The sequence below is a fragment of the Hylemonella sp. GW821-FHT12C09 genome, assembly GCF_058807395.1.
On record NZ_JBXAQQ010000015.1, the window covers coordinates 1 to 53,949 of the forward strand.

Annotated in this window: 55 protein-coding genes (1 of these 55 only partly in view); 29 read left to right on the forward strand and 26 right to left on the reverse strand. The window is 65.8% G+C overall.

Going from position 1 to position 53,949, the window contains the following annotated elements:
- Window positions 1-2,300: LysM peptidoglycan-binding domain-containing protein (locus tag AC1RRP_RS18905; protein ID WP_493038919.1), on the reverse strand; the 2,300-nt coding region annotated here is incomplete at its 3' end.
- Window positions 2,301-2,390: 90 nt separating this feature from the next.
- On the opposite strand from AC1RRP_RS18905, the gene AC1RRP_RS18910 reads away from it, so the two are divergent.
- The 6 genes from AC1RRP_RS18910 to waaF all read left to right on the forward strand — a co-directional run bounded on the left by AC1RRP_RS18910 (window position 2,391) and on the right by waaF (window position 6,691).
- The gene (locus AC1RRP_RS18910) at window positions 2,391-2,798 is read left to right on the forward strand and encodes a GlcG/HbpS family heme-binding protein (RefSeq protein ID WP_493038920.1); all 408 of its coding nucleotides are present in this window, start codon (window positions 2,391-2,393) and stop codon (window positions 2,796-2,798) included.
- On the forward strand, window positions 2,795-3,628 hold the full coding sequence (locus AC1RRP_RS18915; protein ID WP_493038921.1) for an aldo/keto reductase: 834 nt from the start codon (window positions 2,795-2,797) through the stop codon (window positions 3,626-3,628). Before AC1RRP_RS18910 ends, AC1RRP_RS18915 begins: the two co-directional genes overlap by 4 nt.
- A gap of 175 nt (window positions 3,629-3,803) precedes the next feature.
- The gene (locus AC1RRP_RS18920; protein ID WP_493038922.1) at window positions 3,804-4,241 is read left to right on the forward strand and encodes a glycerate kinase; all 438 of its coding nucleotides are present in this window, start codon (window positions 3,804-3,806) and stop codon (window positions 4,239-4,241) included.
- A gap of 52 nt (window positions 4,242-4,293) precedes the next feature.
- The gene (locus tag AC1RRP_RS18925; protein WP_493038923.1) at window positions 4,294-5,232 is read left to right on the forward strand and encodes a branched-chain amino acid transaminase; all 939 of its coding nucleotides are present in this window, start codon (window positions 4,294-4,296) and stop codon (window positions 5,230-5,232) included.
- Window positions 5,233-5,371: 139 nt separating this feature from the next.
- Window positions 5,372-5,578 carry a zinc-finger domain-containing protein gene (locus tag AC1RRP_RS18930; protein WP_493038924.1) on the forward strand — a complete coding sequence of 69 codons (207 nt, stop codon included), beginning with the start codon at window positions 5,372-5,374 and terminating at the stop codon, window positions 5,576-5,578.
- Window positions 5,579-5,683: 105 nt separating this feature from the next.
- Complete coding sequence (waaF, locus tag AC1RRP_RS18935) at window positions 5,684-6,691, forward strand: lipopolysaccharide heptosyltransferase II (RefSeq protein WP_493038925.1); 1,008 nt, start codon at window positions 5,684-5,686, stop codon at window positions 6,689-6,691.
- Here the strand turns inward: waaF and AC1RRP_RS18940 are convergent.
- From AC1RRP_RS18940 to AC1RRP_RS18960, 5 genes are all read right to left on the reverse strand, one after another.
- Window positions 6,688-8,946, reverse strand: coding sequence for a putative bifunctional diguanylate cyclase/phosphodiesterase (locus AC1RRP_RS18940; protein ID WP_493038926.1), 2,259 nt, complete (start codon window positions 8,944-8,946; stop codon window positions 6,688-6,690). The two genes, waaF and AC1RRP_RS18940, sit on opposite strands and share 4 nt — an antisense overlap.
- Before the next feature lie 376 nt (window positions 8,947-9,322).
- The gene (locus AC1RRP_RS18945) at window positions 9,323-9,550 is read right to left on the reverse strand and encodes a hypothetical protein (RefSeq protein WP_493038927.1); all 228 of its coding nucleotides are present in this window, start codon (window positions 9,548-9,550) and stop codon (window positions 9,323-9,325) included.
- Between the two features lie 84 nt (window positions 9,551-9,634).
- Window positions 9,635-10,843 carry a sensor histidine kinase gene (locus AC1RRP_RS18950; RefSeq protein WP_493038928.1) on the reverse strand — a complete coding sequence of 403 codons (1,209 nt, stop codon included), beginning with the start codon at window positions 10,841-10,843 and terminating at the stop codon, window positions 9,635-9,637.
- Between the two features lies 1 nt (window position 10,844).
- Entirely contained in the window at window positions 10,845-11,555 is a 711-nt protein-coding gene (locus tag AC1RRP_RS18955; RefSeq protein WP_493038978.1) for a response regulator, read from the reverse strand.
- Window positions 11,556-11,639: 84 nt separating this feature from the next.
- Window positions 11,640-12,971, reverse strand: a complete 1,332-nt coding sequence (locus tag AC1RRP_RS18960; protein ID WP_493038929.1) for an AmpG family muropeptide MFS transporter — start codon at window positions 12,969-12,971, stop codon at window positions 11,640-11,642.
- A 40-nt stretch (window positions 12,972-13,011) separates the two neighbouring features.
- Between AC1RRP_RS18960 and AC1RRP_RS18965 the strand changes: the two genes are divergently transcribed.
- The gene (locus AC1RRP_RS18965; protein ID WP_493038930.1) at window positions 13,012-13,890 is read left to right on the forward strand and encodes a M48 family metallopeptidase; all 879 of its coding nucleotides are present in this window, start codon (window positions 13,012-13,014) and stop codon (window positions 13,888-13,890) included.
- Between the two features lie 48 nt (window positions 13,891-13,938).
- Here the strand turns inward: AC1RRP_RS18965 and AC1RRP_RS18970 are convergent, their stop codons facing one another.
- The 3 genes from AC1RRP_RS18970 to AC1RRP_RS18980 form a co-directional block, all read right to left on the reverse strand.
- On the reverse strand, window positions 13,939-14,580 hold the full coding sequence (locus tag AC1RRP_RS18970; protein WP_493038931.1) for a hypothetical protein: 642 nt from the start codon (window positions 14,578-14,580) through the stop codon (window positions 13,939-13,941).
- 43 nt (window positions 14,581-14,623) lie between these two features.
- Complete coding sequence (locus AC1RRP_RS18975) at window positions 14,624-15,226, reverse strand: hypothetical protein (RefSeq protein ID WP_493038932.1); 603 nt, start codon at window positions 15,224-15,226, stop codon at window positions 14,624-14,626.
- 131 nt (window positions 15,227-15,357) lie between these two features.
- Window positions 15,358-15,996 carry an MBL fold metallo-hydrolase gene (locus AC1RRP_RS18980; RefSeq protein WP_493038979.1) on the reverse strand — a complete coding sequence of 213 codons (639 nt, stop codon included), beginning with the start codon at window positions 15,994-15,996 and terminating at the stop codon, window positions 15,358-15,360.
- Window positions 15,997-16,128: 132 nt separating this feature from the next.
- On the opposite strand from AC1RRP_RS18980, the gene AC1RRP_RS18985 reads away from it, so the two are divergent.
- Both AC1RRP_RS18985 and AC1RRP_RS18990 read left to right on the forward strand, forming a co-directional pair.
- Window positions 16,129-18,714 carry a bifunctional diguanylate cyclase/phosphodiesterase gene (locus tag AC1RRP_RS18985; RefSeq protein ID WP_493038933.1) on the forward strand — a complete coding sequence of 862 codons (2,586 nt, stop codon included), beginning with the start codon at window positions 16,129-16,131 and terminating at the stop codon, window positions 18,712-18,714.
- A gap of 41 nt (window positions 18,715-18,755) precedes the next feature.
- Complete coding sequence (locus tag AC1RRP_RS18990) at window positions 18,756-20,090, forward strand: DUF3422 family protein (RefSeq protein ID WP_493038934.1); 1,335 nt, start codon at window positions 18,756-18,758, stop codon at window positions 20,088-20,090.
- Window positions 20,091-20,097: 7 nt separating this feature from the next.
- Here the strand turns inward: AC1RRP_RS18990 and AC1RRP_RS18995 are convergent, their stop codons facing one another.
- Window positions 20,098-20,889 (reverse strand): exodeoxyribonuclease III, encoded by a 792-nt coding sequence (locus tag AC1RRP_RS18995; RefSeq protein WP_493038935.1) that lies wholly within the window; start codon window positions 20,887-20,889, stop codon window positions 20,098-20,100.
- A gap of 10 nt (window positions 20,890-20,899) precedes the next feature.
- Between AC1RRP_RS18995 and pyrE the strand changes: the two genes are divergently transcribed.
- Entirely contained in the window at window positions 20,900-21,592 is a 693-nt protein-coding gene (pyrE, locus tag AC1RRP_RS19000; protein WP_493038980.1) for an orotate phosphoribosyltransferase, read from the forward strand.
- Window positions 21,593-21,594: 2 nt separating this feature from the next.
- Window positions 21,595-22,245, forward strand: coding sequence for a DUF4124 domain-containing protein (locus tag AC1RRP_RS19005; RefSeq protein ID WP_493038936.1), 651 nt, complete (start codon window positions 21,595-21,597; stop codon window positions 22,243-22,245).
- A 45-nt stretch (window positions 22,246-22,290) separates the two neighbouring features.
- Here the strand turns inward: AC1RRP_RS19005 and gatB are convergent, their stop codons facing one another.
- Genes gatB through gatC form a run of 3 tightly spaced genes read right to left on the reverse strand, consistent with a single transcriptional unit; the run spans window position 22,291 to window position 25,533 of the window.
- The gene (gene gatB / locus AC1RRP_RS19010; protein WP_493038937.1) at window positions 22,291-23,739 is read right to left on the reverse strand and encodes an Asp-tRNA(Asn)/Glu-tRNA(Gln) amidotransferase subunit GatB; all 1,449 of its coding nucleotides are present in this window, start codon (window positions 23,737-23,739) and stop codon (window positions 22,291-22,293) included.
- 1 nt (window position 23,740) lies between these two features.
- Window positions 23,741-25,228 (reverse strand): Asp-tRNA(Asn)/Glu-tRNA(Gln) amidotransferase subunit GatA, encoded by a 1,488-nt coding sequence (gene gatA / locus AC1RRP_RS19015; RefSeq protein WP_493038938.1) that lies wholly within the window; start codon window positions 25,226-25,228, stop codon window positions 23,741-23,743.
- On the reverse strand, window positions 25,228-25,533 hold the full coding sequence (gatC, locus tag AC1RRP_RS19020) for an Asp-tRNA(Asn)/Glu-tRNA(Gln) amidotransferase subunit GatC (protein ID WP_493038939.1): 306 nt from the start codon (window positions 25,531-25,533) through the stop codon (window positions 25,228-25,230). The genes gatA and gatC overlap by 1 nt, the downstream gene beginning before the upstream one ends.
- A 212-nt stretch (window positions 25,534-25,745) precedes the next feature.
- Here gatC and AC1RRP_RS19025 point away from each other — a divergent pair, with 212 nt between their 5' ends.
- From AC1RRP_RS19025 to mrdA, 4 genes are all read left to right on the forward strand, one after another.
- Window positions 25,746-26,789 carry a rod shape-determining protein gene (locus tag AC1RRP_RS19025; protein ID WP_057674180.1) on the forward strand — a complete coding sequence of 348 codons (1,044 nt, stop codon included), beginning with the start codon at window positions 25,746-25,748 and terminating at the stop codon, window positions 26,787-26,789.
- A 15-nt stretch (window positions 26,790-26,804) separates the two neighbouring features.
- Window positions 26,805-27,743: a rod shape-determining protein MreC gene (gene mreC / locus AC1RRP_RS19030; protein ID WP_493038940.1), complete on the forward strand. Its 939-nt coding sequence runs from the start codon at window positions 26,805-26,807 to the stop codon at window positions 27,741-27,743.
- Window positions 27,740-28,270, forward strand: a complete 531-nt coding sequence (mreD, locus tag AC1RRP_RS19035; RefSeq protein WP_493038941.1) for a rod shape-determining protein MreD — start codon at window positions 27,740-27,742, stop codon at window positions 28,268-28,270. Before mreC ends, mreD begins: the two co-directional genes overlap by 4 nt.
- 110 nt (window positions 28,271-28,380) lie before the next feature.
- Window positions 28,381-30,363 carry a penicillin-binding protein 2 gene (gene mrdA, locus AC1RRP_RS19040; protein ID WP_493038942.1) on the forward strand — a complete coding sequence of 661 codons (1,983 nt, stop codon included), beginning with the start codon at window positions 28,381-28,383 and terminating at the stop codon, window positions 30,361-30,363.
- Between the two features lie 6 nt (window positions 30,364-30,369).
- On the opposite strand, the gene AC1RRP_RS19045 is transcribed toward mrdA, so the two are convergent.
- Entirely contained in the window at window positions 30,370-31,134 is a 765-nt protein-coding gene (locus AC1RRP_RS19045; protein WP_493038943.1) for a sulfite exporter TauE/SafE family protein, read from the reverse strand.
- Between the two features lie 322 nt (window positions 31,135-31,456).
- Between AC1RRP_RS19045 and AC1RRP_RS19050 the strand changes: the two genes are divergently transcribed.
- A complete protein-coding gene (locus AC1RRP_RS19050) occupies window positions 31,457-31,771 on the forward strand; it encodes a hypothetical protein (protein ID WP_493038944.1) in 315 nt (104 codons plus the stop codon).
- A gap of 9 nt (window positions 31,772-31,780) precedes the next feature.
- Here the strand turns inward: AC1RRP_RS19050 and AC1RRP_RS19055 are convergent, their stop codons facing one another.
- A complete protein-coding gene (locus AC1RRP_RS19055) occupies window positions 31,781-33,487 on the reverse strand; it encodes a GMC family oxidoreductase (protein ID WP_493038945.1) in 1,707 nt (568 codons plus the stop codon).
- A gap of 262 nt (window positions 33,488-33,749) precedes the next feature.
- Window positions 33,750-35,261: a CoA-acylating methylmalonate-semialdehyde dehydrogenase gene (locus tag AC1RRP_RS19060; RefSeq protein ID WP_493038946.1), complete on the reverse strand. Its 1,512-nt coding sequence runs from the start codon at window positions 35,259-35,261 to the stop codon at window positions 33,750-33,752.
- A 91-nt stretch (window positions 35,262-35,352) separates the two neighbouring features.
- Here AC1RRP_RS19060 and AC1RRP_RS19065 point away from each other — a divergent pair, with 91 nt between their 5' ends.
- Window positions 35,353-36,252 carry a LysR family transcriptional regulator gene (locus tag AC1RRP_RS19065; protein ID WP_493038947.1) on the forward strand — a complete coding sequence of 300 codons (900 nt, stop codon included), beginning with the start codon at window positions 35,353-35,355 and terminating at the stop codon, window positions 36,250-36,252.
- A gap of 84 nt (window positions 36,253-36,336) precedes the next feature.
- Window positions 36,337-37,521 (forward strand): trypsin-like peptidase domain-containing protein, encoded by a 1,185-nt coding sequence (locus AC1RRP_RS19070; protein ID WP_493038948.1) that lies wholly within the window; start codon window positions 36,337-36,339, stop codon window positions 37,519-37,521.
- A 32-nt stretch (window positions 37,522-37,553) separates the two neighbouring features.
- Here AC1RRP_RS19070 and AC1RRP_RS19075 read toward each other — a convergent pair whose 3' ends face one another.
- The 7 genes from AC1RRP_RS19075 to AC1RRP_RS19105 form a co-directional block, all read right to left on the reverse strand.
- Entirely contained in the window at window positions 37,554-37,820 is a 267-nt protein-coding gene (locus tag AC1RRP_RS19075) for a hypothetical protein (RefSeq protein ID WP_493038949.1), read from the reverse strand.
- A 94-nt stretch (window positions 37,821-37,914) separates the two neighbouring features.
- A complete protein-coding gene (locus AC1RRP_RS19080; protein ID WP_493038950.1) occupies window positions 37,915-38,487 on the reverse strand; it encodes a hypothetical protein in 573 nt (190 codons plus the stop codon).
- A gap of 26 nt (window positions 38,488-38,513) precedes the next feature.
- The gene (locus tag AC1RRP_RS19085) at window positions 38,514-38,819 is read right to left on the reverse strand and encodes an addiction module antidote protein (protein ID WP_493038951.1); all 306 of its coding nucleotides are present in this window, start codon (window positions 38,817-38,819) and stop codon (window positions 38,514-38,516) included.
- A gap of 83 nt (window positions 38,820-38,902) precedes the next feature.
- Window positions 38,903-39,181 (reverse strand): BrnA antitoxin family protein, encoded by a 279-nt coding sequence (locus AC1RRP_RS19090; protein ID WP_493038952.1) that lies wholly within the window; start codon window positions 39,179-39,181, stop codon window positions 38,903-38,905.
- A complete protein-coding gene (locus AC1RRP_RS19095) occupies window positions 39,165-39,467 on the reverse strand; it encodes a BrnT family toxin (protein ID WP_493038953.1) in 303 nt (100 codons plus the stop codon). The genes AC1RRP_RS19090 and AC1RRP_RS19095 overlap by 17 nt, the downstream gene beginning before the upstream one ends.
- 50 nt (window positions 39,468-39,517) lie before the next feature.
- Complete coding sequence (locus AC1RRP_RS19100) at window positions 39,518-41,035, reverse strand: DASS family sodium-coupled anion symporter (RefSeq protein WP_493038954.1); 1,518 nt, start codon at window positions 41,033-41,035, stop codon at window positions 39,518-39,520.
- A 102-nt stretch (window positions 41,036-41,137) separates the two neighbouring features.
- Complete coding sequence (locus AC1RRP_RS19105; RefSeq protein ID WP_493038955.1) at window positions 41,138-41,920, reverse strand: enoyl-CoA hydratase/isomerase family protein; 783 nt, start codon at window positions 41,918-41,920, stop codon at window positions 41,138-41,140.
- Between the two features lie 92 nt (window positions 41,921-42,012).
- Between AC1RRP_RS19105 and AC1RRP_RS19110 the strand changes: the two genes are divergently transcribed.
- From AC1RRP_RS19110 to AC1RRP_RS19145, 8 genes are all read left to right on the forward strand, one after another.
- Window positions 42,013-43,134: an MlaE family ABC transporter permease gene (locus AC1RRP_RS19110; protein ID WP_493038956.1), complete on the forward strand. Its 1,122-nt coding sequence runs from the start codon at window positions 42,013-42,015 to the stop codon at window positions 43,132-43,134.
- 2 nt (window positions 43,135-43,136) lie between these two features.
- Window positions 43,137-43,925: an ABC transporter ATP-binding protein gene (locus AC1RRP_RS19115; RefSeq protein WP_493038981.1), complete on the forward strand. Its 789-nt coding sequence runs from the start codon at window positions 43,137-43,139 to the stop codon at window positions 43,923-43,925.
- 10 nt (window positions 43,926-43,935) lie between these two features.
- Window positions 43,936-44,868: an MlaD family protein gene (locus tag AC1RRP_RS19120; RefSeq protein ID WP_493038957.1), complete on the forward strand. Its 933-nt coding sequence runs from the start codon at window positions 43,936-43,938 to the stop codon at window positions 44,866-44,868.
- An 11-nt stretch (window positions 44,869-44,879) separates the two neighbouring features.
- Window positions 44,880-45,503 (forward strand): ABC-type transport auxiliary lipoprotein family protein, encoded by a 624-nt coding sequence (locus AC1RRP_RS19125; RefSeq protein WP_493038958.1) that lies wholly within the window; start codon window positions 44,880-44,882, stop codon window positions 45,501-45,503.
- A gap of 120 nt (window positions 45,504-45,623) precedes the next feature.
- On the forward strand, window positions 45,624-46,718 hold the full coding sequence (locus AC1RRP_RS19130; RefSeq protein WP_493038959.1) for a TRAP transporter substrate-binding protein: 1,095 nt from the start codon (window positions 45,624-45,626) through the stop codon (window positions 46,716-46,718).
- 125 nt (window positions 46,719-46,843) lie between these two features.
- A complete protein-coding gene (locus AC1RRP_RS19135; protein ID WP_493038960.1) occupies window positions 46,844-47,371 on the forward strand; it encodes a TRAP transporter small permease subunit in 528 nt (175 codons plus the stop codon).
- Window positions 47,364-48,689: a TRAP transporter large permease gene (locus AC1RRP_RS19140; protein ID WP_493038961.1), complete on the forward strand. Its 1,326-nt coding sequence runs from the start codon at window positions 47,364-47,366 to the stop codon at window positions 48,687-48,689. Before AC1RRP_RS19135 ends, AC1RRP_RS19140 begins: the two co-directional genes overlap by 8 nt.
- Window positions 48,690-48,716: 27 nt before the next feature.
- Window positions 48,717-50,321, forward strand: a complete 1,605-nt coding sequence (locus AC1RRP_RS19145; RefSeq protein WP_493038962.1) for a gamma-glutamyltransferase family protein — start codon at window positions 48,717-48,719, stop codon at window positions 50,319-50,321.
- A gap of 7 nt (window positions 50,322-50,328) precedes the next feature.
- On the opposite strand, the gene AC1RRP_RS19150 is transcribed toward AC1RRP_RS19145, so the two are convergent.
- The 3 genes from AC1RRP_RS19150 to AC1RRP_RS19160 are packed head-to-tail and all read right to left on the reverse strand — an operon-like array spanning window position 50,329 to window position 52,194.
- Entirely contained in the window at window positions 50,329-50,961 is a 633-nt protein-coding gene (locus tag AC1RRP_RS19150) for a MarC family protein (RefSeq protein ID WP_493038963.1), read from the reverse strand.
- Window position 50,962: 1 nt separating this feature from the next.
- Window positions 50,963-51,448, reverse strand: a complete 486-nt coding sequence (locus AC1RRP_RS19155) for a MaoC family dehydratase (protein ID WP_493038964.1) — start codon at window positions 51,446-51,448, stop codon at window positions 50,963-50,965.
- A complete protein-coding gene (locus AC1RRP_RS19160) occupies window positions 51,448-52,194 on the reverse strand; it encodes an SDR family oxidoreductase (protein WP_493038965.1) in 747 nt (248 codons plus the stop codon). Before AC1RRP_RS19160 ends, AC1RRP_RS19155 begins: the two co-directional genes overlap by 1 nt.
- Window positions 52,195-52,276: 82 nt before the next feature.
- Here AC1RRP_RS19160 and AC1RRP_RS19165 point away from each other — a divergent pair, with 82 nt between their 5' ends.
- The 3 genes in view from AC1RRP_RS19165 to AC1RRP_RS19175 are tightly spaced (at most 23 nt apart) and all read left to right on the forward strand, a layout consistent with a single transcriptional unit that may run on beyond the window.
- On the forward strand, window positions 52,277-52,885 hold the full coding sequence (locus tag AC1RRP_RS19165) for a 2-hydroxychromene-2-carboxylate isomerase (protein ID WP_493038966.1): 609 nt from the start codon (window positions 52,277-52,279) through the stop codon (window positions 52,883-52,885).
- A gap of 23 nt (window positions 52,886-52,908) precedes the next feature.
- Window positions 52,909-53,592 (forward strand): dienelactone hydrolase family protein, encoded by a 684-nt coding sequence (locus AC1RRP_RS19170; RefSeq protein WP_493038967.1) that lies wholly within the window; start codon window positions 52,909-52,911, stop codon window positions 53,590-53,592.
- Between the two features lie 4 nt (window positions 53,593-53,596).
- Window positions 53,597-53,949 carry the 5' end (the start) of an amidohydrolase gene (locus tag AC1RRP_RS19175; protein WP_493038968.1) on the forward strand. Its footprint extends 511 nt past the window's final position, so the window shows 353 of its 864 coding nt (coding positions 1-353); the start codon lies at window positions 53,597-53,599; the stop codon falls past the right edge of the window.

The following is a 53,949-nucleotide window of genomic DNA, read 5'->3' on the forward strand; positions in this document are numbered from 1 at the left end:
TCCTTCTCGTTTCCATACACCACCTCCGGTTTCATCGACCACCTTAACAAAGTGTCTTTGAAACCGGCAGCAGCCCAGGTGCCTGCAGCCTGCCCGGAATTAGGAATACTGGATTCACTCGAATATGCAGCCCAAGCTGGAACGGTAGGACCGGCCTCCTTGATCGGTTCTATACCCGATTTCACCTTAAAACCGAGCCCTAAACCGAGCGCGCCTTCGACCTCCCTAATGCGTGTCTCACTTATGCGACTGAGATTGATGTTCGCAGTTACCTCAAAGTTACCACCCACAACTGCATAGAGCGCACCGCCAAGTTTCAGCTCAAACGCCAAGTCCTTACCAGGCGAACCGACCTCCGCCGCTGGCAGTTGGAACCTGGGAGCAGCAGCATCAAGATTGCTTGCCGCCATCTTGGCATCACCAGATGCCTTGTAGTACCCAGAGGCATAGTTCAAATATTTGTCACCTTGAGCGCGGTCGCCAACAGCATATGCCTGTGCAGCTTTTTTCGCAAACTCTTCACCTGCGCTCTTCAATGCGATACTAGATTTTTCCAGATCCTCCGCTTGAGATGCGAACCCGAGTCGCATATCACGCGCATCGCGCCCATCGCTGAAGCCACCACTGCTAGGTCTTCCCACTTTTGAATCACGCAAAGAGGGCTGCTCGGGAGCCGGGTCCGGGCCGGTAATGGCATCCGGCCCAAACTGCGCCCGCATGTCGTCCAGATCGAAAGTCCCTGGCCCTGAACCGACATCACCCACTGAATTCGCATTCAGCTTCAGCACGCCACTGCCAGGCTTCAACTTGAAGCCCGTCCCCGCAACCAGCTCTTCTTGCTCATTACCACCCCCTCCCGCATCACTCACCACCCCATCCGTAAGATTGTCTCCGGCGCTGGCCAACAACACCCCAGGCCCATAGCCCTCCATCGACCGGGTATCGCTAAAGGCCTTCGTCAGTGCATCAAACGCCGCAGCCTGCGTTTGCGCACGCTGTGCATTCTCTTTGGCAATAGCCGCCAGCTTCTGCTCCTGGGCACTTTGGCTCTTCAGACTTTCACCCCAGGACTCGCCCAGTGCGTTGCCAAAGGCATCGGTCGCGATCTGCGTCACCTCCACCCTGCCGCCGCGCGCTAGTGTCGCGGCCACGCCCGAAGCAAAGCTGCTGAATGCCGCCCGGCTTATCTTGTCCATGCCGTTGTAGGTGGTGGTGGCCTTGCCGGCGGCATCCGTCAGGCCCAGCGCCTGGTTCATACCCTGCCCCACGCCCGCGCCCACCGCGGACGCCGCCACGCTGGTCCAGTTGAATTCCTTCTGCATACCGGTCACCACGGCAATGCCCTGGGTCATGGCGTTGCTTAGGGCCGCACGGGCTATGGTGTTGCCCAAACTGTTGGCTGCGCCTCCCGTCATATTGACTCCGCCCACCCCCGCCGTGACACCGCCGCCAATGGCGGCCATGGCTACACCATTCCAGTCGAAGCCTTTCTGTATACCCAGCACATTGCCGACTGCTTGGCTTGCAATGGAGCCGAGGGCCGCCGCAGTTGCAGCTGTGGCTACCGTGGCAGCGGTACCTGTCAGACCGGCCCCTGCCCAGAAGTTGGCGATTGCACCACCGGCGCCGCCGGTGTAAACGGTTACCACCACCGCCACCACCACCATGATGATGGTGCCCAGACCACCACAGCCACCCCCACCTCCTCCGCCCGAGGGCGGGCTGGGCAGGTTGGGCGTGGTGTTGCCCACCACGTCACCAGGGCTGTAGGGCTTGAAGCTGTTGCTGCTGTTCTTGGCACCCGTCACGCGGCTGGGCACGGTGAGCGTCTGGCCCACACGCAGGTCGCGGTCACCGGCCAGGCCGTTGGCGTCAGCGATCAGGTACCACAGGCTGGAGTCGCCGTAGACCGACTTGGCGATGGACTTCAGCGTTTCCCCGGCGGTCACGGTGCGCGTGCCGGGGTTGGCAGCCGGGTAGCTGCCGCTGATCTTGGTGTAGCCGAAGTTGAAATTGGCCGTGGTCAGGAAGTTCGGGTTGCCGCTGCTGTCGGCCGGCTTGTCCGGGTTGAGCATGGTGCCGTAGCGGCCCAGCACCTCGCCGTTGACGACCAGCTGGCGCTGCACATTGCCGTTCTGCGTACCCTGCAGGATGCGGCCCGCCACATCGGTGATGAAGTCGCGGTTGTTGGCGGCCTTGGTGGCGTCGCGCACGCCGATCAGGTTGTTGTTGACGTCGTAGGTATTGGTGGTGCTGCCGCACTGCAGCACGGTGCTGGTGCCGCTGACCACACTTTCCATATAGGCGTTGCGCCGGATATGGCAGTGCAATCGGGGTGTGCAAGTGCAGCTGTTTCTACAATCCAGGCGCTACATACAAAGGAGTCATCCATGTCCGATCTCACTCTCACCCTCGCCCGTGACCTGATAGCCCAGGCCATGGCTCACGCCACCGAACATTTCAAGAAACCGGTCTGCGTCTCGGTCTGCGACGCCACGGGTCTGCTGCTGGCCTTTGTGCGTATGGACGGCGCACCGGTGCGCAGCGTGGCCATTTCGCAAGGCAAGGGCTACAGCGCGGCGCGTTTGGGCGTGACGACGCAGGCCGTGCTGGAGCGTCTGCACCGCGAGAACATAGCGATTGGCTATTTCTGTGACCCGCTGCTCACGGCCCTGCCCGGTGGTTCGCCGCTCAAGGACAAGGAGGGCGTGCTGCGCGGCGCCATCGGTGTGAGCGGCCTGACTTCCGCAGAAGACCAGCAGGTCACCGACTACATCGCCACCAAGTACGCCGCATGAAGCAGGTCCGCCTGCCTTCGGGCGAGCACGTGTCGGCCTTGGGCCAGGGCAGCTGGTACATGGGCGAGGACCGCAGCGCGCGCAAGGTGGAAGTCGCCGCCTTGCAGCTGGGCCTGGACCTGGGCCTGACGCTGATCGACACGGCCGAGATGTATGCCGAGGGTGGCGCCGAAGAGGTGGTGGGCGAGGCCCTGGTGGGGCGGCGCGAAAACGCTTTTCTCGTCAGCAAGGTCTATCCGCACAACGCGTCGCGGCTGGGCGTGGCGGCGGCCTGTGAGCGCAGCCTCAAGCGTCTCAAAACGGATCGCATCGACCTCTATCTGCTGCACTGGCGCGGTCAGCACCCGCTGGCCGAAACGGTGGCCGGTTTCGAGACCCTGCAGCGCGCCGGCAAGATCCGCCATTGGGGTGTGAGCAACCTGGACCGGGCCGACATGCAGGAACTCTGGGGTGTGCCGGGCGGCAGCGCCTGCGCTGCCAACCAGCTGCTCTACAACCTGGGGCGCCGGGGCATCGAATGGGACCTGCTGCCCTGGCTGCGCGAGCAGGGTGTGGCCACCATGGCCTACTCGCCGATCGAGCAGGGGCACCTGCTGCGCCACCAGGGGCTGCAGGACTTCGCGCGCCGGCACGGCATGACCACGGCCCAGGCGGCGCTGGCCTGGCTGCTGGCGCAGCCGGGCGTGATCGCCCTTCCCAAATCGGCCAGCCTGGCGCGGGTTCGCGAGAACGCGGCGGCGGGCGCACTGGCGCTGGAACCGGCCCAGCTGGCCGAACTCGACCGCCTGTTCCCTCCGCCCGGCGGGCCTGTCCCGCTGGACATGCTCTGAGAGGGTGAGAGCCTTTCGTTCATGCCCGCTCACCACGCCCAAACGCGCCCGCTCGTCGTTGCAAATGCGCGCCATAGCCCGAGCTATGGCTGTGCTTTGCGTCTAGATCGGACGCGCTTGGGCGCGTTGCTCGGACACGCTCGAAAAACTCTCACCCTCTGAGACAATCGGGGCCATGTCTTTTCAGAAAATCCTTCTTCCCATCGGCGCCGTGGCGCTGGTCGTGGCTGGCTACCGTTTCGGGGGCTGGGCCGGGGTGGCGTTTGCCGTCGGCGCCCTCATGCTGTGGCTGCTGCTGCATTTCACCCGCCTCATGCACATCCTCAAACGGGCAGCCGACAGCCCCCTGGGTTATGTGGGCAGCGCCGTGATGCTGCAGGCCAAGCTCAAGCCCGGCATGACGCTGATGCATGTGGTGGCCATGACCCGTTCGCTGGGCGAAGCCCAGAGCCCGCCCGACAGCCAGCCCGAGCGGTTCCGCTGGACCGACGCGTCCGAGGCCTCGGTGACCTGCGAATTCCTTGCCGGCAAACTGGTGCGCTGGGACTTCAGTCGCCCGGCCGTGGCCGACGCCGGGGTGACCACCCTGCCGGGCCTGCCGCCGGCCCCGTAAAATCAGGGTTTTGGCCCGTACGCACGGGCGACCCTTACCTAGGAAAGAACCGATGAGCCCCCTACCGACCTCGATGTCCGACCGCGACGGAAAAATCTGGATGGACGGCCAGCTGGTGGAATGGCGCGACGCCAAGATCCACGTGCTGACCCATACCCTGCACTACGGCTGCGGCGCCTTCGAGGGGGTACGGGCCTACAACACGGTCAACGGCACGGCCATCTTCCGCCTGCAGGAGCACACCGAGCGCCTGTTCAACAGCGCCAAGATCCTGCGCATGAAGATCCCGTTCACGATGGAGCAGGTCAACGAGGCGCAGAAAGAGGTGGTGCGCGCCAACAAGCTCGAGAGCTGCTACCTGCGCCCGCTGACCTGGATCGGTGACAAGAAGCTGGGCGTCTCTCCCAAGGGCAACACCATCCACCTGATGGTGGCGGCCTGGGCCTGGGGCGCCTACCTGGGCGAAGAGGGCATGAAACGCGGCATCCGCGTCAAGACCTCTAGCTACACGCGCCACCACGTCAACATCACCATGACGCAGGCCAAGGCGGTCAGCAACTACAGCAACTCCATCCTGGCCAATATGGAAGCCACGGACGACGGCTACGACGAAGCGCTGTTGCTCGATTCGTCCGGTTTCGTGTCCGAAGGTGCCGGCGAGAACGTCTTCGTGATCAAGGGCGGCGTGATCTACACGCCCGACCTGTCGGCCGGCGCGCTCAACGGCATCACGCGCAACACCGTCTTCCACATCGCCAAGGACCTGGGCCTGGAGATCGTGCAGAAGCGCATCACCCGCGACGAGATCTACATCGCCGACGAGGCCTTCTTCACCGGCACCGCCGCTGAAGTCACGCCCATCCGCGAACTCGACCGCGTCGAGATCGGCAGCGGTTCGCGCGGCCCCATCACGGAGAAGATCCAGAGCGCCTTCTTCGACATCGTCAATGGCCGCAATCCCAAGTACGCCCACTGGCTGACGAAGGTTTGAACACCCCCAGGCTGCGCTCCCTTCGTTCGCTTCGCCACCCCCCTTGCAGGGGGCAACGCCAGTGGCCCGGCAAAGCCGGTTCCACGGCGTTCCGCGATAAGACCTGGGATGGCATAACCATCGCTGAAATGAGGTACCCATGAGTAAACAGAACGTTGAACTGCTGGCCCAGGACCTGAACCATCAGGGTGGCGTCTACTGCCCCAGCCCCAAGGCTGACATGAAGATCTGGAACAGCCACCCCAAGGTCTACCTGGACGTGGCGCACACCGGTGAGGCCAAGTGTCCCTACTGCGGCACCGTCTACAAGCTGAAGGCCGGTGAGCATTTCGCCGCTGGACATTGAGTCACCCCCGAGGCGGCCTGTGGCCGCTTCCCCCTCAAGGGGGCGCTGCCAGCGGCCCGGCAAAGCCGGTTCCGCGGCAGCCCCCGCAATATGCATGATCGTCGCGTGACATCCTCTCTCATCATCGCCCCGCAGTGGATCGGCGACGCGGTGATGACGGAGCCCCTGATGCGCCGGCTGGCCGCGCGCGGCGAGCGGCTCACGGTCGGAGCCCTGCCCTGGGTGGCACCGGTCTACCGCGCCATGCCCCAGGTGGCCGAGGTCATCGAATTCCCCTTCGCCCATGGCGGCCTGCAGTTCAAGGCCCGGCGCTCGCTGGCGCGCCAGATCGAAGGCCGCTTCGACGTGGCCTACGTGCTGCCCAACTCCCTCAAGAGCGCCTTGCTGCCCTTCCTGGCCAGCATCCCGAAGCGTGTGGGTTACCTGGGCGAGGCGCGCGTGGGCCTGCTCACACACCGTCTGAAGAACCCGCCCAAGGACAAGCGCCCCCCCATGGTGGCCTTCTACTCCGCGCTCAGTGGTGAACCGGGCATCGAGGCCGACCGACCGCACCTGCAGATCGATGCGGCCCCGTGTGAGGCTGTGCTGGTCAGGCAGGGGCTGGTGCGTGGCGCTTATTACGTCTTCGTGCCGGGCGCCGAATACGGCCCGGCCAAGCGTTGGCCGGTGCAGCGTTATGCCGAACTCGCGCAGCAGCTCGACGCGCCGGTGATCGTGCTGGGCTCGGGCAAGGAGGCGCCGCTGGGCAGCGAGATCGTCGCCCTGGCCACAGGGGCCGACTGCCGCAACCTGGCTGGCACCACGAGCCTGGCCGAAGCCTTTGCCCTGATTGCTGCGGCTCGCCGGGTCATCAGCAACGACACCGGCCTCATGCATGTGGCCGCGGCCCTGGACGTGCCGCAGGTGGCGATCTTCGGTTCCAGCAGCCCCGAACACACGCCACCGCTCAGTGACCGGGCGCAGGTGCTCTGGCTCAAGAACGATCCCGCTTACCAGCCGCCGCTGGACTGCGCGCCCTGCTTTGAGCGCGAGTGCCCGCTGGGCCACCTGCGCTGCCTCAACGACATCACGGCGCCGCAAGTCTTGCGGCTGCTGTCAGAGCCGGTTCGCTAGCCCACCTGCAGCTGTGCAGCAGGCACAGGACGTCCGAGGAGGAAGCCCTGGAGAAAGTCGCAACCTTCGGCGACCAGAAACGTACGTTGGGCTTCCGTTTCGACGCCTTCGGCGACCACCTTCAGCCCCAGGCTGTGCCCCAGCGCAATGATCGCCTTCGTCAGGGAGCGGCTGCGCGCGCTGTCTTCCAGTTCGGCGATGAAGCTGCGGTCGATCTTCACCGTGGTCAGATGGAAGCGGGACAGATAGCTGAGGGAGGAATATCCCGTTCCGAAATCGTCCAGTGCCAGACCGAACCCGGCGTCCCGCAGCCTCTGGAGCAAGGCCGGCAGTTCGGGGCCGTCGCTGGCAAGCAATGTCTCGGTGAGCTCCAGCTCTATTTGCGACGGCTGAACCCGGTGCGCCATCAGTGTGCGTTGCAACTGGCTTTCGAAGTCCGGGTGGGTGAACTGTCGCGCGGAGACATTGATGCTGACCACCGGTCCTGGTGCCGGTCCCTGGCCCCAGAGTGCGGCCTGGCGGACCGCCTGCTCCAGCACCCAGCTGCCCAGAGACAATATGAGGGCAGACTGCTCTGCCAAGGGGATGAAGCGCGCGGGGGATACGGGGCCGAGGGTGGGGCTGTTCCATCGCACCAGAGCCTCGACCTTGCGCAAGGCACCGCTACCGACTTCGATGATGGGCTGGTAGGCGAGTTGCAGCTCGGTTTGCCCTTGAATCGCCAACCGCAGTGCTGACTCCAGCCTCAGCATCTCCGCAATTCGTTCGTCCATGTTCTTGTCGAAGAAACGCCATTCGCCGCGTCCCCGGGCCTTGGCTTCGTACATGGCCACTTCGGCATGCTGAATGAGCCCTGCGGGGGTGTTGCCGTCGGCGCCGGAGAAGGCGATGCCGATGCTGGCGCCCAGCAGGACCCGCATATCGCCCTGGCGTATTTCGCGGGCAAGCAACTGGCACAGGCTGGCGGCCCGATCCTCCATCACCAGCGTGCCCGCACCCGGCTGGAGATCTGTGAAAACCAGCACGAACTCGTCGCCCCCGAGGCGGCCGAGGAGATCCCGTTCGTGCCGCTGGGTTGTCAGCAGCTGTGCTGTTTCGCGTATGACAGCATCGCCCCGCGCATGGCCCATGGTGTCGTTGACCTTCTTGAAGTGGTCAAGGTCGATCAGCAGGACGGCGCACTGCGTCTGGTTCCTCTGGCATTCCCAGAGAACCGTGGCCAGCTGCTTCTCGATAAAGTGCCGGTTTGCCAGGCCCGTGATCTCGTCGGTGGTGGCGTGTCGCAGCCGCTCCGCCTCCGCGTTCTTGCGGTCGGTGAGATCTCGAATCTGTGCAAGCACGACGTTCTGGCCAAAGTCATCGAACACCGAAACGATGACTTCCGCGGGAAAGGGGTCGCCGTGCGCGGGGCGCACGGATCGTTCCAGGACGATGGGTGCGCCGGGCCGGCCCATCCGGGCGATCTCCGTGATCTCCCGCGAGATGGCCTCCGCTTCGCTTGGGTCGTCCGCAAGCATGGGGGCCGGGCGCCCGACCAGTTCTGTCGGGCTGCGCGCACCAGCCAGTCGCGCGAACGCGTCGTTGCAGAACATGACGGTGCCATCCAGACGTCGCGCCAGAATCGCATCGGGCAGGTGACGAATGACCATGCGCAGCCTGCGGCGCGACTGATGCACGGCTACTGACACGAGCATCAGCGCCAGCAGGACGCTCGTGGCCCAGTTGAGAATCGAATAGAGCATCGACTGAGCAGGGGTCGCGAAAATCTCCGGCTCGTAGACCATGGCCGGCAGCAAAGCGCAGGCCTTGAGCGCGAAGGCCAGTCCGACAACATGCTGGCCCCGGTCGCGGGCGAACATCTTTGCCGACCACAGGTATGTGGCGATCATGGCCAGGTTCACCAGCACGCGTCCGGAGATCGGGTTCACAACAAAACCGGTGAAGCCGACGGCCAGTGCGACGGCGGTCGTCTGCATGACCATCATCGGTATGCTGGTCAACCTGCCGCTCAGCGACCGGTTGGCGGCATGCAACGTGACGAGGAAGACGGACACGGCCAGCAAGGAAACGCCGCCGAGCCAGGCGGTGTATGTGAGCATGTAGCGGTAGCCGGTGAATACCGCGATGCCCAGGCTCAGGTGCGCTATTCCCCATAGCAGCCCGGCGAGATTGAGCCGGTCGGCGCTCCAGACCAGCAGGAAGGCCAGCCCCAGGAGGCCGATCAGAAGGGTTGCCAGATCGTAGTGTGGAACCATGGTGCAAGCTGCCTATTTCGTGCCTCCGGGCCGCTCGGATGAGCGGCCGGGTTCTGTGACAAGAGGCTCCCTGGGCCCTGCAAGTGTAGCGGCGTGGCGTGCCATCGGTACGCCGCTCATTGCACGGACGCCTGGCTCGTGAGTAAAAAAAAGCCACCCTTGCGGGTGGCTTTGAAAAGTCCTCGAAAGGACGTCGTTGGGATCGTTGACATCGGTCTGCGTTGCTAGAGGAAAACGCAGACCGGTGGTATCTGGAAAAGTTGACTGTGACAGCAGTACAGGCACAAATATAGCCAGCCGTTTGCATCCGGCATATCCCACAAATTGGGGATATGGCGGCGAAAGTGTCTCGAAATAAGACATTCAGGATGCGTTTTCAGGTGAGCCGGGCCTGCGGGCTGGCGCTGAACAGGGCTTCGAAGGCCATGTCGAAGGCTTCAGGCCGGGAATCGGAGATGAACAGGCCAAACTGATCCAAGTCCACGACGTACATGGTGAATTGACTCAGCAGGTTCTGCTCGACCTTCAGACCGCGGTAGCTCTGATGCCGCGTGACGATGGTCGAGCGGTCGGGCTGTGCAGGACGGGCGATGGTGGCGCTCATGGTGTGTTTCCCCTTGTCTGTCGCAAGAATAGGAAACAGGGGCCGGTCGCGCCAGCCCCTGCCGGGCTGGCCGCGTGCGGTTTTTCACGCCCGGGGCGTTTGTCCGTGGGCCAGCGGCAGGCGCAGCACGAAACAGGCGCCGCCGCCCGGGCGCTCTTCGTTGTGTACCGTGCCGCTGTGGCGCTGGGCGATGGATCGCACCAGGGCCAGGCCCAGGCCCACGCCGCCCTCACGCTCGGAGGCGCCGGGCAGGCGGAAGAAGGGCTCGAAGATGCGCTCGCGCAGGGCGGGCGGGATGCCCGGCCCCCGGTCGCAGACCCGGATCTCGACCTGTGCGCCCTGGGTCTGCAGGGTCAGGGTCACCTCACCGCCGCCATGCCGGCGGGCGTTTTCCAGCAGGTTGCGCAGGGCGCGCCGCAACAGCCGGGTCAGGCCCGAGACCAGGACGCTGGTGGTGCCGGCCGGCGCCTCGAGCTCGGCGCCGGTGCGGGCGCATTCCTCGGCACACAGGCCGACCAGTTCGACCGGCTCCAGCGGCCCCAGGTCGTCGGGGCTGGCATCCAGCCGGCTGGCCAGCAGGATCTCGTCGATCAGCTGGTCCAGCTCGCGGATATTGCGCGCCATTTCCTCATGGTTGGCGGGGCTGGGTTGGGCCTGCATGAGCTCCAGTCCCATGCGGATACGCGCCAGCGGCGAGCGCAGCTCGTGCGAGGCATTGGCCAACAGGGCCTTGTGCGAGAGCAGCAGGGCCTGCACGCGGGCGGCGGCGACGTTGAAACGTTGCGCCAGGAAGGCCACCTCGTCCTGCCCGTCCTCGGGCAGGCGGCGTGCCAGGTCGCCTTCGCCCCAGCGCTCCACGCCCTGTTGCAGGGTTTCGAGCCGTTTGGTCAGCCGGCGCACGATGGGATAGGCGCCCAGGGCGACGGCCGCCGCCACCAGGCCCAGCAGCACGAGCAGGTTGTAGGGGGGTGGCAACCCGGTCGGGCCCAGCGGGGGAGAGGGCGGCGGGCGGTTGCCGGGGCGCGGCAACTGCACAAAGACGGTCTGGCCATCGCGCAAGGGCACCTCGAACTCCCAGCCCTGGCCAGGCACGCGCGCGCCCCGGGTCTGGGCCTGGCCCAGCACCTCGCCCTGGGCGTTGCGCAGGATGATCTCGCGGCCCGGGCGCTGGGCGCGCTCGCGTTCCGCTTCCTCGCGCCAGATCCAGCCAAAGATCAGGGTCAGTAGCACGATGGCGGCCACCACGGCCAGCCAGATGCGGATGTAGAGGCGCTGGGTCAGCGGCGTGGACATGTCAGTCCTGCTGGCGGGCGAAGACGTAGCCCACGCCGCGCACCGTCAGGATGCGCTTGGGGGCCTTGGGGTCGGCTTCGATGGCGGCGCGGATGCGGCCCATGTGCACGTCGATGGAGCGGTCGAAGGCCTCCAGCTCGCGCCCGCGTACCGCTTCCATGATCTGGTCGCGCGTGAGCACCCGCCCGGCGCGTTCGGCCAGCGCGACCAGCAGGTCGAACTGGTAGGAGGTGAGTTCGCAGGCCTGGCCGTTGACGCTGACGGTGCGTGCATCGCGGTCGATGGCCAGGGAGCCGAAACGCAGCTGGCTGGCGGGCGCGGGCCCGTTGCCGCCACGGCGGCGCAGCACGGCACGGATGCGCGCCAGCAGTTCGCGCGGCTCGAAGGGTTTGGCCAGGTAGTCGTCGGCGCCCATCTCCAGGCCGATCACGCGGTCCATGGGATCGCCCTTGGCGGTGAGCATGAGGATGGGGGTCTGCGCCAGGGCCGAGGGCAGGGCGCGGATGCGGCGGCAGATCTCCAGACCGTCCATGTCGGGCAGCATGAGGTCGAGCACCAGCAACTGGGGTGCCGGATGAGCCGCTTGCAGCCGGGCCAGGCCTTCTTCGCCGCTGCCCGCGATGTCCACCGTGTAACCGGACTGCGCCAGGTACTCGCTGACCATGGCCGCCAGGCGGGCATCGTCTTCGATCATCAGCAGGGGCTGGTTCATTTCGGCAAGTCTATCGCTCATGTCGCCATGGTGGGGGCGAGCGGTCAGCCGCGCTTGTCGCGGCTGTAAAGATAGGTAAACGCCTCAGTTGCGGGCCCGCCGGGCGGCGCGTGCCGCCAGCCCCACCAGCAAGAGCACGGGCAGGCCCAGCAGCGCGGTGGAGACGAAGAAGTGGCTGTAGCCGTATGCGTCCACATAGTGGCCCGAGAAGCCGGCAATGAACTTGGGCGCCAGCAGCATCATGGAACTGAAGAGCGCGTATTGCGTGGCCGAGTAGCTGATGTTGGTGAGGCTGGAGAGGTAGGCGATGAAAGCCGCCGAGGCGATGCCGCTGGAGAGGTTGTCGGCCGAGATCACGAAGACCAGCGCCGTCACATCATGCCCGCGCGTGCCCAGCCAGGCGAACAGCAGGTTGCTGGCCGCGCTGAGGACGGCGCCCAGCATGAGCACACGCATCACGCCCAGGCGCATGGCCAGCACGCCGCCCACGAAGGCGCCCACCAGGGTCATGATCACGCCGTAGATCTTGGTCACGGCCGCCACCTCGTCCTTGGTGTAGCCCATGTCCACGTAAAAGGGATTGGCCATGATGCCCATGACCACGTCGCTGATGCGGTAGACCGCGATCAGCGCCAGGATCAGGCCAGCCTGCCACTTGTAGCGGCTCAGGAAATCGGTGAACGGCTCCACCATGGCGCCTTGCAGCCACTCGCCCAGATTGCGCGCCGGGGGCAGTTCGTGGCGCACGGGTTCGCGCGAGAGCAGCACGGTCAGCACACCGGGCAGCATGCTGGCCGCCATGACCAGGTAAGCGGTGGCCCAGGCCGCGTTCTGGTAACCCGTGGCCTGGACCTCGGCGCGCGCGGCCAGCCACAGCACGCCGGCGCCGGCCCAGATCATCGCCATGCGGTAGCCGGTCTGGTAGGCCGCCGCCAGCGCGGCCTGGCGCTCGGCCCCGGCCGATTCGATGCGGAAGGCATCGAGCGCGATGTCCTGCGTGGCCGAGGCGAAGGCCACGGCCAGCGCACACCAGACCACGACCTGCAAGCCGTCTTGCGGATTCGCCAGCGCCATGCCGGCCAACCCGGCCATGATCGCCGCCTGCGAGAACAGCAGCCAGCTGCGGCGCAGGCCCAGCCAGCGGGTCAGGCCCGGCAGCGGCAAGCGGTCCACCAGCGGTGCCCAGGCCCATTTGAAGGCATAGGCCAGGCCGACCCAGCTCAGCTCGCCGATGGTGCCGCGGTCCACGCCGGCCTCGCGCAGACGGAAACTCAGCGTGCCCAGCACCAGCAGCAGGGGCAGGCCGGCCGCAAAACCCAGGGCCAGCATGCGCAGGGTGGCGGGTTCAAGGTAGACGCGCAGTGTGTCGGCCCAGGAGGGCTTGAGTTGATCCGGTTCGGACGCACTTGATGTCATGCGGGGAATAATAAGCGCAGCTCTCCTGCTCACCATGCCCATGATCGAAACCAGACGACTTTCCTTTGCCGCCCTGAGTGCCCTGCTGATGGCCGCCCTGCTGCTGACGGGCTGCAACGAGCGCCCCGCGCCGCAGCGGGACGGCGTGGATGTGGGCAAGAACTCGGCCTTCACCAAGCTGGCGTCGGCCGAGCAGGTCGAGAAGACGGCCGAGCAGCAGTACACCCAGCTCCAGATGCAGGCCGCCAGCAAGCATGCCTTGCTGCCCAGGGACCACCCGCAGGTGCTGCGGCTGCAGGCCATCGCCAGGAAGATCATTCCCCACGCGCTGGCGTGGAATCCGCGTGCGCAGGACTGGCAGTGGTCGGTCAGCGTGATCCACTCGCCCCAGGTCAATGCCTTCTGCATGCCGGGCGGCAAGATCGCCTTCTATACCGGCATCCTGGACCGGTTGCAGCTCAGTGACGACGAGGTGGCCATGGTCATGGGCCACGAGATGGCGCACGCGCTGCGCGAGCATGCGCGCGAGCGCATGGGCAAGGGCGCCGTGACCCAGGGCGTGGCACGCGTGGGCGGTGCGGTGGTGGCCGCTTGGCTGGGGGTGGACCCGCGCCTGACCGATGGCGTGGCGCGCGGTGGTGCGAACCTGCTGGCACTGGAGTTCAGTCGCAGCGATGAGTCGGAGGCTGACCTGGTCGGCCTGGAACTGGCCGCGCGCGCCGGCTACGACCCGCGCGCCGGTGTCAGCCTGTGGCAGAAGATGAGCGCCGCCAGCAAGGGCGCGCCGCCGCAGTGGCTCTCGACCCATCCTTCGGGCAAGACGCGCATCGCCGAGATCGAGAAGAACCTCCCCAAGGTGCTGCCGCTGTACGAGCGGGCACGCTCGCCGGCGTCCGCTCGCAGCACCAGCCGGCCATGAAAAAAGCGCAGCCCGGCTGCGCTTTTTTTCGGGAGGGTCGGTTGCGGATCAGAAACGATAGACCATGCCGACGGAAACGCTGGGCAGGTAGCCCAAGCCCCCGAGGGAGTCGTTCATCTTCTTCTTCTGCGCATCGACGTCGGCCTGGGTGATGCCGTTGTAGCCCACCAGGTCGGTATCGATCTCGGCCGTGAATGAGCCGAGGGTGACGCCCACGTCGGCGTAAAAGCCCAGACCTTTGGTCGAGACGTGGTGACCATAGCCCAGGCCCAGGTAGGCGGTGGTGCTCGGGTATTTCAGGTTGACGTTGAATTTCTTGCCGGTGGTGTCGGTCGTGACATTGCCGATGGTGGTGTTGGGGCCGCCCACGCCATTCACGCTCAGCTGGGTGTCGTTGGCCGTGACGCCGCCGACCAGACGGAACCCGCCGCTGAAGGGGAACCAGTCGGCAAAGAGGCCAGCGCGGCTGGATTTGAAGGTCGCGTCGTAGCGCACGCCGTTGTCGGTGCCGCTGGCACTGGCCGACAGGCCGCCCGCGTATTCGCCGCGCACGCCCCAGCTCTTGCTGACCGGGTGGGCATAACCCAGGGTGTAAAGGCCGGGCAAGCCGATGCCGCCGTAGATGTCTTGCGCGTGCAGGCTGGTGCCCATGCCGGCCAGGAGGGCCAGGCTGATGAGTTGCTTTTTCATGTTGAAGAGGAGAGTGACGGCGTTTAAGGAAAACACGGGCGCGTCAGTAGCGGTAGATCAGGCCAAGCGAAACGCTGGGCAGGTAGCGAAAGCCCAGCCAGCCGTTGGTCTGTGTGCGCCAGCCTTCCATGCCTGCCGCCGAACTGGCGCCGCCGCCCTGGCTGCTGTCGGCATCGGCGGGCAGGGCGCTCAGTGAGACCCCCATGTCGGCATAAAAGCCCAGGCCCTTGCTCAAGAGGGCGTGCTGTCCGTAGCCTATGCCCAGATAGGTGGAGGAGTTGGGGTATTTCAGGCGCAGGCTGTTCGGGTTGCCGGACCAGCCGCTCACCGGTGCGTTGACGAGTTCCGGACGGTTCTCGGTGAGGTTGACGCCTCCCACGAGACGCAGGCCGCCACCAAAGGGGAACCAGTCGGCATACACCCGGGCGCGGTTCGCCTGGAGTCCGGCGCCGTTATCGACCAGGCCCTCCGTGCCGGCGCGGCTCCAGTTCAGGCCCGGGCTGGATTCAGCGCGCAGGCTCAGGCTGCCGCTGAGCGAGTACAGGCCGGGCAGGCCCAGATCGGTATAAATATTCTGTGCCACTGCGGGGCCAGCCGCTGCGGAACAGACGGCCAGCGCCACCCAGTGGGCGCGTAGCGAGTTCATGACTAACCCTGAAGAATTCAGACACTGGTCTTGATTATTCAGAATATCGGCAGTCTGCAGCGCTTAGATGAGCGGTGTGCATGGTCTTTGTGCAGGTTCACAGCCATGTATGAAAAGACATGAGCGGGCGCTCACGTCCCGCCGACGAAAGGATTGCTCTGACGTTCGCGGCCGAAGGTGCTTTCCGGGCCGTGGCCGGGGATGAAAACGGTGTCGTTGCCCATGGGCCACAGTCGCTCGGTGATGCTGCGGATCAGGTCGGCGTGGTTGCCCTGGGGGAAGTCGGTGCGGCCGATCGAACCGGCAAACAGCACGTCACCGACAAAGGCGCGCTGCGCTTCAGGGGAGTGGAAGACCACGTGCCCCGGCGTGTGGCCGGGGCAGTGCCGCACCTTGAGCGTGCAGTGGCCGATGCTGACGGTGTCGCCGTCCTGCAGCCAGCGGGTCGGGGTGAAGGCTTCGGCCGGCGGCAGGCCGAAGCGGCGGCTCTGCTCGGCCAGGCCGTCGATCCAGAACTGGTCGCCCGGGTGCGGACCGATGATGGGCAGGCCCAGCTGGCGCGACAACTCGGCCGTGCCGCCGGCGTGGTCGAGATGGGCGTGGGTCAGCCAGATGGCCTTGAGGGTGACACCCAGCCGTGCTACGGCAGCCGTGATGCGGGGCAGGTCGCCGCCCGGGTCGATGACCGCAGCGTCCAGGGTCTCGTCGCACCAGACGATGGAGCAGTTCTGTTCGAAGGCGGTGACGGGAACGGTCTGGTACTTGAGCATGTTGAAGGATCGAAGACGGGGCTGGTATGCTTTGACCAGCATTTTGCATGGATCGCGGAGCTCTGGCGGTCGCGATCGGGGAGCACGTGTCCTGCACAGCAGGCAGCTGACAACAAAAAGCGGGGAGACTGGATGTCACCGGCAAGTATGCACAACAAGAACGCGACACCGGTAGACCGGCACAGCGAAAGACCTGTCCTGGCAGGCGTCGGCATCATGGCCCTGCTCTGCACGCTCTTGTGGACCGGCGCGCTGGCCGTTGACATCCCGGCCAGCCAGTTCCTGGTGCTGCACACCACGCTGGAGGTGGCCTCCATCATTGTCTCCATGCTCGGCTTCGGCATCGCCTGGCATGCCTATTCGAGCGAGCGCCCGGGCAATATCGTGATCCTGGGCGTGGTGCTGTTCGCCACCGCATTGCTCGACTTCGGCCACACGCTGTCCTACGCCGGGATGCCGGATCTGGTGACACCGTCCAGCCCGGGCAAGGCCATCGCCTTCTGGCTGCCCGCGCGCCTGCTGGTGGCCGTCGGCCTTCTGGCCATCGCACTGCGGTCCTGGCGCCCGCTGGGCTCACCGCACGTCCGTCACGGGCTGATGACCGCCGTGCTGCTCTATGTGGCGCTGGTCTACTGGCTGATCCTGGTCCGGCCGGATCTGCTGCCGGCCCTGTTCGTGCCCGGGCAGGGTTTGACGCCTTTCAAGGTCCGTCTGGAGTACGTGCTGGTTGCGGTCTACGGCACTGCTGCTGCGCTGTTCTATTACCGGCAGCGTTATCGAGCCGGCACGCCGTCGTCGCATGCCAGCGATGTCGACCTGTTTGCCGCCGCCGCCATTGCCGGACTGTCCGAGCTGTTTTTCACGCGCTATGAGCGTGTCACGGACCTGGTCAATGCAAGCGGCCACCTCTACAAGATCGTCAGCTACTATTTCATCTACCGCGCGGTTTTCGTCAGCAGCGTGCGCCAGCCTTTCGAGGCCTTGCATGCGGCGCTGGGCAAGGAGAAGACCCGTGCCGCCGAGCAGCACTCCTTCGTGCGCACGCTGGATCTGCTGGAAGAGGCGGTGATCGAGCTGGACACCCGTGGACGCATCGCCAGTGCGAACAGCGGCTGGTGGCTGCTGATCGGCGCCACCCCGACCTCGGATGTCAGCCTGATGGAGCACCTCAATGAAGAGGACCGCAGTGCCTTCGAGCTCCATTTCCTCAGCCTGGCGACCGGCAAGAAGGACGAGTTCCGCGGGCGCTACCGCTTCCAGTCGCCGGCACGGTCCGAGCAGTGGCTGGAGTGCCGTTTTGTGGTCGAGCGTGCCGAGACGGGCGAGATCTCCGGTGTGCGTGGCGTATTGCGCGATATCACCAAGAGCTATTTGCAGGAGCGCCACATCAGCTACATGGCGCTGCACGACGCGCTGACCGGGCTGCCCAACCGGGTGCTGCTGGAAGACCGCATCAAGCAGGCCATCCAGCAGGCAGCACGCACCGGCAACCATGTGGCGGTGTGTTTCATCGACCTCGACCATTTCAAGAACATCAACGACGCCTATGGTCACAAGGCGGGGGACGCCCTGCTGCTGACGCTGGCCCAACTGCTCAAGGGCTGCTTGCGCGAGGGGGACACCCTGGCGCGCTGGGGGGGCGACGAGTTCGTGGTGCTGTTGCCCGATCTGCACAGTGCCGATGCCGTGCGGCAGGTGGCGCAAAAGATGGTGGAGTCCATGCGCCAGACGATCGTGCTGGACGGCTTGAGCATCAACGCCACCTTCAGCATGGGCATCGCGGTGTATCCCGATGACGAGGGCGAGGGCGACATCGACAGCCTGCTGGCCCGCGCGGACCGGGCCATGTTCTACGCCAAATCGCAGGGGCGCAACAACTTCCAGCTGTTTGCCGACATGTCATCCAAGGGCCTGGGCAAGAAGGAGCTCTACATCCAGACCCGTCTGGCCCAGGCCATCCGCGAGCGACGCATCGCCGTCTGGTTCCAGCCGCTGGTGGCGGCCGAGCCGCTGCCCGATGGCCGGGCGCGCCTGGTCGGGGTGGAGGCGCTGGCGCGCTGGCACGACCCCGACCTGGGCTGGATCTCGCCTGGCAGCTTCATCCCGATGGCGGAAAACCTGGGCCTGATCGGGGAGCTCGGCCTGCTGGTCCGTCGCCGGGCTTTCGAGCAATTCCGCGCCTGGCGCCGGACCCATCCGGGGTTGACGCTGTCGATCAACATTTCCAAGCGCCAGCTCTTCGCGACGGACTTCATGTCCATGCTGCTGTCCGATGTCGAGGAGTACGGCCTGGACCCGCATACGCTGGTGCTGGAGATCACCGAGTCCGTGGCCCTGATGGACGTGGAGTTCGCCGAAGAGCGCCTGCGTCAGCTGGCCGGGGCTGGCTTCACCTTGTCCATCGACGATTTCGGTACGGGTTATGCGTCGCTGTCGCAGCTGCATGAGCTGCCGATCAGCGAGCTGAAGATCGACATTTCCTTTGTGCGCCGGATGCACAGCGAGGAGGGCCGGCGCATGACGCAGGGCATCGTCAGCATGGCCCAGGCCTTGCGCCTGCGCACCGTGGCGGAAGGCGTGGAGGACGAGGCCACGGCACATGTCCTGCGCGAACTGGGCGTCGACCTTCTGCAGGGGTACCACTTCAGCCGCCCTTGTCCGGCCAGCGAGTTCGAAGGGCTGCCCCTGCTCGCGGCGGGTGCGCACCGCAGCGGCTGAGGTTTCGTGCGCGCCACGCATTTCTCGGCACAATCCAGTCCATGAATCCGTCCCTGTCCCCCGATATTTCCCGCCTGCTGCCCGATGACGACGCGCAGCGCGCCATGTTGCACAACGAGGTGCATGCCCGCCCCTCGGCACGTATCCGCCTGCCGGCCCTGGTGGTCTATGTGGCCGTGCTCAACGAAGGCATCAGCCGCGAGCAGGAGTGCGAGCACCTGCGTCGCCTGCCGGGCCAGCAGGGTCTCACGCCCGAGCGGCTGCAGGGCAATTTCCTGCGCCTGCGCTTCGAGGGCTACACCGTCAAGTGGGAACGGCACACCGAATTCACGCGCTATTCCATCGTGCAGCCGCTGCCCGCGCACGCGCACCTGGGCGCCAGCGATCCCGAGCTGCTGTCTGCCCTGGTGGTGGCCCCCGGGTGGTTGCGCGAGATACCGGGCCGCACCATCGCCGCCATCAAGCTGGCCATGGTGCACGGCGACCTGCGCTCGCCCGAAACCACCATGGCGCAGGCGCGCAGCTGGTTCGGCGACCATGCCGTGGTGGCCTCGGTCATGGGCAACAACGGACACTCCTGGGCGGTGACCGACTTCCAGTTGCGCGACAGCGGCTTCGAGCGCCTGCTGGTGATCGCGCCGCCCGCGACGTCCGAGACACGAGCCGGCCGTATTTCACAGCGCCTGCTGGAACTGGAGACCTACCGCCTCATGGCCCTGCGCGGACTGCCCGTGGCCAAGGGGCTGGGCCCCATGCTGAGCGACGCCGAGCGGCAGCTGGCCGACATCACGGCGCAGCTGGAGAACAAGTCGGCTTCCGAGCAGGCCTTGCTGGACACGCTGGTCTCGCTGGCCGGTCGGGTCGAGCGCGCCACCGCCGAGCACGATTACCGCTTCTCGGCCACACGGGCCTATGACACCCTCGTGGGGCAGCGCCTGGCCGAGCTGCGCGAGCAGCCCGTGTCTGGCACCCAGACCCTGGGCGAATTCCTGCAGCGCCGCCTGTCGCCGGCCATGGCCACGGTCGTGGCCACGGCGCAGCGCCTGGCGTCGCTCTCCGAGCGCGTGTCGCGCGCCAGCGCCTTGCTGCGCACGCGCGTGGACATTGCCACCGAAGTGCAGAACCAGCAGCTGCTGGCCAAGCTCACCCGCGGGCAGGAACTGCAGCTGCGCCTGCAGTCCACCGTGGAAGGCCTGTCCATTGCGGCCATCTCCTACTACGTCGTCAGCCTGCTGCTCTACGGCGTCAAGGCCGTCAAGGCGATGGGTGTGCCGCTCAATGCGGAGATCGCCGTGGGCGCGTTGATCCCGCTGGTGCTCTGGGGTGTGTGGCGCACCACCCGGCGCATTCACGCCCGGCTGCACGCCGGGCACTGAGCGACGGTCAGAGGAGTCCTTCGTAGGCAATCGTCAGGGGGGCGTGGTCGCTGAACTTCTCGCCCTTGTAGATGGACTCGCTGCGTGCCCGCGCCGCCAGCGCTGGCGTGGCCAGGTGGTAGTCGATGCGCCAGCCCACGTTCTTGGCGTAGGCCTGGCCGCGGTTGCTCCACCAGGTGTAGGCGGCGTCGGTGGCCTCGGGCTGCAGCTGGCGGTAGACGTCGACCAGGCCGCCTTCGCCCAGCAGCCGCGTCATCCAGGCGCGCTCCTCGGGCAGGAAGCCCGAGTTCTTCAGGTTGCCCTTCCAGTTCTTCAGGTCCATCTCCTTGTGCGCGATGTTGACGTCGCCGATGAGGATGAACTCGCGCTCCTGCCGAAGCTGCTGCAGGTGCGGGTAGATCTGGTCGAGGAAGCGGAACTTGGCCTGCTGCCGTTCTTCGCCGGACGAGCCGCTCGGAAAATAGCAACTGATCAGTGAAAGCTTGCGCTGCGGTGTATCAAAGCGCAACTCCACGTAACGGCCCTCGGCGTCGAATTCGGGCGAGCCGTAACCGATGCGCACGTCGCTGGGCTCGTGCCGCGTGTAGAGGCCCACGCCCGAGTAGCCCTTCTTCTCGGCGAAGTGGAAGTGGCCCTTGAGGCCGGCCAGCGCCTCGAACTTGCCGGCGACGTCTGGTGCCTGCGCCTTGACTTCCTGCACGCCAATACAATCGGGGCGCGTCTGGTCCAGCCAGGCTTCCAGCCCCTTGCTGGTGGCAGAGCGGATGCCGTTGAGGTTGAGGCTGACGAGTTTGAACAAGGAATTTCCCATGGTGGATGGTGTGGAGGGTGCTCAGGACAACCTGGCCCAGGATTTCGTGGCCTTTGCGGTCGAATGTGGCGTGCTGCGTTTTGGCGAGTTCAAGACCAAGGCCGGCCGGCTCTCCCCGTACTTCTTCAATGCAGGCCTGTTCGACGATGGCGCCAAGCTGGGTCGGTTGGCCGAATTCTATGCCCGGCGCGTGATCGCGTCCGGCATCGAGTTCGACATGATCTTCGGCCCGGCCTACAAGGGCATTCCGCTGGGCGCTGCGCTGGCTGTGGAGTTGGCGCGGCTCGGGCGCAACGTGCCTTTTGCCTACAACCGCAAGGAGGCCAAGGACCACGGCGAGGGCGGCACCCTGGTGGGGGCGCCGCTCAAGGGCCGGGTTCTCATCGTCGACGATGTGATGTCCGCGGGTACCGCCGCGCGCGAATCCATCGCCCTGATCGAGGCGGCCGGCGCCCGGCCGCATGGCGTGGTGATTGCGCTGGACCGGCAGGAAATGGCCACCGAAAACGGCCAGGACGTGCCCTACAGCGCTGTGCAATATGTACGGAATCGCCTGGGACTGCAGGTGGCCGCCATTGCGAAGCTGGCCGATTTACTGCAGTATTTGGAACAACACAGCCGCGCCGGCCTGGCTGCCGACCACCAGCGCGTGCTGACTTACCGGCAGAAATACGGCGTCCAGGACACTTGAACATGAAGCGATTGGCAGGAATGGTAGGGGTGGGGGTGCTGCTGCTTGGTGGCTCCTGGCAGGTCTACGCGCAGGGCAGCGCCGAGGGCGGCATCTACACCTGCATCGATGCGAAGGGGCGCAAGCTCACCTCCGATCGCCCCATCCGCGAGTGCGCTGATCGTGAGCAAAGGCTGCTCAACCCCAGCGGCACGGTGCGCGCCATCGTCGGCCCCACCCTGACCGGGCCGGAACGTGCCGCCCAGGAGGCCAAGAAACGCCGTGAAGCCGAGGAGCAGGCGCGCCAGGCCGAGGAAAAGCGCCGCGAGCGCGCCCTGCTGGTGCGTTACCCCAGCCGCGCCATGCACGACAAGGAGCGCTCCGAAGCCCTGGCCTCCATCAGTCTGGTGCGGCAGGCGGCGATGAACCGCGTCAAGGAACTGGAGCGTCAGCGCAAGGAACTCGACACCGAGCTGGAGTTCTACGCCAAGGATCCGAGCAAGGTGCCCCCCTCGCTCCAGCGCCTGGTGGATGAGAATGCGAAAAGCATGGAGGTGCAGCAGCGCTTCATCGCCGACCAGGAGGCCGAGATGGGGCGCGTCAACCGCCGTTTCGACGAGGAACTGGTGCGCCTGCAGCAGCTCTGGGCGCAGATCGCCGCACCGTCGAACTGAGCCCCGCAGGCCAGCCGCAGCCGGCTGCCTGACCCCCGAAGAGGCTCAAGCCAGCTTGCTGCGCAGCAGGTCGTTGACCTGCTGCGGATTGGCCTTGCCCTTGCTGGCTTTCATGATCTGACCCACGAGCGCGTTGAAGGCCTTGTCCTTGCCGGCCTTGAACTGCGCCACGTTGTCGGGGTTGGCCGCGATCACCTCGTCGATGATCTTTTCCAGCGCGCCGCTGTCGTTCATCTGCTTGAGGCCCTTGGCGTCGATGAGCGCGTCAATGTCCTGGTCTTCGCCGCTCCACAGGGCGTCGAAGACCTGCTTACCGGCATTGTTGGAGATGGTGCCATCGGCGATGCGGGTGATGAGGGCCGCCAGCTGGGTCGCGCTGACCGGCGCCCGCTCGATGGTGAGTTCGCCGGTGTTCAGGCGACGCGAGACCTCACCCATGATCCAGTTGCTGGCCAGCTTGGGCTGCTTGCAGGCCTGGGCCGTCGTTTCGAAATAAGACGCCATGGCCTTGCTCTGCGTGAGCGTGGTGGCGTCGTATTCGGGCAGGCCGTAATCGGCCACGAAACGCGCCGCCATGGCGCGCGGCAGCTCGGGCAGTTCGCTGCGCACGCGCTCGATCCACTCCGGCTCGATCACCAGCGGCGGCAGGTCCGGGTCGGGGAAGTAGCGGTAATCGGCCGCGTCTTCCTTGGTGCGCATGGACCGCGTCTCGCCGGTGTCGGGGTCGAAGAGCACCGTGGCCTGCTGGATGGCATGGCCGTCCTCGATCTGCTCGATCTGCCAGCGCACTTCAAAGTCGATGGCCTGTTGCATGAACTTGAAGCTGTTCAGGTTCTTGATCTCGCGGCGCGTGCCCAGGGGCTGGCCCGGCTTGCGCACCGAGACGTTGGCGTCGCACCGGAAGCTGCCTTCCTGCATGTTGCCGTCGCAGATGCCGATCCAGGTCACGATCTTGTGCAGCTCCTTGGCGTAGGCCACGGCCTCTTCACTCGAACGGATATCGGGCTCGGTCACGATCTCCAGCAGCGGCGTGCCGGCGCGGTTCAGGTCGATGCCGCTCTGGCCGATGAAATCCTCGTGCAGGGACTTGCCGGCGTCCTCTTCCAGGTGGGCGCGCACCAGGCGCACGGTTTTCTTCTCGTCGCCGAGGAAGAACGACACCTCGCCACCCTGCACCACCGGGATCTCGAACTGGCTGATCTGGTAGCCCTTGGGCAAGTCGGGGTAGAAATAGTTCTTGCGCGCGAAGATGCTGCGCGGCGCGATGGTGCTGCCGATGGTCAGGCCCAGTCGGATGGCGCGCTCGACCGCGCCGCGGTTCATCACCGGCAGGGTGCCGGGCAGGGCCAGGTCCACGGCGCAGGCCTGGGTGTTGGGCTCGGCGCCGAAAGCGACCGAAGCGCGACTGAAGATCTTGCTCTGGGTGGAGAGCTGGGCATGGGTCTCGAAGCCGATGACGACCTCGTAGCCCTGGACTAACTTGGGCGTATTCATCTCAATAGCCCTCCGGGGTTCGGAGGTGGAAGTCGGTGGCCTGTTGGTAGCGGTGCGCCACGTTGAGCAGCTTGCCTTCCTGCAGGTAGTTGCCGATGAGCTGCAGGCCCACGGGCATGTTCCCGTTGCCGAAGCCCACGGGCAGGCTCATACCCGGCAGGCCGGCCAGCGAGGCGGGCAGGGTGTAGATGTCGGCCAGGTAGGCCGCGACCGGGTCTTCGCTCTTGTCGCCGAGCTTCCAGGCCACCGTCGGGGCTACGGGGCCGGCGATCACGTCGCAACTCTTGAAGGCCTGCTGGAAGTCGTCGGCGATCATGCGGCGGATCTTCTGCGCCTGCAGGTAGTAGGCATCGTAGTAGCCGTGGCTCAGCACATAGGTGCCCACCATGATGCGGCGCTTGACCTCGTCGCCGAAGCCCTCGGCACGGGTCTTCTTGTACATGTCGAGCAGGTCGGTGTACTGGTCGGCGCGGTGGCCGAACTTCACGCCGTCGAAGCGCGAGAGGTTGGAGCTGGCTTCGGCCGGGGCGATGATGTAGTAGACCGGAATCGCCAGCTCGGTGCGCGGCAGCGAGATCTCGACCAGTTGGGCGCCCAGCTTCTGGTACTCCTTGAGCGCAGCGTCGATGGCGGCGCGTACATCGCTGGCCAGGCCGGCGCCGAAGAACTCCTTGGGGATGCCGATGCGCAGGCCGTCGAGCTTGTCGCTGAGCGAGCGCGAGAAATCCTCGGCGGGCACATCGAGAGAGGTCGAGTCCCGGTCCAGGTCCGGGCCGCACAGGGCCGAGAGGAGCAGGGCGCAGTCCTCGGCGCTGCGCGCCATGGGGCCGGCCTGGTCCAGGCTGGAGGCGTAGGCGATCATGCCGTAGCGGCTGGCACGGCCGTAGGTCGGCTTGATGCCCGTGATGCCGCAGAAGGCGGCGGGCTGGCGGATGGAGCCGCCGGTGTCGGTGCCGCTGGCGGCCGGGGCCAGGCGTGCGGCCACGGCCGCGGCGCTGCCGCCCGAGGAGCCGCCGGGGGTGCGGCTGCGGTCCCAGGGGTTGCGCACCGGGGTCGGGGCCTGGTGGCCCACGGCCGGCACGGCCACGCTTTCGTTGGCCGAACCCATGGCGAACTCGTCGCAGCTGAGCTTGCCCAGGGTCACGGTGCCGGCCTCGGCGAGACGGCGCACGACCGTGGCGTCGAAGGGCGAGCGGTAGCCGGCCAGCATCTTCGAGCCGGCGGTGGAGGGGAAATCCTTGGTGACGAAGATGTCCTTGTGCGCGATGGGCACGCCGGCCAGGGGGCCGGCTCCGCCCGTGGCGAGGGCGGCATCGGCTGCGCGCGCCTGCGTCAGGGTGGCTTCTTCATCCACGGCCAGGAAGGCCGCGAGGTCCTGGTGGGTGCGCATGCGGCCGAGGAAATGCTGTGCGGTCTCCAGGGCGGAAACCTTCTTGTCGCGCAGCTGGCCGGCCAGCCCGGTGAGGGAGAGTTGGTGCAGTTCGGACATCACTCGATCACCTTGGGCACGAGGAACAGGCCGCGCTCGACGGCGGGCGCACTTTGCTGGTTGGCTTCACGCTGGTTGGGCTCGCTGGCGACGTCTGCGCGCAGGCGCAGCGCGGCCTGCCCGGCCACGGCGCCCATGCTGGGATGGGCCAGGGGCTCGATGCCGGCGGTATCGACGGCACGCATCTGCTCGACGATGGCAAAGAAGCCGTTGATGCGCTCCCGCATGCGGGCGCTCTCCTCGGGGGAAAGCGCCAGACGGGCCAGATTGGCGATGCGCGAGATGTCGTCAGGGTTCAGGGACATGGCAGCAGGGGTTGAAACCGGGTGTAATCCCGAGGCCCGAAGGCCCCGAAATAGCGGGTTATTCACAGGGGATAGGGTATTATCCCGCCTTTAGTGGCATTGTTTCCTGTCCACAGGATTTGCGACGCCACACGACGAATCAAACCCGCGCGTTTTGCGCATCGGGCGACGGCCGAACGAAGGTCGGCCGTGCCCTCAGAGAGGAACGAGTAATGTTTGGAGCTTTCCGTCAGTATTTCTCCACTGACCTGGCCATCGACCTGGGCACGGCCAACACCCTGATTTACGTGCGTGACCGTGGCATCGTGCTGGACGAGCCCTCGGTGGTCGCGATCCGCCACGAAGGCGGCCCGCAAGGCAAGAAGACGATCCAGGCCGTGGGCCGTGAAGCCAAGGCCATGCTGGGCAAGGTGCCCGGCAACATCGAGGCCATCCGTCCGATGAAAGACGGCGTGATTGCCGACTTCACCGTCACCGAGCAGATGCTCAAGCAGTTCATCAAGATGGTCCACCCGCGCGGCGTGTTCAAGCCCAGCCCGCGCATCATCATCTGCGTGCCCTGCGGCTCCACCCAGGTCGAGCGCCGCGCCATCCGCGAATCGGCCCTGGGCGCCGGCGCCAGCGACGTCTACCTGATCGAGGAACCCATGGCCGCGGCCATCGGCTCGGGCCTGCCGGTCAGCGAGGCCAGCGGCTCCATGGTGGTGGACATCGGCGGCGGCACCACCGAAGTCGGCGTGATCTCGCTGGGGGGCATGGTCTACAAGGGCTCGGTCCGCGTCGGCGGCGACAAGTTCGACGAGGCCATCATCAACTACATCCGCCGCAACTACGGCATGCTGATCGGCGAGCCCACGGCCGAGGCGATCAAGAAGAACATCGGCTCGGCCTTCCCCGGCAGCGAGGTGCGCGAGATGGAAGTGCGCGGCCGCAACCTGTCCGAAGGTGTGCCGCGCAGCTTCACGATTTCTTCCAACGAGATTCTCGAAGCCCTGACCGACCCGCTGAACAACATCGTCTCCGCCGTGAAAAACGCGCTGGAGCAGACCCCGCCCGAACTCGGCGCCGACATCGCCGACCGCGGCATGATGCTGACCGGCGGCGGCGCGCTGCTGCGCGACCTGGACCGTCTGCTGTCCGAAGAAACCGGCCTGCCGGTGCTGGTGGCCGAAGACCCGCTGACTTGCGTGGTGCGCGGCTGCGGCATCGCCCTGGAACGCATGGATCGTCTCGGCGCCATCTTCACCAACGAGTAATCAACAAGGTCAGCGATGCCACTTGGTACGCTGGACAGGGCACCTCCCCCTTTCTTCCGGCAGGGCGCTTCGGCCCTGTCCAAACTCATGCTGTTCAGCGCCGTGGCGCTGTTCCTCATGGTGGCGGACACACGTTTTCAGCTCACCGGTCCGGTGCGCATGACTATCGCCTCGGCGCTGTATCCCGTGCAATGGGCCCTGCTGCAGCCGGTGACCTGGGCCCGCGACGGCTTCCACCACGTGCAGTCGCTGCGCAGCGCGCAGGACGACGCCACCACCCTGCGCGAGCAGCTGCGCCTGCAGGCGCCACGGGTGCAGCAGTTCGACCAGTTGTCCCAGGAGAACGAGCGCCTGCGCCAGTTGCTGGAACTGCGCGCGCGCATGCCCACGCCCGGCCTGGCCGCGCAGGTGCTCTACGACGCGGCCGATCCCTATGCGCACAAGGTCATCATCGACAAGGGCCTGATCCACGGCGTGAGGGCCGGGGCCCCGGTGCTCGACGAATCCGGCGTGCTGGGGCAGGTGACCCGCGTCTATCCTTCGCTGAGCGAGGTGACGCTGGTGATCGACGCCGACCAGGCCATCCCCGTGCTCAATATCCGCACCGGCGTGCGCGCCGTGGCCTTCGGCGACCCGAGCCTGCACGGCGGTGCCCTGGAGCTGCGCTACATGGGCAGCAATGCCGACGTGCGGCCCGGCGACATCCTGACCACCAGCGGCATCGACGGCGTGTTCCCGCCGGGCCTGCCGGTGGCGCGCGTCGAGAAGGTCGAGCGCCGCGTTGAACTGCCCTTTGCGCTGATCTACTGTGTGCCGCAGGCTCGGGTGGCTGGCGCTTCGCAGGTGCTGGTGCTGCCCACGCTGGCCGGCCAGCAGCCGCCGCGTCCGCAGGACAAGCCGGTGATCGCCGGCAAGTCGGTCAAGAAGGACGGCGGCAAGGGGGCGCAGAAATGATCATGCGTCCCGGCCAGCAGCTCTTGCTGCCTGCCAACCCTCTTTTCATCTGGGGCAGCCTGGCAGGGGCTTTCGGCCTCAACCTGCTGCTCAACATCGCGCTCTGGGGGCGTGCCGCCTGGGCGCCGGACCTGCTGGCCCTGACCCTGGTCTTCTGGGGCGTGCACCAGCCGCAGCGCGTCGGCATCGGGGCGGCCTTCGTGTTCGGCCTGCTGATGGACGTGCACCAGGGCAGCGTGCTGGGGCAGCATGCCCTGGCCTATTCGGTGCTGAACTTCCTGGCCATCGCCATCCATCGCCGTCTGCTGTGGTTCACGCTGGCCTCGCAGTCGGTGCACGTGCTGCCCCTGCTGATTGCCGCCCATTCGGTGGCGCTGGCCGTGCGCCTGATGGTGGGCGGCAATTTCCCGGGCTTTTCGATGCTGCTGGCGCCGCTGATCGAGGCGCTGCTGTGGCCGCTGGCCTCCATGCTGCTGCTGCTGCCGCAGCGGCGTGCGCCCGACCCCGACGCCAACCGGCCGCTGTAATATGGCCCCCACGCTTGTCACTGCGTGTACTGCGCTGCCCCCCGAGGGGGCTGGTTCCCCTTGGGGCGGCCCGGCGGCGAACCGGTTAGCTACTTACTAGTCCTCGCACCATGACCGAACTGCGCAACGTCGAAGCCGACCTGCATCGCTTCCGTGCGCGCGGGCTGGTCGTCTCTGCGCTGGTGTTCGCCTGCTTCGTGATCCTGTTCTTCCGGCTGGTCTACCTGCAGGTGGTCCGCCATACCGAGCTGCAGGAGCAGGCCGAGATCAACCGCACCACGGTCGTGCCGCTGGTGCCCACGCGCGGTCTGATCCTGGACCGCAACGGCATCCCGCTGGCGACCAACTACTCGGCTTACACGCTGGAGATCACGCCTTCCCAGGTCGCCAATCTGGAGCAGACCATCAACGAGCTGGCCGACATGGTCGAGATCACGCCGCGCGACCGCCGGCGCTTTCGCAAGCTCATGGAAGAAACCAAGGGCGCGGAGTCCCTGCCCATCCGCACGCGTCTGTCCGACGAGGAGGTGGCGCGTTTTGCCGTGCAGCGTTATCGCTTCAGCGGCGTGGACATCCGCGCGCGCCTGTTCCGCAACTACCCCTGGGGCGAGCTCGGCAGCCACGTGGTGGGTTACATCGGCCGCATCAACCCGGCCGAGAAGAAGGAGCAGGAGGAGTGGGACGATGAGGACCAGGCCAACTACCGCGGCACCGACTACATCGGCAAGCTCGGCGTGGAGCAGAGCTTCGAGAAGCACCTGCACGGCATCACCGGTTTCGAGCGCGTCGAGACCTCGGCCGGCGGGCGGGCCGTGCGCAAGCTGGCCAGCAGTTCGGCCAAGCCGGGCAACAATGTGGTGCTGTCGATCGACATCAAGCTGCAGAACCTGATCGAGGAGATGTTCGGCCAGCGCCGCGGTGCGTTGGTGGCCCTCGATCCCAGCAACGGCGAGATCCTGGCCTTCGTCAGCAAGCCGACCTTCGACCCCAACATGTTCGTCGAAGGCATCGACTCCGAATCCTGGCAGGCGCTCAACGAGTCGATCGACAAGCCGCTGCTGAACCGGGCCCTGCGTGGCACCTACCCGCCGGGGTCGACCTACAAACCCTTCATGGCCATGGCGGCGCTGGAGACCGGCAAGCGCTCGCCTTCCACCATCATCTACGACGGCGGTTCCTGGACCTTCGGCGACCACACCTTTCGCAGCCACGGCGATGGCGGCTTGGGCCCGGTGGACATGCACCGCAGCATCGTCAAGTCCAGCAACGTCTACTACTATTCCCTGGCCAACGACCTGGGCGTGGACGCCATCCACGATTTCATGAAACCCCTGGGTTTCGGCCAGCTCACGGGCATCGACATCCAGGGCGAGGTGCGCGGTGTGCTGCCCAGCCAGGCCTGGAAGCGTCGGACCTACAAGCGGCCGGAGCAGCAGAAATGGTATGCCGGTGAAACCATTTCACTGGGCATCGGCCAGGGCTACAACACCTTCACCATGCTGCAGCTGGCGTCGGCCACGGGCACGCTGGCCAACAACGGCATCAAGTACACGCCCCATCTGGTCATCGGCACGCAGGATGCCGGGAGCACGGTGGTACAGGACGTGGCCAAGAAACAGCCGGAGAACCTGCGTTACGGCCAGCAGAACCTGGCCGTCGTGCGCCGCGCGCTGGCGGCCGTCACGCAGGACGGCACCTCGGCGCGCTCCTTCCTCGGCGCCAAGTACCTCAGCGCCGGCAAGACCGGCACCGCGCAGGCGGTGACCATCGGCCAGAAGGAGAAGTACGACGCGCGCAAGATGGAAGAACACCAGCGCGACCACGCGCTGTACATCGCCTTTGCCCCGGTGGATGAGCCCAAGATCGCCCTGGCGGTGATCGTGGAGAACTCGGGTTTCGGGGCCGAGCATGCTGCCCCGATGGCGCGGCGGGTGTTCGACTACTGGCTGCTGGGCCAGTACCCGAGCGAGGAAGACCTGGCCGCCGTCAAGCAGGGCCGCGCAGCGACGCCCATCGGCAAGCCGCGCCTGGCGGCCGAGGTGGCCTGGCCGCCCAAGGGCAAGGCGGGCGTTCAAGTCGCCGTGGAGCCCTGAGACCGCTCAGACCTGGCGCAGGAAGGCGTCGTAGCCGGTCTTGAGGATCAGCGCACTTACCACGACGATGAAGACGCCGCGCACAAAGCCGGCACCGTGCTTGAGGGCCAGCCGCGTGCCCAGCAGGCTGCCCACGATATTGGCCAGCGCCAGCGTCAGCGCGAAATGCCACCAGACATGGCCTTTGATGGCGAACAGCAGGAGCGCCGAGAGGTTGCTGCTCAGGTTGAGCAGCTTGGCCCCGGCCGAGGCGTGCAGGAAGTCATAGCCCAGCCAGCGCACGAAGAGGAAGACAAAAAAGCTGCCGGTGCCCGGGCCGAAGAACCCGTCGTAGAAGCCGATGAGCAGGCCCACTGTGCCGGCGGCCAGCATCTCCTGGCGGCCCGCATAACGCGGCGCATGGTGTCGGCCCAGTTCCTTTTTCATCAGCGTGTAGACCAGCACCAGCAGCAGCACGGCGGGCAGCAGCTTGCGCAGGAAGTCGGGCGCAATCAGGGTGACCAGCCAGGCCCCGGCCAGCGCGCCGGCAAACGACAGGGCCATGGCCGGGAGCATGGTGCGCCAGCGCAGGTCCACGCGCCGCACGTACTGCACCGAAGCGAAGGCCGTGCCCCAGACCGAGGCGGATTTGTTGGTGCCGAAGAGGGTGGCCGCATGGGCCGTGGGGTAGGCGGCAAACAGGGCCGGCAGCAGGACCAGGCCGCCGCCGCCCACGATGGCATCGACAAATCCGGCCAGCAGCGAGGCCAGCGTGACGAGCAGGAATTCCATGAACTAGGGTCTGTTCACACTCATTTCTCAAGTGCGAGTGGGGTTAAAACCGATCGGGAGCTACAAATAAAAAGGCACCGGGGTTAGCGGTGCCTTGGTGAACGCCATCTGCTCTGGATGGTATCAATATTCTTGTACGTTTGAGTCGAAGTCTTCCTCGGTTCCTCTCATGCGGCGCCCGGGGCGCGCTTGCGAGTGGTCGTAATGTAAGTCAGCGCGCCAGGCCGGGGACTAGGGGTTTCCCCGGGCCGGATCGGCCGCTGGTCCAGGCTGTGGCACGGATACTGCTTCCCGGCTGGTCCGTGTCCTGCAGGAAACCACCATGCTCGAGAGTGAACGCATCGCCATCGCCGCCCATCTGCATGTGCAGCTGCGCCGGGTCACCGGACGGGTGACCGATACCGAATGGATGGCCCGCAACCTGGAATATGCCGACGACGTGGTGCGCTTTGCCCGCGCCGCCGCCCTGGAAAAGGGCCTGGATGAGCTGGCCGAGCTGGCGCACCGCATGGATGCCGCCATGCAGGCCCTGCGCCCTGCACCAAAACCAGTCAAGGTCGCGCCCAAGGTGATGCCCGTTGAAGCGCCATCGGCTCCGGCGGGGCTGGAGGCGCGTTACGTCGGGCGTCTGCGCTGAGCCGCGGGCTCAGGCCTCGGCCAGGATCAGGTGCGCCGCGCGCTCGGCGATCATCAAGGTCGGTGAGTTGGTGTTGCCGCTGGTGATGGTAGGCATGACACCGGCATCCGCCACGCGCAGGCCGCGGATGCCGCGCACGCGCAACTGCGGGTCGACCACGGCCATGGGGTCGTCGGCCCGGCCCATGCGGGTGGTGCCCACCGGGTGGAAGATGGTGGTGGCGATATCGCCGGCCAGCCGTGCCAGGTCTTCGTCGCTCTGGTACTGCGTGCCGGGTTTCCATTCCTGCGGCTGGTACTTTGCCAGCGCGGGCTGCTCCACGATGCGGCGGGTCACGCGCAGCGAATCGGCCGCCACCTTGCGGTCTGCCTCGGTGCTCAGGTAGTTGGGCGCGATCGCCGGCGCGTCCTCGAAGCGCTTGCTGCGGATCTGGATGCTGCCGCGGCTGGTCGGGTTGAGGTTGCAGACGCTGGCCGTGAAGGCGTTGAAGCTGTGCAGCGGCTCGCCAAAGGCGTCCAGCGAGAGCGGCTGCACGTGGTATTCGATGTTGGGCCAGGGCTGGGCCGGGTCGCTCCGGGTGAAGGCGCCGAGCTGGCTGGGCGCCATGCTCATGGGGCCGCTGCGCTTGATCGCGTACTCCAGCCCGATCATGGCCTTGCCCCACAGGCTGCTGGCCATGGTGTTGAGCGTCTTGACGCCCTGCACCTTGTAGACCGAGCGGATCTGCAGGTGGTCCTGCAGGTTGGCGCCCACGCCGGGCAATTCGTGCACCACGGGCACCTCGTGCAGGCGCAGCAGCTCGCCCGGGCCGATGCCCGAGAGCTGCAGGATCTGCGTGGAGCCCACGCTGCCGGCGGCCAGCACCACCTCGCGCGTCGCCGTGGCCGTCACCATCTCCTGGCCGGTCCAGACCTGCACGCCGGTGCATTGCTTGCTGCCGTCGGGTGCGGTCTCCACGACCAGGCGGGCCACCTGCGCCGAAGTCCAGAGCTCGAAATTGGGGCGGCCATAGCATTTCGGGCGTAGGAAGGCCTTGGCCGTGTTCCAGCGCCAGCCGCTTTTCTGGTTGACTTCAAAGTAACCCACGCCTTCGTTGTTGCCGCGGTTGAAGTCTTCGCTGGCCGGGATGCCGGCTTGCTGTGCGGCCTGCGAAAAGGCGTCCAGCACGTCCCAGCGCAGGCGCTGCTTCTCGATGCGCCATTCGCCGCCCGTGATGTGGTGGCGCATCAGCGTGCGGTAGTGGTCGGTGGGGTGCTTTTTGAGGTCGAGCAGCTCGGTCGGTACGCCCTTGGCGCCGTGCAGGGCGTCGGCACCCTTGTAATAGTCTTCGTGGTGCTTGAAGTAGGGCAGCACCTGGTCCCAGCGCCAGCTGTCGTCGCCGGTCAACTGCGCCCATTGGTCGTAGTCGCGCGACTGGCCGCGCATGTAGATCATGCCGTTGATGCTGGAGCAGCCGCCCAGCGTCTTGCCGCGCGGGTAGCGCAGGCTGCGGCCGTTCAGCCCGGCGGCGGGCTCGGTGTTGTAGAGCCAGTCGGTGCGCGGGTTGCCGATGCAGTGGAGGTAACCCACCGGAATGTGGATCCAGTGGTAATCGTCGCGACGCCCCGCCTCGATCAGCAGCACACGCTTGCTCGCGTCCATGCTGAGCCGGTTGGCCAGCAGGCAGCCGGCGGTGCCGGCGCCGATGATGATGTAGTCGAAGGTTGTGTCAGACATGGCTCCCCCCCGAAGCGGCCTGCTGCCGCCTCCCCCTCAAGGGGGCGCCACCAGCGGCCCGGCAAAGCCGGTTCCGCGGTGGCCGCGCGAAGGCGCCTCGTGTCGCATGCAGTTCTTCTTCGTACATCGGACTTATCTCCATATCCCAGACCCGCTGGCATGACGTGCCTTGATCGGGGGCCACCGCGGAACCGGCTTGGCCGGGCCGCTGGTGGCGTCCCCCTCCGGGGGAAGCCGGCCTCCGGGCCGGCTCAGGGGGGCTTCACTTACTCGTGGGCATCGCGAACTCGGCCCCCTTGCCGATGCTCTCGGGCCAGCGCTGCATGATGGACTTCTGCTTGGTGTAGAAGCGCACGCCTTCTTCGCCGTAGGCGTGCATGTCGCCGAACAGCGAACGCTTCCAGCCGCCGAAGCCGTGCCAGGCCATGGGCACCGGGATCGGCACGTTGATGCCGACCATGCCCACCTGGATGCGGCGGGCGAATTCGCGCGCGGCGTGGCCGTCACGTGTGTAGCAGGCCACGCCGTTGCCGAACTCGTGGTCGTTGACCAGCTTCACCGCGGTGGCGAAGTCGGGCACGCGCACGCAGGCCAGCACCGGGCCGAAAATCTCTTCCTTGTAGATCTTCATCTCGGGCGTGACATGGTCAAACAGCGTGCCGCCCAGCCAGAAGCCCTGGTCGCAGCCGGCACCGGCCGCCTTGCCCTGGAACGTGCGGCCGTCGACCAGCAGCTTGGCACCTTCCTTGGCGCCGTGCTCGATGTAGCCGGTGATGCGGTTGTGCGCAACGCTTGTGACGATGGGGCCCATCTCGGCGTCCAGCTCCATGCCGTTCTTGACCTTGAGTGCCTTGGTCCGTTCGATCAGCTTGGGCATGATCTTGTCGGCCACGTCGCCCACGAGCACCGCCACCGAGATCGCCATGCAGCGCTCGCCGGCCGAGCCATAGGCCGCGCCGATCAGGCCGTCCACCGCCTGGTCCAGGTCGGCGTCGGGCATCACCACCATGTGGTTCTTGGCGCCGCCCAGGGCCTGCACGCGCTTGCCGTTGCGCGCGCCGGTCTCGTAGATGTAGTTGGCAATCGGCGTGGAGCCGACGAAGCTCACGGCCTTGACATCATGGTGGGCCAGCAGCGCGTCCACGGCTTCCTTGTCGCCCTGCACCACGTTGAACACGCCATCGGGCAGGCCGGCCTTCTTGAGCAGATCGGCCATGAAGAGCGAGGGGCTGGGGTCGATGGGGCTGGGCTTGAGGATGAAGGTGTTGCCTGCGGCAATGGCCACCGGGAACATCCACATCGGCACCATGACCGGGAAATTGAAGGGCGTGATGCCCGCCACCACGCCCAGGGCCTGGCGCATGGTCCAGTTGTCCATGCCGGTGGAGACCTGCTCGGTGTAGTCGCCCTTGAGCAGCTGCGGAATGCCGGTGGCGAACTCCAGGATCTCGATGCCGCGCGTCACTTCACCCTGCGCATCGGTGAACACCTTGCCGTGCTCGGCCGTGATCAGGCGGGCCAGGTCGTCGCGGTGCTGGTTCATCAGCTCCAGGAACTTGAACAGGATGCGCGCGCGGCGCAGCGGCGAGGTGTCGTTCCAGGCCGGGAACGCGGCCTGGGCGGCAGCCACAGCCTTGTCCACCTCGGCGGTGCTGGCCAGCGCGGTCTTGCCGCTCACGGCGCCGGTGGCGGGGTTGAACACGTCCTGGTGGCGGCCGGAGGTGCCGGCGACAAGCTTGCCGCCGATGTAATGGTCAATATTTGCAATGCTCATGGTGAAGTCTCCTCAGGGATGAGGGAGTGTCGTGGAAATCAGGCGGTTTTTCCAATGACTTGCTCAAAATGATGGTATAAATTTTTCAAATATGGCTACGCCTGCTGATCCCCAAACCTTGCGGGCCTTCGTCGCCGTGGCGCGCGAAGGCAATGTCTCGCGCGCCGCCACGCGCCTGCACCTGAGCCAGCCGGCCGTGAGTCTGCAGCTCAAGGCTCTCGCCGAACTTACAGGCCTGCAGCTCTTCACCCGCACCCCGCACGGCCTGGCGCTCACGCCGGATGGTGCCGCGCTCTTGCCCCAGGCCGAGAAAGCCCTGGCCGCATTGGCCGATTTCGGCCAGGCCGCGCTGAGTTTGCACAGCACGGTGCGCGGGCGCCTGCGCATCGGCACCATCCTCGACCCCGAGTTCACCCGCCTGGGCGCCTTCCTCAAGGAACTGGTCGAGACCGCGCCGCAGATCGAGACCGAGCTGCGTCAAGGCATGAGCGGCGAAGTGCTGGCGCAGATCGGCCGCGGCGAGCTGGACGTGGGTTTCTACCTGGGCCTGCCCGGCGAGCTGGAAGATCCGGGGCTGTTTGAGTTTCGCGTGCTCTCGCACTTCCGCTACCGCGTGCTGGCCCCGGCCGGCTGGGGCGAGCAGGTGCTGGGCCGCGACTGGAAGGGCCTGGCCGCGCTGCCCTGGATCGCCACGCCGCCCGCCTCGGCGCACCACCGTCTCATGGCCCGCGTCTTCGGCCCGCTGGGCGTGAGCCCGCGCCAGGTGGCGCTGGTGGACCAGGAGGCATCCATGCTGGACCTGGTGCGCTCGGGCGTGGGCTGCAGCCTGGTGCGGGAATCGATTGCCATCACCGAGGCGCAGGCGCGCGGCCTGGTGGTGGCGGACCGGGTGAGCCTGGACTGCCAGCTGTGCTTTGTCAGCCTGCGCGCACGGCGCGGGGAGCCGGTGGTGGCAAGTGCGTGGGCGGCGTTGGGACAGGTATGGCGGTGATGATGAAAAGTGGTGTGTGAGGCTGTGGGATGATTTCCGCGAGATATGGTAAACCGTCCGTCATGTCGAGTTCTTGAATTCAAAATGAATATCCAGCTAAAAATTTGTCTGTTTGTTGGCCTTTCGGCTGCGTGGACCCTTGGCTTTTCTGAAGAGCTCAGACCACCGCAAATTTATGAACGGAATGCAAAGAGCGTTGTACGCATAGTCACGTTTGATAAAGAAGGTGAGCCGATAGCCCAAGGCAGTGGCGTCATTCTTCCGGGTGACTTGGTGGTGACTAACTGCCATGTTGTGTCTGACTCCAACTTTATTGGAATTCAACTAGGAGACAAGAAGACCTTTGCTAGGGTGTCAGAAACCCGCGCAAGTGACTTATGTCTACTCAGACTGGACGCTGCGATTGGGAAAGCTGCGAGCCTTTCATACGCCCAGCCTCAACCAGGGGAAAAGGTCTATTCACTTGGCCACCCCAAGAATCTTGATCTGACAATCGCTGAAGGCCTGATCTCTGGCATTAGAACTATGCCGAACGGCCAGTTTCTACAAGTATCGGCGCCAATCTCACCCGGCTCTAGCGGTGGCGCTCTACTAAATTCGCGCGGACAGCTGATCGGCGTCACCACTGGAGGTTTGGCGGATAGTCAAAACATAAACTTCGCCGCGCCCATTGCTGACCTGCGCGTTGAAATTGATAGGCGCGCGCAGGCTAAATCGGGTAGCGCTGTGTCGCTGGAGGTTCTGACGGGCTCGAAATTTTCCGTGGCCGAAAATCGGTCCCCGCCAGTGCCTGAATTCAAGGATGAAATCGAAAGAACGCAATACTCAAGGTGGCTTGATCGTCAATCGGAAAAGTTGAAGTCGACGATCCCAGATCCGCCCAGCAGAAGGGATTTCCTCCAAACAGTTTGGTACGAATCGAAGCGAGCGGGAATTGACGCTAGTCTTGTCCTTGGGACGATTCAGACGTTAAGCCAATATAGAAGATTCCATGTCACTGAAAACGGTGCGCGTGGATACATGCAAGTTGGGGCCGCGTGGGCAAAGATTATCGGCGACGGTGATGCAGGCAAGTTATTTCACATGCAAACAAATTTGCGTTTTGGATGTGTGTTGCTTCGACATTACTTAGAAGTGAAGAGGGGCGATTTGAATGCTGCACTTCGAACGTACGCCGTGGACGTCGCGGGCTTGAAGTCCGACGACACAACTCTCACTCAGTTTGTTGATAAAGTTGAGAAAGCAAAAAAATTGATAGAGCGCAACTAGGCGCACCACGTTGTACAAGTCAGGTGGCTGTGTCAGTTATTCGTTGGAGTAAGTATTTCTTCAACATCGCAGAACCACTTGCTTGAATCCCATCCACCCCATGTGGCTACGCGAATCGCGGCACCTGGCTTAATTGAAAAGATCTTCCTTTCGGTTTGCTCTACCGTTCCATCCCAGTTTTCGCAATTCATAACGCGGCTTGATCCGTCGGCAAGATCAAGAATCAGTTGATTCGATTCCTTTCGCGCTTTTTGAAAAACAGCGTGGCTCCATTCGAGTGATCCGGATACGTGGGACATGTTTGTGCAGCGCAATCGGGGTCTGGATGAAGGAATAGCTAGAGGCTTTAGGCGATCGGAATTATGCTTATAGGGCTAACCTCTGCCCATCTATTTAGACTTGATCTTCATTCGGTGACGTCCCCCGTCGCCTAGGTAGCAGAATGCCGCTAAACGTCGGCGTAAAGAAGATCGTTTGTAGCTGCTCTGCGTTGTCTGCGGCCACCTCAAAACTCACAGTGGTCCAGCTAGATGGCGGCAGCGAGTCCTTGATGTCGACTTCTGTTGAGGGCAGTTTTCCAGACTTTGCCGCGTCCTTGGCATCAACCTTCAGCTTCAACTGTACCTTTGCGGTGAGGCCCTTGTACTCTGCCGACAGTGGGTTGCCAAGGCGCAAAAAGACCCGAATGCCTCTGGGGGTTGGCTCAACGCGTTCCAGCATCATCAGGACGGATCCAATATTCGACCGGATGACCTGAAATTTCCTTTCGCCCTTGACGTCGAAGACGGCCGTCTCCATCGGGGACAGAATCTGTTGCCGGATCTGCTCGGCTTCCATCTGCTTCAGCCGCTGATCCATCACCTTCATCTGGCGGGCAAAATTTGCCTGCTCGGTTGAAACGGTGCTGTAGCTCCAGTACGCCACGACACTGGCGCTGACGAGAGAAGCGAGGAGGGCCTGCTTCATCTGCCGTACCGCTGGGCTTCCCGTTTTCAAGCGGGTATGGCCTGAGCCACCAGCTTCACCCCCAGTGCCTGGCACACCCGGTTGATCATGTCGAAGCGGGGCAGGGAGGTGGAGCGCAGGGCTTGGTACAGCGCCTCGCGCGTCAGGCCCGACTGCTCGGCCACCGCGCTCATGCCGCGCGCCAGGGCGACCACGCCGAGCGCGTGGGTGAGTTCGGCCATGTCGTTTTCTTCCAGGACGACGGTCAGGTAGTTGGCAACGTCTTCTTCGGTCTTGAGCATTTCCGCCATGTCGAAATCAGGCAACTCGGAGACTTTGACTTTCCTGGTCATGGTCACTCACTCCTCAAGTGTCCCAAAGCATGGGACGGACACAGTTCGCCGAAGTTCGTGCGATTCGCTTTCGTACCTCGAAGCTAGTGGCTGTGCAGCTTCTCCTGCAGCCACACCTTGATCAGCGACTGGTAAGGCACGTCGCGCGCGTTGGCCGCCGCCTTGATGGAGTCCAGCAGGTGCTGGGGCAGCCGCAGCGAAATGGTCTTGGTGGTTGGCTTCAGGTTGGGCAACGTCACCTTCTGCGCCTGGGACCAGTCCAGATGGGCCGTGGAGTCGTGCGACTCCCAGTAGGTCCGCTCCTCCTTTTCGTTGGCGAATTTGGGAGCCGCCTTCAGCGCGGCCTTAGCTGGCTTGTTCATAGATGGCTCGCTCCTTTCGGTGCATGTCCCGCGCGGAAATCACCCGGATCAAGGTTCCCGCCTTCCTCAGCGTGAGGCTGATGTGCAGCGCGCGACCCTCATCGGTCTTGCCCAGCGCATGGATGCGGAGTTCCTTGTCGCTGTGATGCATGTCCTGGAGCATCAGCAGCGGGGAGTTGAAGAACACCTGCTCCGCTTCCGCCACCGAGACGCCGTGCTTTTCCTCGCTCTTGCGGGCGTTGCCGGCGTCCCAGTCGAAGCCGCTGATCTGCTCCAGATCAATCATGGATGCATATTATCAGCATATACAGTTTGGGGTGATTTTCGGGCTGGAATTCACTTCGTCAGATACCCCATCCACTGCCAGTACGTCGCCCCCAGCAGCAACACCAGCGCAAACCCGATCACCGTGAGTACGAGCCCCGTGCGCACGAAGTCCTTCACGGTGAAGGTGTCGGTGCCGTAAGCCACCATGTTTTGCGGGGCGTTCACGGGCAGGATGAAGCCGAAGCTCACGACGAACTGCAGCAGCATGGTCATGCCCACCAGGTTCATGGGCGCGGCATCGGGGCCGCCGGCGATCTGCTGCAGCACGCTGATCATGATGGGGATCATGGCCGAGGCCAGCGCCGTGGCACTGGCAAAACCCAGGTGCACCACGATCAGGAAGAGCGAGAGCAGGGCCAGGATCAGGAAGGCCGAGGCGCCGGCCAGGCCCAGGTTGGCGACGATGATGTTGGCCAGCCAGGCGGCGGCCTTGGTCTGCAGCAGGGCGGTGCCCAGGCTGATGCCGGTGCCGAACAGCACGACGGTGCCCCACGGAATGCGCGACTGCGCCTGCTTCCAGCCCATGACACCGATGCCGGGCGTGAACATCAGGGCGATGGCGGCAATCGTCGTGGACGCGGTGTCAAACGGGTGCAGCACCTTCTCGGTGGCCCATAAGCCCAGCAGGGTGAGGGTGATCAGCAGCAGCCGCTTTTCGGCCCAGCTCATGGGGCCGAGCGCGTGCAGGGCCACGCGGATGGTTTCCTTGCCGCCCACGATCTCCTCGGTTTCGGGCGGCATCATCTTGATCATCACGAAATACAGCGCGATGGACATGAGGATGGACCAGGGCGCGGCGGCAATCAGCCAGTCGCTCCAGGTGATGGTCTGGCCGTAGGCCTTCTCGATGAAGCCGATGGCCACCATGTTCTGCGCGGCCGCCGTCTTGACGCCCACGTTCCAGATCGACGCCGATTGGGCCGTGGCGATCATCAGCATGCCGGCAAAGCGCGAGCGCTGGTCCACGCCGAAGGCCAGGATGATGCCCATGATGATGGGCACCAGGCAGGCCACGCGCGCCGTGGTCGAGGGCACCAGGAAGGACAGCACGATACCCACCAGGATGGCGCCCACCAGCACGCGGTTGGTTCGCGCGCCCACCTTGGAGAGGATGAAGAGGGCGATGCGCTTGTCCAGCCCGGTGATGGTCATGGCCGCCGAGAGGAAGCAGGCCGCAGCGACCAGCGCCAGCGCCGTGTTGGCAAAACCGCCCATGGCCAGGGTCAGCGCCGGGCCGGTGCCCAGCAGCGCCTCGGGCTTGGCCGCATTGGGCGCAGTGCCCAGCAGGAAGGCCATGAGGGCGGTGATGAGCGCGGCGCTGATGGCGTAGTCCACCGCTTCGGTGACCCAGAGGATGACGGAGAAGAGCAGCAGGCCCAGCATGATCTGCCCGGCCGCCGGCAGCCCGGCGGGCTGGGGCAGCAGCAGGACGGCGATCAGGCCGGCCAGGGCGGCCAGCAGGCCCGCCACGTTGACCGATTCGCGGGCCGGGGCCCGGCTCGCGGTAACAGCTTCATTCGATGCCATGGCGGTCTCCTCCTGTGATGGAATGGTCAGCGCATGCTACGCCCGGTGCCCGGGCACTTCTTGATATGCATCAAATGCAGGCCCGGTCGCGGGCCGCCGGGCTCAGCGCCCGGGCCAGACCGGCTTGCGTTTTTCCTTGAAGGCGGCCTGGCCTTCTTTCGCGTCCTCGGTCAGCGTGAACAGGGCGATCTGGCTTTCGGTGAAGGACATGCTTTCCTCGAAGGCCATGCTCTCGATCTTTTTCATGGTGTAGAGGCCGCGGCGGATGGCGGCGGGCGACTTGTCGAGCAGGCGCTCCAGCAGCCATTGCAGTTTGCCGTCCAGGTCATCGTCCACGTAATTGACCAGCCCGTACTCCAGCGCCTCGGCCGAACTCAGCGGCTCGCCCGTGAGGCAGAGTTCGGCCAGCTTGCGCCGCGGGATCAGGTGCTGCAGCACGCTGAGCACCTGGGCCGGGAACACGCCGACCTTGACCTCGGGCAGGCCGAAGGTGGCGTGGCGGGCCGCCACCGCCAGGTCGCACATGGCCAGCAGGCCCATGCCGCCAGCCATGCAGGCGCCGTTGACGCGCGCAACCAGCGGCACGGTGCTGGCCTTGGCGGCGCGCAGCACGCGTGCCACGTGACCGTGCGGCTCGGAGTAGTCGGTGGTGAAGGCCTGGTCGGCCTGCAGGTCGGCGCCGGCGCAGAAGGCCTTGCTCCCGGTGCCAGTGATGACGATGGCGCGGACGTCGCGCTGCTGCTGGGCTGCGTCGATGGCGCGGGCCAGGGCGGCCAGCACGCCGTGGCTGACGGCGTTGCGCCGTGCCTCGCGGTCGATGGTGAGCCACAGCACGGGGCCGCGCTGCTCGACCAGCAGTTCGTCGGTGGCGGGGGTGGCGCGCATGGGCTCTCCTGTGGCTTGGATGGGATGCCGCTATTGTGGCGGCGAAATCAGGCGCTACGATGCATGCCATCACGGTCCTTCGACAGCCCTTCATGACCCATACCCCACCCAGCTTGCGTCGGCAGTCCTTGCCGCAAGGGGTGGCGATCGTGCTGCAGGGGCAGTGGACGGCGGCGCAGCTGGCCGAACCATCGGCCTGGGCCGTGCTGCAGCGCGAGTTGCCGGCGGCCCTACAGGGCGGTCAGGCCTGGGACTTGCGCAGCATCCAGCGGCTGGACCATACCGGCGCCCAGCTGTTGTGGAACAGCTGGGGCCGGCGCTGGCCCGCACAGCTCGACACCTTGCCGGCGCAGCGGGCGGTGCTCGAACGTGTGGCGCGCTACACCGTGGCGATGCCGCCGCCCGAACACCACGGCCCGATCTATCTGTGGGAGCGGCTGGGGCGCCAGGTCTTGCTGGTGCTGGCGCACCTGCTGGGCATGCTGCGCCTGACGGGGCAGCTGGTGCTGGACCTGCTGCGCCTCCTGCGTCATCCACGGCGGGGGCCCTGGCGCGATTTCTCGGGCCATCTGTACCACATCGGCGCCACGGCGCTGCCCATCACCGCGCTGGTGGGGTTCCTGATCGGCGTGGTGCTGGCCTACCTGATGGCGCAGCAGCTGCAACTCTTCGGCGCCGACCCCTACATCGTCAACCTGCTGGGCATCTCGGTGATCCGCGAGCTGGGGCCGGTGCTGGCCGCCATCCTGATCGCGGGGCGTTCGGGCTCGACCATCACGGCGCAGATCGGCGTGATGCGCGTGACGGAGGAGATCGACGCCATGCGCGTGATGGGCATCGCACGCGGCTGGCGCCTGGTGCTGCCGCGCGTGCTGGCCATGGCCGTGGCCATGCCCCTGATCTCGGTCTGGACCACGATGGCGGCCCTGGTGGGAGGCATGATCGCCTCCGACCTCACCATGGGCGTGTCGCCGGCCTATTTCCTCTCGGCCCTGCCCGATGCCGTGCAGGCCTCCAACCTGACGCTGGCCACCGGCAAGTCGGTGGTCTTCGGCGTGTTCATCGCGCTGGTGGGCTGTCACTTCGGTCTGCGCGTCAAGCCCAATACCGAGAGCCTGGGCCAGGGCACCACAGCTTCGGTGGTGGTGTCGATCACGGTGGTGATCCTGGTGGACGCGCTGTTCGCCGTGGTGTTCAGGAACGTGGGCATATGACGATGAGCGCACCCGTGGTCGAGATCGAAGGCCTGTCCTCGGTGTTTCGCAGCGCGGGACGCGAGTTTGTCGTGCACCGCGATCTGAACCTGAAGATCGAGGCGGGTGAGCTGATGTCCGTTGTCGGCGGCTCGGGCAGCGGCAAGACGGTGCTGCTGCGCCAGATGCTGGGGCTGGAGCGGCCGGCGCGCGGCCGCGTCAGCGTGCTGGGCCGCCCGGCCAGCGAGCTCGGCGCACCGGGGGCGGCCAGCCGCGTGGGCATGCTGTTTCAGCACGGCGCGCTGTTCTCGGCCTTCAGCGTGCTGGAAAACATCGCCTTCCCCCTGCACGAGCTGCGCACCTTGCCGCCAGAGCTTGTGCGCGACGCGGCGCTGGTCAAGCTGCAGATGGTGGGCCTGGACCCGTCGCAGGCGCACAAGATGCCGGCCGATCTGTCTGGGGGCATGGTCAAGCGCGTGGCGCTGGCGCGTGCGCTGGTCATGGACCCGCCCCTGCTGCTGCTCGACGAGCCGACCGCCGGCCTGGACCCCGACAGCGCCGACGACTTCTGCGATCTGCTGCGCTCGCTGCACCAGGAGCTGGACCTGACGGTGGTGATGGTCACGCACGACCTCGATACCATCTTCGAGCTGAGCACCCGCGTTGCCGTGCTGGCCGAGCAGCATGTTGTTGTCACTGGCACCCCGCAGGAGGTGATGGTGCATACCCATCCCTTCATCCGTGACTTCTTCTGCGGGGAGCGTGGGCGGCGGGCGCAAGCCCTGTTGCATGATGCGACCAAAGACGGGTAGAAAGCAGCTTATGGAAAACAAGGCCCATGCACTGGCCGCCGGCACTTTTGTGCTGCTGGTGACGGCGCTGCTGGTGGCGCTGGCGGTCTGGCTCACGCGCCAGGCTGGTGAGGTGCGCAGTTACGAGGTGTCCACACGCGATGCCGTCACCGGCCTGCAGTCGCAGGCCTCGGTGCGCTTTCGCGGCGTCAAGGTCGGCAAGGTGGCGGACATCGGTTTCGACCCGCTGAGCCCGGGCCTGGTGCTGGTGCGCCTGGAGCTGGACGCCAGCGCGCCCATCACCCGCTCGACCTATGCCAGCCTGGGCTACCAGGGCCTGACCGGCATTGCCTTCGTGCAGCTCGACGACAGCGGCGAGTCGCGCGAGTCGCTGGCTGTGGTGGGCGGCCAGACGCCGCGCATCCCCATGCGTCCGGGCCTGATGGACCAGTGGTCGCGCCAGGGGGAGCGCCTGCTGGGCCAGCTGGAGGAAACGACGCGTCGCGTCAACCAGCTGCTGGCACCCGAGAATCAGCGGGCGCTGCGCAAGAGCATCGACGCCCTGGGCGAGGCGGCCGCGGCCGTGCCACCGGCCATGCAGGAGGCGCGCGTCTCCTTCCAGGCCATGCGCGAGTCGGCCAACAGTGTTGGCGCCAGCGCCGAACAGGTGCGCAAGACGGCCGACCACTATGCGGGCCTGGCCCAGCGCCTGCAGCAACCCGGCGGCACGCTGGACCAGTTGCAACAGGGCGTGGGCGCGCTGGCCAGCACCGGCCAGGCCCTGCAGCAGTCCAGCCTGCCGCGCCTGAACCGTGCGCTTGATGACGCCGGCCGCTCGGTGCGCCAGGTGGGGCGCGCCGCCACCACGCTGGACGACAACCCCCAGGCCCTGATCTACGGCCCGGCCCTGGCCCTGCCCGGTCCGGGTGAACCCGGTTTTGTCGTGCCGCGAGGTGCGCGATGAGGAGAGTTGAATTGACGCAAACCGCTGTCTCGTTGCGGAGCGCCGCCCGATGGGCGCTGCTGCTGATCTCGGTGGCCCTGCTGTCGGCCTGCGCCGGCCTGCCCGAACGCGCCCCAGCGCCGCTGCGCTACGACTTCGGTCCGGCCGCCGCCGTCACCCCGCAGGTGGCGGGTACGCGGCCGCTGCTGGCCTTGCGCGTGCAGGCCAGTCCGGCGCTGGACAGCCCGGCCATGCTGTATCGCCTGGCGTATGCCGATGCGCAGCAGCTGCGTGCCTACAGCCAGGCCCGCTGGGCCATGGTGCCCGCCGAACTCCTGCAGCAGCGCCTGCGCGAGGGCCTGGGCCGGCAGTACGTGCTGCCGCCGGCGGGTGACGCTGCGCCGCGCCTGCTGCACATCGAACTCGAAGAGTTCAGCCAGCTGTTCAGCAGCGCAGACCAAAGCGCCGGCCTGCTGCGCCTGCGCGCCAGCCTGCTGCAGCGCACGGCCGGCGGTGAACAGCTGCTGGCCCAACGTGAACTGCAGCTGCAGCAGCCGGCTGCCAGTGCCGACGCCGCGGGTGGGGTGCGCGCTTTGGGTGCGGCGACCGATGCCGCGGTGATCGAATTGGTGCAGTGGCTGCAAATGCAACGATAAGCATGCATACAAACTGAGGGTTGCCCCAGGATGGTGCAAACCCCAGTATCTTCAGTGCCCTGAATCAGGCACGCTCCTTGCGGATAGGGTGATATTCAACACCACCACAGGAGCTTCCTCATGAAACTGGATCGTCGTTCGTTTGTTTCCAAGAGCGTGACCGGTGCCGCTGCCGCAGGCGCGCTGGCCTTCCCCATGGTCGCCAAGGCGCAGCAGAGCTTCAACTGGAAGATGACCAGCGCCTATCCCAAGGGCTCGCCCTTCTATATGGACGGCCCGGGCAGCGCGACCGATCTGGCCAAGCGCATCGCGGACATGTCCGGCGGCCGCCTGAAGATCCAGGTCTTCGGTGCCGGTGAGCTGATCCCGGCCTTCGAGGGTTTCGACGCCGTGCGTGCCGGCACGGTGGAGATGAACCATGCCAACAGCTATTTCTGGACCGGCAAGACCTTTGCCGCCCAGTACTTCACCGCCGTGCCTTTCGGCCTGAACTTTCAGGGCATGAACGGCTGGTTGTATGACGGCGGCGGCATCGACCTGTGGAACGAGGTCTACGCACCCTTCGGGATGGTGGCCATGCCCTGCGGCAACACCGGCGTGCAGATGACGGGCTGGTTCAAGAAAGAGATCAAGAGCGTTGCCGACCTCAAGGGCCTGAAGATGCGCATCCCCGGCCTGGCCGGCAAGGTCTACGCCAACCTGGGCGTGGACGTGAAGGTGCTGCCCGGCGGCGAGATCTTCCCCGCGCTGGAGCGCGGCGTGATCGATGCGGCCGAGTTCGTCGGCCCCTACCAGGACCGCCGCCTGGGCCTGCAGAAAGCCGCCAAGTACTACTACACCACCGGCTGGCACGAGGCCGCTACCGTTTCCGAACTGCTGATCAACAAGGCCGCCTGGGACAAGCTGCCCAAGGACCTGCAGGCCATCGTGCAGAACGCCTCGGCCGCCTGCAACGTCATCAGCGAGGGCTGGTGCCAGAAGGCCAACTCCGAGGCCATGGAAGACCTGGTCAAGAACCAGAAGGTCATTGCCAAGCCCTTGCCCGATGCCGTGATCCAGGCGCTGCGCGTGGAGACCGACAAGGTGCTGGCCGAGGCCGTGGCCAAGGACCCGCTGGTCAAGAAGGTGCACGACTCCTACATGGGCTTCAAGGCCAAGTACGACCGCTGGGTCGAGGTCAGCGAAGAGCAGTACCACACCAAGGTACGCGGCTGAACGAGGGCCGCATCACACCGTTCGCGCTGAGCCTGGCTGAGCGCATGGCCATCAATCAAAGGGATCTCGGCAAGCTCCCCCCGGATGGGCGAGGGGTTTGCTGAGGTCCGTCAGAAAGGTATTGCATGTCAAACAAAGCGATCACCTCCGTGATGGAGAAGATTGAATCGCTGATCGATGTCGTTGGGCGGGTCACCCTCTGGGTGGCGCTTGCCATGATCGGACTGGTCGCGGTCAATGTCCTGCTGCGGTACACCTTCAGCTTCGGTTCCGTCTGGGCCCAGGAGCTGGAATGGCACCTGCTGGCGGCACTCATCCTGCTGGGCATGTGCTACGCCCTGCAGCGCGGCGACAACGTGCGCGTGGACCTGTTCTACGCGAACTATTCGGCGGGCAGGAAATTCATCGTCGACGTGATCTCGCTGCTGCTCTTGCTGGCCGTGGCGCTGATCTTCATCAAGGTGTCGGTAGCCTATGTGATGCAGGCCTATTCCATCCAGGAGAGCTCGCCCGATCCGGGGGGCATCCCGCTGCGCTGGGTCGTCAAGTCGCTGATCCCGATCGGTTACGGCCTGGTGGCCCTGCAGACGGTGGCGGCCCTGCTGCGCCTGTTCCACGAGCGCGCGCAAACGGTGGAGGGTCGCCATGTTTGAACCGCAGACCTATGCCATCCTGATGCTGGTGGCCTTCTTTGCCCTGCTGATGATCGGTGTGCCGGTGGCCACCACGCTGGCGACCGTGGGTTTCGTCTTCGGCTACCTGGGTTTCGGCGACAGCCTGTTCAGCCTGCTGCCGGCGCGTTTCTACGGCATCGTGGCCGGTTACCAGTGGATGGCGATTCCGCTCTTTGTCTTCATGGGTGTGATGCTGGAGAAATCCCGCCTGGCCGACGACCTGCTGGACGTGATGGGCCACATTGCCGGTGGCGTGCGCGGCGGCATGGGCGTGGGCATCATCCTGTTCGGCGTGCTCATGGGGGCGACCACCGGCATCGTGGGTGCCACCGTCATCACCCTGGGCCTGCTGACCCTGCCCACGCTGATCAAGCGTGGCTACAACAAGAGCATTGCCTGCGGCGCCATCTGCGCCTCGGGCACCCTGGGCCAGATCATTCCGCCCAGCCTGATCCTGATCCTGTTGTCGGACATCATGCAGCTCTCGGTGGGCACGCTGTTCGCCGCCGCCGTCGGGCCGGGCCTGTTGCTGTCGACGGTGTACATCATCTTCCTGCTGGTGCTGGGCTGGCTCAAGCCCGACCTGATGCCGCCGATCCCGCAGGCCGAGCGCGACGGCGTCTCGCGCCGCCAGCTCTGGATCCGCTTCTGGAAAGTCGTGGTCCCGCCCATCATGCTGGTGGTGTCCGTGCTGGGCTCCATCGTCGGGGGCATTGCTGCGCCGACCGAGGCAGCCTCCATGGGCGCCGTGGGGGCGGTGTTGATCACCGTGCTGTCGGGTCGCTTTACCTGGAAGATCCTCAAAGACGTGGCGCTGGAGACCAGCAAGATCACCGCCATCATGATGCTCATCCTCATGACGGCCCAGGTGTTTGCGCTGGCTTTCCGCGGCCTGCATGGCGAGGACCTGATCACGCACATGTTCGAGGTGCTGCCCGGTGGCGTGAACAGCGACATCTGGTTCATGATGCTGCTGATCTTCGTGCTGGGATTTTTCATCGAGTGGATCGAGATCAGCTACATCGCCGTTCCTCTGTTCCTGCCGGTGCTGCTGGCCCAGGGCGTGGACCCGGTCTGGCTGGCCATGCTGATCACGGTGAACCTGCAGTCCTCCTTCCTGACGCCACCCTTCGGCTGGGCACTGTTCTATCTCAAGGGGGTGGCGCCGCCGGAGGTGACGATCAAGGACATCTACAAGGGTGTGGTGCCGTTCATCATCATGCAAGGCCTGACACTACTGCTGCTGTTCTTCTATCCGCAGATCGCGCTCTGGCTGCCCAAGGCCATCGGCTGGTAATCTACGCCGACACTCGCAGGAGCATTCATGTCCCAGTCCGTCTACGGCCGCCGCGGTATCGCGGTGGCGCCCCACTCCCTGGCCGCCGAGTCGGCGGTGGCCGTGCTGCGCGAGGGCGGCAACGCCCTGGAGGCGATGGTTGCCGCCGCGGCCACCATCGCCGTCGTCTATCCGCACATGAACTCCATCGGCGGCGACAGCTTCTGGGTCATCAACGGCCCGGGCAACCGCCCCGGCGGCATCGATGCCAGCGGCCGCAGCGCGCAGGCGGCCAGCCGCGACTGGTACGCCCAGCGTGGCATCAGCGGCAGCATTCCCTTCCGTGGCGGCACCGCCGCGCTGACCGTGGCCGGCACCATTTCGGGCTGGGGCGCGGCGCACCAGCTGTCGATGCAGTCACTCGGTGGTCGCCTGCCGCTGTCGCGCCTGCTCGACGACGCCATCTTCCTGGCACGTCAGGGCATCCCGGTCACGCGCAGCCAGGCCGGCACCACGCAGGCCAAGCTGGCCGAGTTGAAAGACCGCCCGGGTTTCGCGCAGACTTTCCTGAATCAGGGTCAGGTGCCGCAGGAAGGCGAGCTGTTCAAGCAATCGCGCCTGGCCGACACGCTGGCGCTGATCGCGCGCAAGGGCACGGACGAGTACTACCGCGGCGCGCTGGCCAAGCAGATGGCGGCCGAGCTCGCCGCTGTGGGCAGCCCGCTGACGCTGGCCGATCTGCAGGCGCACCAGGCCCGGCTGATCGATCCGCTCACCGTGCCGGTGGCCGGCGCGCAGCTGCACAACATGGTGCCACCTTCACAAGGCCTGGTCTCGCTGCTGATCCTGGCGCTGATGGAGCGCTTCCCGGGCTGGAAGCAGGCCGGCCCCGAGAGCGCAGCTTTCATCCATGCGCAGGTGGAAGCGACCAAGCTGGCTTTCCGCGTGCGTGATCGTTATCTGACCGACCCCGACTTCATGGCCCTGCCGCCGGCCGAACTGCTGACGCCGGCGCGCGTCGATGCGCTGGCGCGCGAGTTCAAGCCCGACGCGGCCCTGCCCTGGGGCAAGACCGCCAAGCCTGGCGACACCATCTGGATGGGCGTGATCGACAAGAGCGGTATCGCCGTCTCTTTCATCCAGAGCATCTACCACGAGTTCGGCTCGGGTGTGGTGCTGCCCAGCAGTGGCGTGAACTGGCAGAACCGTGGCTGCAGCTTCTCGCTGGACCCGGCGCACGTGAACACGCTGGCGCCGCGCAAGAAGCCGTTCCACACACTCAACCCCGCCATGGCCCAGCTGACCAACGGCGGTACCATGGTCTACGGCACCATGGGCGGCGACGGTCAGCCGCAGACCCAGGCCACCCTCTTCAATCGCGTCATGCGTTTTGGCGACCATCCGCAACAGGCCATCGAGCGGCCGCGCTGGTTGCTGGGCCGCACCTGGGGCCAGAGCAGCGACTCGCTCAAGCTGGAGAGCCGCTTTGACCCGGCCGTGCTGACGCAGTTGCGTGCGCAGGGGCATGAGGTGGAGTCCATCGCGGCCTGGGACGAGGGCGTGGGCCATGCCGGCATGCTGGTGCGCCACCCGAATGGCGTGCTGGAAGGCGGGTACGACCCGCGCTCCAACGGCGCGGTGGCGTCTTTCTAGCTCTGGCTCAACGCCCGAGGGCCGGGAACAGTTTCACGAGCCCGTCGGACATCACCTCCACGGCCAGGGCCGCGAGGATCAGGCCCATGAGCCGGGTCATCACGTTGATGCCGGTCTTGCCCAGCACCCGCGCGATCGGCTCGGCCAGGGCAAAACACAGGGCCGTGGCCAGCGCGATCACCACGCCGTAGCCCACCAGCATCCCGAGCTGGAGGAAGTCCCGTGCCTTGTCGGCGTAGATCACCACGGTGGACATGGTGGCCGGGCCGGTGAGCAGCGGGATGGTCAGCGGCACCACGGCGATGCTGGCGCGCGCGGCGGAGCGCTCGGCTGCGTTCTGCATTTCCTCGGCATTCGACTTGGCTTCGGCCGGCTGCGCATTGAGCATGGCCAGCGCCGAGGTCAGCAGCAGCATGCCGCCGCCGACCTGGAAGCTCGCGAGCGAGATGCCGAAGAAGGCCAGGATCTGCAGGCCCAGCAGGGCACTGATGGCGATGACTGCAAAGGCGCTGAGCGAGGAGATCCAGATCGTGCGCAGGCGCTGCTCGCGCGTGAAGCCCTGCGTGTAGTGGATGAAAAAGGGCACGATGGCCAGCGGGTTGACGATGGCCAGCAGGGTGACCAGGGGTTTGAAGTCCATCTCAGTCCTTGGGGGTCATCGCTGCGGCGGGCGTGCGCCGGCGGAACATGCCCCAGCCTTCCATGTGCAGCACCTTGTCGCCGCGCTGGTTGTGCATTTCCCAAAGCGTGCGCACCAGGCCCACATCAGGCCGGCTGCCCATGGGGCGGCTGTCCAGGATGGTGTGGCGCAGTGTCAGCACGTCTCCGGGAAACACCGGTTTGGTCCATTTGAGGCTTTCCAGGCCGGGCGAGCCCAGGCCGGCCGCTTCGGACAGGAAGTTGTCGACCATCAGGCGCATGGCCATGGCGCAGGTGTGCCAGCCGCTGGCACACAGGCTGCCGAAGACCGAGGCCTGGGCGGCGGCCTCGTCCAGATGGAAGGGCTGCGGATCGAACTGGCGCGCGAAATCCAGGATCTGTTCGCGCGTGGGGCTGACGCTGCCGAGCTCGCGGGTGCTGCCCACCGCCATGTCTTCCCAGTAGTACTTCAGGGGTTTCGTGCTCATCAGCGTCCTCCGGTGACGTCCAGTATGGAGCCGGTCGCATAAGCGGCCTCGTCCGATAGCAGCCAGACGATGGCGTTGGCGATTTCCTGCGCCGTGCCGGGTCGCTGCAGCGGGATCTGCGGCGCCAGGCGCTGCGCGCGCCCGGGCTGGCCGCCGCTGGCGTGGATCTCGGTGTCCACGATGCCGGGGCGCACCGCATTGACGCGGATGCCCTCGGTGGCCACCTCGCGCGCCAGGCCCAGCGTGAACACATCCACCGCGCCCTTGGCGGCGGCGTAGTCCACATACTGCCCGGCCGCGCCGTGCACCGAGGCCACGCTGCCGACGTTGACGATGGCGCCCCCCGTGCCGCCGTGGCGCGTGCTCATGCGGCGCACCGCTTCGCGCGCGCACAGCATGGTGCCGAAGACGTTGATCTCGAACATGCGGCGCCAGCGCGCGAGACTCTGCTCGTCCACACGCTGGGCCGTGTCCACCACACCGGCGTTGTTGGCCAGGGCCGTAAGGCGGCCGAGCTTGGCGTCGACCTGCTGGAACATGGCCAGCACCTGGGCCTCGTCGGCCACATCGGCGCGCACCGCCATGGCCGTGCCGCCGCCAGCGCGGATCTGTCGCACCACCTCGTCGGCGGCCAGCGAGTTGCTCGTGTAGTTGACGGCGACGGCGTAACCGCGCTGCGCGGCCAGCAGCGCCGTGGCGGCGCCGATGCCGCGGCCGCCCCCGGTGACCAGTAGAACCTTGTCCAAATCCGAGCTCCTGCAGGTGTGATGACGACAAGATACCATTGCCGCAGAAACAGCAGGGCCTGTTCACACAAGAGGAAACACGATGAGCCGCACAGTGGACTACTATTTCGCGCCGCAAAGCCCCTGGACCTATCTGGGCCACGCGCGTTTTGCCGCCATGGCCAAGGCCGCCGGCGTCGCCATCCGCGTCTTGCCGGTGGATCTCGGAGGCAAGGTATTCCCGATCTCCGGCGGCCTGCCGCTTCCGAAGCGCGCGCCGCAGCGCCAGGCCTACCGCCTGGTGGAGCTCAAGCGCTTCAGTGAATTCCTCAAGATCCCGCTGCATCCCCAACCCAGATACTTCCCGGTCGGTGGTGACGTCGCGGCCTGCCTGATCATCGCCGTGGACCTGCATGACGGCCCGGATGCTGCGATGAAGATCGCCGGCGCGGTGCTGTCCGCCGTCTGGGTGCAGGAACGCAATATCGGCGACGACCAGATGCTGGCCGAACTGCTGGCCGAAAACGGCCTGGACGCCAAACGCCTGGCCCAGTCCGGTGGCCAGGAAGTGCGTGAGCGCTACGAGGCCTGCACGCAGCAGGCCATCGCTGCTGGTGTGTTCGGCGCGCCAAGCTACGTCATCGACGGCGAGATTTTCTGGGGCCAGGACCGGCTCGATTTCGTAGCCCGCAAGCTGGGCGTATCCCTCTGACCAACCAACCTGGAGAACCGCGCATGGGACAGTTCATCGATCTGAAGGCCGCCGACGGTTTCACGTTGCCCGCCTATGTGGCGCAACCTGCGACCAAGCCGCGTGGCGGCGTGGTGGTACTGCAGGAAATCTTCGGCGTCAACCCGCACATCCGTGCCGTGGCCGACGGTTATGCGGCCGCTGGTTATCTGGCGGTGGCGCCAGCCACCTTCCATCGCGTCAAGCCTGGCGTCGAGCTCGGTTACCAGCCGGATGACATGAGCGCCGGCATGGCGCTCAAGGCCACGGTGGAAGCGCTGCCCGCACCGGGCGTGTTGCAGGACATCCAGGCTGCCATCGATCATGCGGCCGGTGCCGGCAAGGTGGGCGTGGTCGGCTACTGCTGGGGCGGCCTGCTGACCTGGCGCACGGCCTGCCTGCTCAAAGGGGTGAGTGCCGCAGTGCCTTACTACGGCGGTGGCATCACCACCGAGGCCGAGATCGCGCGCACCCCCAAGGTGCCGGTGCTGGCGCACTTCGGCGAGAAGGACCACTGGATTCCGCTGGAGGGCGTGGCGGCCTTCCGGAAGGCCCACCCGGAGGTCGAGGTGCATATCTATGCAGCCAATCACGGTTTCAACTGCGACCATCGCGGCGCCTGGGATGCCACCGCAGCGGCGCAGGCGCGCGAGCGCACGCTGGCTTTCTTTGCCCAACACCTGGGCTGACAGCATGTGGCGCCCGCTGGTTTTGCTTTGTGGACTGGTCTTGAACGGCCAGGCCCAGGCGGCCGACTACAGCGGCCCGCTCTTCGACGCCCACCTGCACTACAACGAAGAGGCTTACCAGGGCCCGCACCCGCTGGACGATGTGCTGGCCCGCATGCAGCGCAACGGCGTGCGCGCCATCGTTGCCAACAGCCGGCCCAACGACGGCACCAGGACCCTGGCCTCGGCCGGCGCACAGACCCGCGCGGCCGGCGTGACGGTGGTGCCCTTCATCCGTCTCTACCGCAACCGGGCCGATTACGACAACTGGTTCCGTGACGAGAGCATCTACACCATGGTGTTGACCGAGTTCGCGCG

What these genes read in the sequence shown, in the direction of transcription:
- AC1RRP_RS18910 (WP_493038920.1), top strand. Translation starts at nt 2,391, where the DNA reads ATGTCCGATCTCACTCTCACCCTCGCCCGTGACCTGATAGCCCAGGCC.
- AC1RRP_RS18915 (WP_493038921.1), top strand. Translation starts at nt 2,795, where the DNA reads ATGAAGCAGGTCCGCCTGCCTTCGGGCGAGCACGTGTCGGCCTTGGGC.
- AC1RRP_RS18920 (WP_493038922.1), top strand. Translation starts at nt 3,804, where the DNA reads ATGTCTTTTCAGAAAATCCTTCTTCCCATCGGCGCCGTGGCGCTGGTC.
- AC1RRP_RS18925 (WP_493038923.1), top strand. Translation starts at nt 4,294, where the DNA reads ATGAGCCCCCTACCGACCTCGATGTCCGACCGCGACGGAAAAATCTGG.
- AC1RRP_RS18930 (WP_493038924.1), top strand. Translation starts at nt 5,372, where the DNA reads ATGAGTAAACAGAACGTTGAACTGCTGGCCCAGGACCTGAACCATCAG.
- AC1RRP_RS18940 (WP_493038926.1), bottom strand. Translation starts at nt 8,946, where the DNA reads ATGGTTCCACACTACGATCTGGCAACCCTTCTGATCGGCCTCCTGGGG.
- AC1RRP_RS18945 (WP_493038927.1), bottom strand. Translation starts at nt 9,550, where the DNA reads ATGAGCGCCACCATCGCCCGTCCTGCACAGCCCGACCGCTCGACCATC.
- AC1RRP_RS18950 (WP_493038928.1), bottom strand. Translation starts at nt 10,843, where the DNA reads ATGTCCACGCCGCTGACCCAGCGCCTCTACATCCGCATCTGGCTGGCC.
- AC1RRP_RS18955 (WP_493038978.1), bottom strand. Translation starts at nt 11,555, where the DNA reads ATGAACCAGCCCCTGCTGATGATCGAAGACGATGCCCGCCTGGCGGCC.
- AC1RRP_RS18960 (WP_493038929.1), bottom strand. Translation starts at nt 12,971, where the DNA reads ATGACATCAAGTGCGTCCGAACCGGATCAACTCAAGCCCTCCTGGGCC.
- AC1RRP_RS18965 (WP_493038930.1), top strand. Translation starts at nt 13,012, where the DNA reads ATGATCGAAACCAGACGACTTTCCTTTGCCGCCCTGAGTGCCCTGCTG.
- AC1RRP_RS18970 (WP_493038931.1), bottom strand. Translation starts at nt 14,580, where the DNA reads ATGAAAAAGCAACTCATCAGCCTGGCCCTCCTGGCCGGCATGGGCACC.
- AC1RRP_RS18975 (WP_493038932.1), bottom strand. Translation starts at nt 15,226, where the DNA reads ATGAACTCGCTACGCGCCCACTGGGTGGCGCTGGCCGTCTGTTCCGCA.
- AC1RRP_RS18980 (WP_493038979.1), bottom strand. Translation starts at nt 15,996, where the DNA reads ATGCTCAAGTACCAGACCGTTCCCGTCACCGCCTTCGAACAGAACTGC.
- AC1RRP_RS18985 (WP_493038933.1), top strand. Translation starts at nt 16,129, where the DNA reads ATGTCACCGGCAAGTATGCACAACAAGAACGCGACACCGGTAGACCGG.
- AC1RRP_RS18990 (WP_493038934.1), top strand. Translation starts at nt 18,756, where the DNA reads ATGAATCCGTCCCTGTCCCCCGATATTTCCCGCCTGCTGCCCGATGAC.
- pyrE (WP_493038980.1), top strand. Translation starts at nt 20,900, where the DNA reads ATGGTGGATGGTGTGGAGGGTGCTCAGGACAACCTGGCCCAGGATTTC.
- AC1RRP_RS19005 (WP_493038936.1), top strand. Translation starts at nt 21,595, where the DNA reads ATGAAGCGATTGGCAGGAATGGTAGGGGTGGGGGTGCTGCTGCTTGGT.
- gatB (WP_493038937.1), bottom strand. Translation starts at nt 23,739, where the DNA reads ATGAATACGCCCAAGTTAGTCCAGGGCTACGAGGTCGTCATCGGCTTC.
- gatA (WP_493038938.1), bottom strand. Translation starts at nt 25,228, where the DNA reads ATGTCCGAACTGCACCAACTCTCCCTCACCGGGCTGGCCGGCCAGCTG.
- gatC (WP_493038939.1), bottom strand. Translation starts at nt 25,533, where the DNA reads ATGTCCCTGAACCCTGACGACATCTCGCGCATCGCCAATCTGGCCCGT.
- AC1RRP_RS19025 (WP_057674180.1), top strand. Translation starts at nt 25,746, where the DNA reads ATGTTTGGAGCTTTCCGTCAGTATTTCTCCACTGACCTGGCCATCGAC.
- mreC (WP_493038940.1), top strand. Translation starts at nt 26,805, where the DNA reads ATGCCACTTGGTACGCTGGACAGGGCACCTCCCCCTTTCTTCCGGCAG.
- mreD (WP_493038941.1), top strand. Translation starts at nt 27,740, where the DNA reads ATGATCATGCGTCCCGGCCAGCAGCTCTTGCTGCCTGCCAACCCTCTT.
- mrdA (WP_493038942.1), top strand. Translation starts at nt 28,381, where the DNA reads ATGACCGAACTGCGCAACGTCGAAGCCGACCTGCATCGCTTCCGTGCG.
- AC1RRP_RS19045 (WP_493038943.1), bottom strand. Translation starts at nt 31,134, where the DNA reads ATGGAATTCCTGCTCGTCACGCTGGCCTCGCTGCTGGCCGGATTTGTC.
- AC1RRP_RS19050 (WP_493038944.1), top strand. Translation starts at nt 31,457, where the DNA reads ATGCTCGAGAGTGAACGCATCGCCATCGCCGCCCATCTGCATGTGCAG.
- AC1RRP_RS19055 (WP_493038945.1), bottom strand. Translation starts at nt 33,487, where the DNA reads ATGTCTGACACAACCTTCGACTACATCATCATCGGCGCCGGCACCGCC.
- AC1RRP_RS19060 (WP_493038946.1), bottom strand. Translation starts at nt 35,261, where the DNA reads ATGAGCATTGCAAATATTGACCATTACATCGGCGGCAAGCTTGTCGCC.
- AC1RRP_RS19065 (WP_493038947.1), top strand. Translation starts at nt 35,353, where the DNA reads ATGGCTACGCCTGCTGATCCCCAAACCTTGCGGGCCTTCGTCGCCGTG.
- AC1RRP_RS19070 (WP_493038948.1), top strand. Translation starts at nt 36,337, where the DNA reads ATGAATATCCAGCTAAAAATTTGTCTGTTTGTTGGCCTTTCGGCTGCG.
- AC1RRP_RS19075 (WP_493038949.1), bottom strand. Translation starts at nt 37,820, where the DNA reads ATGTCCCACGTATCCGGATCACTCGAATGGAGCCACGCTGTTTTTCAA.
- AC1RRP_RS19080 (WP_493038950.1), bottom strand. Translation starts at nt 38,487, where the DNA reads ATGAAGCAGGCCCTCCTCGCTTCTCTCGTCAGCGCCAGTGTCGTGGCG.
- AC1RRP_RS19085 (WP_493038951.1), bottom strand. Translation starts at nt 38,819, where the DNA reads ATGACCAGGAAAGTCAAAGTCTCCGAGTTGCCTGATTTCGACATGGCG.
- AC1RRP_RS19090 (WP_493038952.1), bottom strand. Translation starts at nt 39,181, where the DNA reads ATGAACAAGCCAGCTAAGGCCGCGCTGAAGGCGGCTCCCAAATTCGCC.
- AC1RRP_RS19095 (WP_493038953.1), bottom strand. Translation starts at nt 39,467, where the DNA reads ATGATTGATCTGGAGCAGATCAGCGGCTTCGACTGGGACGCCGGCAAC.
- AC1RRP_RS19100 (WP_493038954.1), bottom strand. Translation starts at nt 41,035, where the DNA reads ATGGCATCGAATGAAGCTGTTACCGCGAGCCGGGCCCCGGCCCGCGAA.
- AC1RRP_RS19105 (WP_493038955.1), bottom strand. Translation starts at nt 41,920, where the DNA reads ATGCGCGCCACCCCCGCCACCGACGAACTGCTGGTCGAGCAGCGCGGC.
- AC1RRP_RS19110 (WP_493038956.1), top strand. Translation starts at nt 42,013, where the DNA reads ATGACCCATACCCCACCCAGCTTGCGTCGGCAGTCCTTGCCGCAAGGG.
- AC1RRP_RS19115 (WP_493038981.1), top strand. Translation starts at nt 43,137, where the DNA reads ATGAGCGCACCCGTGGTCGAGATCGAAGGCCTGTCCTCGGTGTTTCGC.
- AC1RRP_RS19120 (WP_493038957.1), top strand. Translation starts at nt 43,936, where the DNA reads ATGGAAAACAAGGCCCATGCACTGGCCGCCGGCACTTTTGTGCTGCTG.
- AC1RRP_RS19130 (WP_493038959.1), top strand. Translation starts at nt 45,624, where the DNA reads ATGAAACTGGATCGTCGTTCGTTTGTTTCCAAGAGCGTGACCGGTGCC.
- AC1RRP_RS19135 (WP_493038960.1), top strand. Translation starts at nt 46,844, where the DNA reads ATGTCAAACAAAGCGATCACCTCCGTGATGGAGAAGATTGAATCGCTG.
- AC1RRP_RS19140 (WP_493038961.1), top strand. Translation starts at nt 47,364, where the DNA reads ATGTTTGAACCGCAGACCTATGCCATCCTGATGCTGGTGGCCTTCTTT.
- AC1RRP_RS19145 (WP_493038962.1), top strand. Translation starts at nt 48,717, where the DNA reads ATGTCCCAGTCCGTCTACGGCCGCCGCGGTATCGCGGTGGCGCCCCAC.
- AC1RRP_RS19150 (WP_493038963.1), bottom strand. Translation starts at nt 50,961, where the DNA reads ATGGACTTCAAACCCCTGGTCACCCTGCTGGCCATCGTCAACCCGCTG.
- AC1RRP_RS19155 (WP_493038964.1), bottom strand. Translation starts at nt 51,448, where the DNA reads ATGAGCACGAAACCCCTGAAGTACTACTGGGAAGACATGGCGGTGGGC.
- AC1RRP_RS19165 (WP_493038966.1), top strand. Translation starts at nt 52,277, where the DNA reads ATGAGCCGCACAGTGGACTACTATTTCGCGCCGCAAAGCCCCTGGACC.
- AC1RRP_RS19170 (WP_493038967.1), top strand. Translation starts at nt 52,909, where the DNA reads ATGGGACAGTTCATCGATCTGAAGGCCGCCGACGGTTTCACGTTGCCC.